The following is a 54,006-nucleotide window of genomic DNA, read 5'->3' as shown; positions in this document are numbered from 1 at the left end:
GGGCAGCGAACTGGAACTGGATCTGCCGGACACCATCCGCTCCACGGCAGCCAATGCGGGTTATCTCGACATCAAGATGATTCCCGAGCGGCATAACAATGTGAAAGTGCTGCTGCTCATGGACGTGGGCGGCACCATGGACGAGCATATCCAGCGCGTGGAGGAGCTTTTCTCGGCCGTGAAGAGCGAACTCAAGCATCTGGAGTTCTATTACTTCCACAACTGTGTCTACGACTTCATGTGGAAGAACAACCGCCGCCGCTTTGCCGAGAAATTCCCGACCTGGGACATCATTCGCAAGTACAACAAGGACTACAAGCTGATCTTTGTCGGCGATGCGACCATGAGCCCCTATGAAATCCTGCAGCCCGGCGGCTCGGTCGAGTACATGAACGAGGAACCCGGTGCCGAGTGGCTACAGCGCCTGACGAACGCCTTCCCGCACTTTGCCTGGATCAACCCCGAACCTCAGGGCGTATGGCAGTACCGCCAGAGCATCAGCATCATCCAGCAGTTGATGGGGGACCGCATGTACCCTTTGTCGCTCAAAGGCTTGGAAGACGCCATGCGCATGCTGTCAAAATAGGGGCATGCCCCAGACCTTGCCCTTGAAAAAGCCGGCCTTGAGGCCGGCTTTGCTTTTGGGAGCCGCCTTGCTCCTCAGCGGCTGCAGCCTGCTTTCCCCCAAAGACAAAGAAGCCGAAGCCATGGGCATCGACACCAGTGGTCCCCCCCGCCTTCACGCTGGAAGTCGATGCCCCAAAACAAGTCCGTGCGCTGCTGGAGCAGCATCTTGAACTCAAGCGTTTTCGCCACCAGCCCGATCTGCAGCGCCGCGAGCTGACGCGCCTGCTGGGCGCGACCGATGCCAACGTACGCGAGCTGATAGGCTCCTTGGGCTATTTCAGCCCCACGGTGACCGTGGAGCTGACCGATACCCCCGAGGAAGAAGCACCGCGCAAAGTGGTGGTCAAGGTCGATCCGGGCCCGCCCACCATCATTGAAAAATCCGAGGTGCGCTTTACCGGCGTCAATGCCAGCGACGAGCTGGGAACCTCGCAGCGCCTGCAGATCGAGGAAACCTGGCCGCTGCAGGCTGGCGAGCAATTCTCGCAATCGGCCTGGAGCAGCGCCAAGAGCGGTGGTCTCAAGGAGCTGCAAAAGCGCCGTTATCCGCTGGCCCGCATAGATACCAGTCTCGCCGATGTGGACGCCGACACCAACAAGGCCCAGGTGAGCGTGAGTTACGACCCCGGCCCGGCCTATACATTCGGTCCGCTGCAGATCGATGGTGCCGAGCGCTACGACCCGGTGCGCACGGCCCGTATTGCGCGCCTTCCGGAAGGAAGGGAATATGACTTGCAAAGCATGCTCGATGCGCAGCAGCGCCTGGTCAGCAGCGGCTATTACGACTCGGTATTTCTTTCGCTGGCCGATTCGCCACAACAGGCCGCTACCGAAGCTGAGCGCGACGAGCAGCGCAAGAATCAGGGTGCAGCCATCACCTCGCCCGTGATTGCCAAGGTGCGCGAGGCCAAGCTGCAGAAATGGGTGTTCGGTGTGGGTCTGAGCACGGACACCGGACCTCGTCTGTCCATCGATCACACTTACAACAAGGTTCCTGGTCTGAACTGGCGCGCCGTCAGCAAGCTGCAGCTGGACAAGAAGAACCCGCTGATTTCCACTCAGTTGGTCGGCCTTCCTGGTGAAGACCTCTGGCGCTGGTTTGCCAGCGGCAAGCTAGAGCGTGCACCTGCTGGCGACTTCTACACCAACAGTGCGCAGATGCGCTTTGGCCGCTCCAAGGCAGAAGACCGCATAGAGCGCAATTTGTACCTGCAGTACGACTACGCCAAGACCCAGGGAGCAGGTGCTCCGCCCGGCGCCTCCTCGCTGCTGGCCAACTATGGCTGGACGGCCCGCTATTTCGACAACAACCTACTGCCTACCTCGGGCTTCGGTCTGGCCCTGGAAGCCGGTGCCGGCACCACGCTGACACCGCAGCGTTCGCCGTTCGGGCGCCTCACGGGCCGCTGGCTCAGCCTGATCCCGCTGGGCGAGCGCGATGAGGAAACCAGGCGCCACAGCCGTCTGCAGATCAAGGCCGGAGTCGGCGCCGTCATGGCCAAGAAAGATGTGGATCTGCCCACCACCATCATGTTTCTGACCGGCGGTGACAACACGGTGCGCGGCTATGGCTATCAGTCGATTGGCGCACGCACCGACAACGGCCGCGTGATTGCCGGCCGCTATCTGGCCATGGGCAGCGTGGAATGGCAGCGGCCCATCACCATCAAGGGCAACACCCAGGACTTCGAACACGCCGTCTTCATCGATGCAGGTACGGTCGGCGACGATATCAACCGGCTCTACACCCGCGTCGGTTTTGGCACCGGCATACGCTGGAAAAGCCCGGTCGGTCCGATTCAAGCAGATCTCGCCTGGGGCGCTCAGGAGCAGCAACTGCGCCTGCACCTGCGCCTGGGCTTCACGTTTTAAGCATGGCAGAACAAGACACAACCCCTACCGCCAAGGCCTCCTCCTCAGCCCCCAGACGCCGCCGCTGGCTGCGCGCACTGGGCTGGACTATTGCAGCGGCCCTGCTCGCCCTGGCGCTGGCACTTGGCAGCCTGCTGTGGTGGATTGGCAGGGACGACTCGCTCAACCAGACGCTGCAGCGCGTGGCGGGCTGGCTGCCCGCAGACCAGAGCCTGGTGGCCAAGGAGGTCACGGGCAGCGTCAAGAACGGCGGCCGTATCGGCTGGCTGCAATGGCAAAGCCCGACCATGAAGGTCGAGGTCAGGGAAGCTCAGATCGGCTGGCAGTTCAGGCCTTTGCTGTTGTCCCGTACGCTCAAGCTGGGCGAAGTCCATATCGCAGAGTTGCGCATTGCCAGCACCCCCGACCCCGACCAACCCGCCAGTGAACCACTGCAGTCGCTGACCCTGCCGGTGAAAATAGAGCTGCCCTTCAGGATCGATCAGATCATCTGGCAAGGCCCGTCTGAGGCCGTGGTTCAGGACCTCCACGGCCGCTATGAATACACGGGCACAGACCATGAACTCAAGGTCAGCAGCCTGCGCTTTGCCCAGGGTGCCTATCAGGCCCAGCTGAAGCTGCAGGGCGCGGCCCCCATGGCCTTGCAAGCAGAAGCAACAGGCGATGTGCAAGTACCCAATCCGCTGGACAAAAGCGCTGACGCCCTCAACACCATAGCCGTGCAGGCCAAGGTGACGGCCGAAGGCACGTTGGCCACCGAAGCGGCCAGGCTGGCAATCAAGGCCAATGCCAGCGCTGAAGCATCGACCCCTGGCCCGGTAACTCAAGACCCGCAGGCAACCGAGCCGAAGCGGGAGAAGAGCGGGAGGCCGTCCGAAGCAGCAACGGCAGAGGTGGGCACCATGCAGGCCGATGTGGAGGCCAGCATCATGCCCTGGCGCAGCCAGCCGCTGATGGCAGCCAAGGCCAGACTCCACAATCTCGATGTCTCGGCCTTCTGGCCTCAAGGGCCACGCACCCTGTTGACCGGCCAGTTGCAGGCCGGCCCCGACGAGACCATGCCAACAGCGGCAGACCTGGAGGCTCAGCCCTGGAACCTGAACACCCGTTTCAGCAACGCACTGCCCGGCCCCTGGGACAGGCAGCGCCTGCCCGTGGCCGAGCTGACAGCCCGAATCGATTTCGATGGCCAGCAATGGCAGGTGGATGACTCCCGTATCCAGATCGGCAAGGGCCATATCGCACTCGGCGGTCAGTTCACTCCGAGTACCCGGTTGTTCGAAGGCCTGGCCACGGTGGAACAGCTCAACCCGGCCGATCTCTACAGCACGCTGGAAGCCTCGCCCTTGCAGGGCCGGATCAGTGCCAAGGCCGTGCAGGCCGATGTCGACAGCAGCGATCCAGCAGCCAGCAAGATAGTGTTTGACGCCAATCTGCAGGCGGCAAGCGGCAAGCGCGACAGCCCGGCGCTGCGCATTCAGACACTGGCGGCCAGCGGCCAGTGGCAGGCTCCGCTGCTGCAACTGGAAAAGCTGCAGCTGGAAGCCCTGCAAGCCAGCGTCGATGCCAGGTCCGTGGAGTTCAATACCGAAACCCAGCAGGCCAAGGCTCAACTCAAGGCCGTTGCTCCCGGTGCGCAACTGAGCATCGAAGGGCAGATGGGCCCCGCCAGCGGCGCTGTCCAAAGCCAGCTGCAGCTCGGCTCCATGAGCACGCTCACGCAATGGCTGCGCAAGCTGCCGGGCGTCAAGGACCCACTGAGCGGTGCGCAGCTTGATGGCAGCGCAGATTTGCAACTGGCCCTGAAGGGCGGTTGGGAAAACCTGCTCAAGCGCATGAGCGCCGCCCATGGCGCGGCCATTCCCGCCAGTGGCTTGCAGATTCAGGCCAAGCTGCGCGCCGAGAAGATTCGCTATCTGCCTGCCGGCACCGCAGTCGACCAGGGCGCCGTCCTGCCTGCGCTGGCATTGAGCATTGACGGCAGCCCCGAAAATGCCAGGGTCGGCCTGACCGCACAGGCCCAGCAAGCGGGCAAGAGCATTCAGCTCGACACCGCTTTGCAGGCCGGTCTAGTCGGCGGCAAGGGCATGGCACCGCTGGACTGGCAAGCCAGTCTGGAAAAGCTGCAGGCCCAGCTCACACCCGACAAGAACAAGCCCGGCCCCTGGGTCGTGCAGCTTCAGCCCGGTGCCCCCGTCCAGATCCAACAGCGCACCAGCGGCAGCACGGTGCTGAGCACCTCCTATCAGTTCAGCGCCGGCAAGCTGCAGATCACGCCTCCAAAACTGAGCCTCAGGCGTACCAGCAGCGAGCCACTGCCTCCCGCCCAGCTGACATGGGAGGCGAGTTCCGTCACCCGTGCCGGCAGCGGCCAATGGGGTGTGCGCAGCGCAGGGCAGGCCCTTGGAATTCCGCTGGCCTGGGTCGATGCCTTCAGCCTGGGCGATGACGATCCGCCACTGGAAGCCGCTGGGATTTCCGGCGACTTGAGCTTCAACGCGCGCTGGAACCTGGACACTCTGGGCAAGGATCTCAAGGCCGATCTCACGGTCGAACGCGCCGCAGGCGATCTGCGGCTGGCGGTGGACGATGGCTCCAGCACCACCGTCATCCAGACTACCGGCCCCACCGCCACACGCGCCGGCGGCACGCGCACGCGCCAGATCGGCGGCGCAGGCATGCGCTCGCGCATCAAGGACATGCGCCTCAACGTGCAGGCCCAGGGCAGCCAGGTCAACGCCAAACTGCTTTGGGACAGCGAGCGCGCAGGCAAGCTCAACGCCGACCTGCGCACCCAGCTCAGCTACCAGCAAGACGGCTGGACGCTACCCGCCACAGCGCCTCTGTCCGGTCAGCTGCACGCCAATATGCCAGATATGGGGCTGTGGTCCTTGTTTGCGCCACCGGGCTGGCGCATTCAGGGCAGCTTGGCGGCGGATGCCAGCATCAGCGGCACCTTGCAGGACCCAAAGTGGCAGGGCGATATCAAGGCCGATGGGCTCAACATCGTGTCCTTGCTCGATGGCGTGGACCTGCGCGACGGCATTCTGCGCGCCAAGCTGCAAGGCACCAGACTGGACATCACCGAACTGCGCCTCAAGGGCGGCAAGGGCAGCCAGGCGCGCATTTTGGGCTATAGCGGCAATCTGACCCGAGCTCCTGAAGACGGTGGCCAGCTTACCGGCTCGGGCTATGCCCAGTTCACACCACCGGGTACGGGGGCCGAATCGGGCCTGAGCATGAATCTGCAGGCCAAGGCCAGCAAGCTGCAAGTCCTGGTGCGCGCCGACCGTCAGGTCAGCGTCTCCGGCGATCTGCAGGCCCGGCTGGAGAAAGGCCAGTTCACGCTGCGCGGCGACCTGACGGTCGACAGAGCCTCCATCATCCTGCCCGAGGAATCCGCGCCATCGCTGGACAAGGATGTGGTGGTGCGCTCGGCGGCATCGCGCAAGGCCGAAGAGGAGGAGCGCCGGCGTAGCGAACAACAGGTCCGCAAGGAGCAGGCCCGCGCCACGCCACGCAAGGTGCCAGACATTCTTGTCAAGCTCGACATGGGACGTGACTTTGCGCTGCAAGGCTTTGGCATAACCACGCGACTGCTGGGTCAGCTTGAAGTGCGAGGCGCCAGCTACATCGGCGGCCCGCCCAGCGTGACCGGAGAGATCCGTACCGAGCAAGGCCGCTACCGCGCCTGGGGACAGTCGCTGAATGTGGAAACCGGGCTGATCCGCTTCAATGGCCCCTACAACAACCCCTCGCTGGACATACTGGCGCTGCGCCCGAATATTGCCGTCAAGGCCGGTGTGCAGGTGCTGGGCACGGCCAGTGCGCCACGCGTGCTGCTGTACTCGGACCCTGCCCTGCCCGACGCGGAAAAGCTCTCCTGGGTAGTCATGGGCCGCGACCCTGCCTCCGGCGGGGCCAGCAGCGCCCTGCTTCAGCAGGCCGCCATGGCCTTGCTGGCTGGCGGCAACAGTTCCAGCGGCAAGATTGCGGGCAGCCTGGGGCTCGATGAAGTCGGTTTCAAGGGAGGCGGGGACGGTACGGATGCAGCAGGTGCTGCGCTGACCATGGGCAAGCGCATCTCGGACAAGCTCTACCTGACCTACGAGCAGAGCCTGTCGGGAGCCATGGGCATCATCTATATCTTCTACGACCTGTCGCGCAGCGTCACCTTGCGCGCCCAGACCGGCATGACCAGCGCCATGGATATCGTCTATACCGTTCGCAAGGACTAAGCATGAGAACTGCCTTCATCCCCTTTCTGGCATGCGATAGAAGCCATCAATTCTGCTATGCCACGCAACCGCACTGCGCTTGAGCAAGCCGCGGGCAAACTGATACTCCGCATCCAGCAGGAATGGATGCTGGAGCTGGGCGAGCCCGCGGCCGCAGACAGCGAGCAGGTCATGAACCGCGCTCATGACCTGCTGCAGGCCGCATCGGCCCGCCGGCCCGGCCTCGGGCTGCAGCAACAGTCGATCGAAGAATTTCTGGGCAGGCAATGGCTGCACGGCCATCCTGGCGTGCAGCCATTCGTCAATGATCTGGCGGCGCTGGTGCAGCCCTGATCCACCGCTTCATCCATGCAGGCCGCCCACGCCTGCAGCCCGGCCCTATTTGACGTAGGAACGCAGCACCTTTACGACCAGCTCCAGGTCCTGTTCACGCTGCTCGGCCGTCGCGGCCTCGACGCCCAGATGCTCGCGCACATGGCCTTCTAGCAACTCCAGCATCAAACCATTGACGGCCCCGCGCACAGCCGCCAGTTGCTGCAGCACCACGGCACATTCCTGCCCCTCTTCCAGAGCCCGCTCCAGTGCCTGCGTCTGCCCCTTGATGCGGCGAATGCGCGCGAGCAACGGTTTTTGATTCGAAACGGTATGCGACATATGCAGGAATTGTAGTCCTCCTGCCGGTATGGAAAATATACTGGGGTAGAGTATATAAAAACAAGCCAATCATGACCTCATACACCGCCTCCCCCCTTACCCGGCAACACTCCCACAACTTTGACCAAGGCAATCCGCTGGGTGAAAAAAATGCCAAGCTGGCCATGCTGCTGACGCTTGCCATGATGGTGCTGGAAATCACCGCCGGCTATTACTTCAATTCCATGGCCCTGCTGGCAGACGGCTGGCATATGAGTTCACATGCGCTGGCGTTAGGCCTGTCCGTCAGCGCCTATGCCGCTGCGCGCAAGCTGGCCAATGACAGACGTTTCAGCTTCGGTACCTGGAAGATAGAAATCCTGGCGGGCTACACCAGCGCCATCTGCCTGCTGCTGGTTGCAGGCCTGATGGCTTTTGAATCCATACAACGCCTGCTCTCGCCTGCCGCCATTCACTATCAGCAAGCCATAGGCGTGGCAACTCTTGGCCTGCTGGTCAACCTGGTCTGTGCCTGGCTGCTCAAGGACGGACACCACCATCACCACGGCCATGAGTCCCACCACGATCATCACCATGGGCACGACCATGCGCATGGCGACCTGAACCTGCGCTCCGCCTATCTGCACGTAATTGCAGACGCAGCCACATCAGTCATGGCCATCGCAGCGTTGCTGGGTGGCATGCTCCTGGGCTTTGCTTGGCTGGATTCGGTCATGGGCCTGGTCGGCTCCGTGATGGTGGCCATGTGGGCCTTGGGCTTGCTGCGCGATAGCAGCCGCGTGTTGCTCGATGCCGAAATGGATGCCCCCGTCGTGCAAGAGATACGTGATGCCATCGCGCAAGGTCCGCAACCCGTCACCATCACAGACCTGCATGTCTGGCGCGTAGGCAAGAACCACCATGCCTGCATCATCGCAGTCGAGGGCGCTGCCACGGTCACACCCGACTACATCCGCCGGTTGCTGTCGGTACACGAAGAACTCACCCACGTCTCTGTCGAAGTCAACAGTACAGAGCTGACATAAATAAGTCGGTTGGAATCCACAGGCTGGCAACACGGGTAGAATCCAGCGTCCCTCCCCGTAGTTCAATGGATAGAACGGTCGCCTCCTAAGCGACAGATACAGGTTCGATTCCTGTCGGGGGGACCATTTTTTATTAAAAAAATCAACGTCTTGCGAGCTTCTCAAGTGGCTCGGGGACATTGCGGGGACACAGATCCCAGCAAGGCAACTGCGACAACAAAAAGGCCTCGGCATCATCAAGTGCCGGGGCTTTTTCATTTCTGAGCCAGCCCAACCTCCTGCACCATCGCCCGGCAGGCCACCCGCTCGAGCTTGAGCATGCGTGGCTCCGAATCACGCCAATAGTGTGGCCGACTCGGGGAAAATAAATAAACAAAAATGCTTGCATTATCTAAGCATTTTTGTTTATACTTGCACCATCGCAACAAAAGAAAGGTGGTCGTGAAAATCAGCGAATTCAAGCGGTGGCTTGAAGCGCAGGGGGGTCAGAGTCGAGAACGGTACGAATCACTGGAGGCTGTACCACAACGGCAAAGCAAGCACCCTGCCAAGACACCCAAGTAAAGAGCTGAAGGAAGGCACAAGACGCGCAATCCTGAAGCAACTAGGAATCAACTAAGGAGGCAGGCCCGAAGGGGCCTAGCCTGAATTCCTGAGCTTCACGACCACTAGATGGGACACAACATGCAAAAGTACCCTGCCCGCTTCGATCCCGCCGACGAAGGGGGCTACACCGTCACGTTTCGGGATATTCCTGAAGCGATCACCCAGGGCGATGACCTGGCAGAGGCAGAAACCATGGCCCGGGACGCGCTGGTCACAGCCATGGACTTCTATTTTGAAGATGGCCGCACAGTGCCGGCGCCCAGCAAACCCGAAAAGGGCGAGCGCCTAGTGGAGCTGCCCGCCAGTGTCGCGGTCAAGGTGGCTCTGCTCAATGCCCGGCTGGCCACCAGCGCCCGCCCTGCCGATGTGGCCCGCGCCATGGGCGTGAAGCCGCAGGAGATGACCCGCGTTTTTGACCTGGGCCATGCCACCAAGATTGATACCGTCGCCGCCGCCCTGGCTGCCATGGGGTATGAGCTGGAGTTGTCCGTCCGGCGGGTGAAATAGCAAGCGACGTGAGGATGCCCGGACGCAGGTGCTCGCCCTTTGGCGGCAGTGGTCTGCCACTGTGTAGCCTGCGGAAGGCACGGCAGTGCATGTGTTCTGGGCCTACCTGAATGCCCGTCACCCCCACGTCGTGGACTTTGCGAGCTATGACCGGTATGGGGAAATCAATCAATGGCTGGCCGAAGGTACGATGCCGTAGGCGCCATTCAGCATGCTACATTAAGACACGGTGCAAAAAATGCACGCCCTGGAGGACTACAAACATGCCCATGATCGCCAGTTCAGATGTTGTGGTAATGCTGGAACACTTCAAATTCTCTAGAGTAGGTGTCTAACACGTCCATTTGGTAACAGGTAAATACTAGTTAAGTAGGAGCATCAGGGTTCATTTTAATATTGCTCAGAAACAATGCACCCACATCAATACAGTTCATAAACTTCACAACTGGAACGCCAATATGACTATAACCTTCAGAAAAGCATCGCTCATCACGTTCATACTATTATCTGCACACGGAGCTATTCACGCTCAAGAACAGACAGTCGAGAGTGCTCAGAAGTTTTTGGAGCAAGTCCTGCCAAGCGTGAAAGTAGACACAAATAGCTGGACACTAACCAGTGGGAAATTTGCAAATATAGATCGATTTGGAGATATTACTAAAGTCGAGACGATTGAGGGTTGTCTTACCAAGATTTCATTGAAGTATGGGCAATTCAAGTCACACCTAACCCAGTGGAACAACGAGACAAGGCGGCCTCAGAACCTGGAGTGGGGACCGACATCCTTCGTCGAGCCACTTGATTTCTCTAAATGGTCAGAGGTTAAGAGCATCAGCAAAACCAGGATTAAAGTCTTCAGAATTGATCGAACTACCCTTGATTTCCATTCTCCTTCGGAAAGTATGATTGCCAGACTCGCCTTTGCCTTGGACTTCTTACGTCAGAAGTGTGACACGACCTCTGCTACAGGTTTTTGATATGCACAAGCCCTGGTACACGGCGGCACTAATGGCTTTTTTTCTTCCCCCTGTTTACGGAGAAGGGACTGTACAAATTGGTGCACCGCGTGAGTGGGGGGGAAAGCAAGAAGCTGCGAGAGTTGTCGCCCGAAGAAAAAGCCAAAGCTGCAGAAACGAAAGCTCGGGATGATTGGCGAAAAGTTGCTATTGAAGACAAAGTAACATCAATGGGCGAGCATCGTCGGGCCGAAGCGATAAGATTGGTCGAAATGGAGGAAGCGGCTCGAAATGCACGTGGGCAGCAATTCCTTACCTCGCGTCCAACCGCCAGTGAAGGCGCTCCAGATAAGCGAATTTGTCGTCAGGTATCTGGAGATATATTTAATAGTATAGGTACAGGAAAGACCAAAACGGATGCAGAGCAAGGAACCAAGGCTCGAAACTTCTGCGCGGGTCGGGGTGAACAGGTTGGAGTTCAATTGAAATGCTCCGAACGTAGTGGTGTGGATGTCATCCCCGAGGTGGTAGATGGAAAGGCACGCTTCAAGCGTGTGCCGAAGCCTTCCGTTTGGACGTGCGAGGCTTCATACAGCTGCTCAAAACCGAAGGAGGTCTGTGAATCGGAGGGTGCTGCAAAGGCTGGCCGAGGGGTGAAAAATTAGATATTGATAAGCTCCACCACATCGGGAAGTGCAGGACTTTTCAAGCACCAACCCGTATGAGGAGATTTCGCTATGGCTGGCGCTAAGCCTTGGCCATTAGAGAGAGAAGGAGGAGCATGGGAACAATTCACGCAATATTCATTGGCGGCCCCTAGATGGGAAAGGCCTCGATGTTGAAGGCCGGAACACATACACGGCCACGGACCGTCAAAGCGGAAACCGAGAGTTTGGGTATCACCGCCGCTCTCTTCGGTGCCCTGATGAGCCAGATTCCTTTTTCATTGCGTGTGTGGCAGCTGGAGTGCCTGAATCGGAGGTCGACGAAGCAGCCATCAGAGCGTTTTCCAGCAGGGACGCCGACAGTCCAGGCACAAACAAATAAAACCCCAGCTCCCTAAGGCGCCGGGGTTTTGTCATTTCAGGGGGGCTCTGCAGCTGGCCAGGGCGGCAGCCAGTTGACCCTCGTATGCCTCGCGGCGGTCTATCTCAGCCAGAGACGCGCGAAGCAGGACAAACGGGGTCACGCCAGGCGCCAGGACCTCGGTGGGCATAGCCGGCCGCTCTGGCGTGGCGACTTGGCACGGCACAGGCACGGCGATGTTGATTTTTTGCAGTTCAACAGGAGTAGCCTCTTTTGTGGTCGTACACCCCGCCGCCATTGCGCAAGCTGCGAAAAAATAGATAGCACGCGTCATCATTGAGCTCTCTCCTTCAACCATTCATCGCCAAGGTTCTGCATGCTTGCGCAGGCATCCGGGCCCGGCGCGGTCGCCAATGTGCTGTCTGCTCGCTTGTTGAGCGTCTGGGCTTGTGCCGCTGCTGCTGCCAGTGCTGGCGCGGCTTGAGCCTGCTGGGTCGCGGCAGCAGCTGCCACAGCGCCCACGCTATCGCTGCAGGCCTGGGCGGTACCGCGTGCCCCATCACGCTCCTGAATCGCATGCCCAGTATTCGCCTGGGCACTGGTGGCTCGGTCGCGCTGGCCGAGGTAGGCCCACCCCAGCACAGCATTGCCTGAGAGGCTGGCCAGCAGCGCCAGCGCTAGAACTTGAGGCTTCCCAATCATGGCTGGGCCTCCATGCAAGCGCTGTAGCGCCCCTGCTGGCGCGTCCAGACGCCGCGGCATACCTTGTTGCCCGGGGTGCTGCAGTCAAAGCGCCAGCGAGCTGGCTTGCCCGTTTTGTCCCATTGATAGGCCGTCCAGCCCGGGCCCTCTTGTCGAGTGCTTGTCATGAACTTGTAGCCCAGGTATGCCCGGCAGGCGCCGGCATAGTCGCCCGCCTTGGTCTTGGCCAGCATGCTGGAGCCGCGCCAAGCGCTGCAGCCGTACTGGCCCGAAAAATCCGCTGCCTGGTCAAACTCTGTCTGATTCACCAGCGTCTTACCCAGGCTGTCGCGCACGCACTGCGCATATGTGCGGTCGAACTCGCCCAGCGCCAGCTCGACGGCCCGCTGACGGGTGATTGGCGGATCTGCCAGCGTGACGCGCCGGCCATCTTCATAGCGCGTGGAGCCGTGGCCTATGGTGGGAACATCGCCTTGCGTGGGCACGTAGGGGTGTAGCAAGACCTCGCCGGACTGACTGACGCTCTTGGGCCCATCCCCTTCTGCTGCAATCCATGCAGCACCGGCAGCCGCAGAAATGGAAAGGGCCGCTGCTGCGACCCTGGTTTTATTGAGCATCATTCTGTGCGCCCTCCTTCTCTTTGAAGCGCTCCGGATCGCGCCACCACTTGTCTCGGATCAGGAAATACAGCTGGGCCAGCGTGTAGACCAAGATCGCAATAGTGAGCCAGCGCTCGAGCGTGACCTCTGCCACCGCCCCGGCAAGCGTCAGTAGCGTGATCTTGAAAGCGGCGACGCGCGTTTCGTTGTTTTCCATAGCCCTCCCAGGCACGAAAAAGCCACCCGAAGGTGGCTATGAAAAATCCCGTCAATGCGGGCGAATTGACTATCCTGTGACTGTCGGATGAACGCCCATGGCATGGACTGCTACCGCAGCACCCAGGCTCGATCCAACATCGTCGTAGCCAGGTGCCGTGTAGTGATAGCGGTCCATCATCCAGCCTCGATCTGCGAACCACTTGGCGCCAGCGTGTGCCATGAAGACATTTGCTGAAGTTGCCGCGATTTCAGATTGAGCCGCGCGAATCACCGAGTAATCAGCAGGCGCTGTGGGATCGTTGTCGATACCCGTCTGAGCCATGATGATCGGAATTGACTCAGAGCCCATCAATGCACGAACGCGCGCGGCAAGATCCGCAAATGCTGATTTGTACGTGGCTGCATCAGTTGCCACATCACCATTGCTCTCGCCTTGCACAAACAGACAGCATGAGCCTACGATATTGAGCTTCTTGGCCTTGCTACTTGCCACCGCTGCATTGAACATAGCCACGGCCGCAGTCCATGCGCTGCCAGAGGCTGCCCAATGGGTGTCAATGCGTGTACCGCCGATGGCAGCATTTACAAAGATCACCCCCACACGTCCATGCGTCATGTCAAGCACAGTTTTCGCCATCGCAGACCCAAGCGATGTTCTGCCAGTCAACGCCGTTGAATCAGTGCCCGAAGGCTCGGTTAATGTGACAAGCGCGGAACTCGCAGGCGACCATTTGTATGAACGGTTGGCACCAACAGTGAACTTGCTTGCCGCTATAGCTCGTCCGGCAAGATTCGACTGCCCAACACCGAACACCAGAATAAATCCGCCTGTATCTTGCGTCTGCGACCCATTCAAAGCTGCTAGAGCAACAGCTCGCTGAATTGATGCAGCAGAGTCGTCAACAACACTTCTCAATTCCACAGAGATTTGAATACGTTTGTCAGGATTCGGGCCGGGCAAGTTACCGCTTGCACCCGATACGGAATGCCAGGGTGTCGATTGAACAACCTCAGTGCTGATATCCATGTAGCCGTCCACATAAACGCCTATCAGTTCTCCAGGTTCTGCAATCATTTCTGGAATCTGGCTCCCGGACAGATCAACCAGGCCGGGAGTAACAGGTATGTCCTGCACAAGACGACGAACGTACGTTGTCTGCCCGTGGATAGTGCTTTTGCCATACCCATCACCGCCAGACAACGTATAAACGGCCAGTGTGATGTGGTTGGTTCTCACGTTGGCGCGAACACGATTAATGCGGCTTCGGCGCTTTACAGGCTCCGCGAATGCGGCGGTTCCATTGACCTCCGTGCCAACGGAAGGTGCCCAGTCAAAATTTTTACGTCCGATGTACTGCGGAACATCACCAAGAGAATCGATCTGAATCCTTGAGTCGTTTGCACTCGCCTCTGCATTACCAGAACCCAACAATCCCGAATCGACAGTATCAATTCTCAGCGCAACACGACGAGAAACCACAAGTGGACCAAGTGAGCCAGTTTCCCCTCCGATATTGAAATACGGCGTAGGGGACGCTGCATTATTTGTATAGAGTGCTCCACTGGTGACAGCTATCCCAAGCACATGTCCGGCAGGGATGACGATCTTTGGAAGATCATTTGCATCGAGAATATTGCGGCCGACACGGCTAGGTAAGGCCCATCGGCGAACGCGAGTGAACGCAGCGTCGTTAACAACCCCATCAGGCACAGCATAAATAGCAACAACCATCCCCGCATTGGTACCGGTAACCCACTCCAATCGAGTAAGCACGCGGTCTTTGCTAATGTCTTGAGGCAGAACCATTACTCCAACTTGGTACGCAGTACCAACATCAGACGGATTAAGGTCTCCGATAGCGTGCGTGCCTGTTGTCACTCTGGATTCACGCACAATCGATGCAGAGACACCAGCGGAAGATGGAAGCACAGCCAGCAGATCAGAAACTGCTGAACTAATTCGGCGATACAACAGAATTGCATCTGGGCTTCCAGGCACCGCAACTTTGAATGTGTCTCCATCCATCACGTCACTGCGGCCTTCAGCCTCAGTTTCGTAATAGCCGTTCTGTATGAGCTGCCCATCTCGCGCAGCTTGCTGAAGCTCCGCGAGGATCTGATTGGCAATATCGACCGTTTCTTGGTTTGTTGCGTCACTCATGGGCGGGCCCCTTTATTGATTTGCTTGGCCAGTTGAGCCTGGGTCCTCAGCACGGCAAAAAACGTCGCGTTATCCATGCGACCTCCTTTGGGACATAAAAAAACCGCCTCTAGGGCGGTTGGGTTGGTTTGATGCGATCTACGGTGCCGGCGCCGGGGCTGGCGGAGGTGGTGGGGGTGGAGCCACGTAATCCACCGGCAATCCGGTGATCTGGCTGATCCAGTCCGTGCCATCGCTCACGCAGACAGCCGGCCGGTCTTCCAGGTCCAGCGGAACCAAGATGGCCTTGCGCCGGTTGTCGCCGCCCGCCGGCGGCAGGTTGTCGATGGCGTATGCGGGCAAGCCGACCACACCGGTAAACACTGGGTTCTCCTTGTTGGCGTAGCCAGAGACCGCGTTGCTCACATCGTCGCCAGTGGCAAATGACGTCTCCGTCACCGTGACGGCACCGGCCAGCCACTGCCCGGACTGCTGTCCGGTGCTGGCTCGCCAGTCCACCTGCACAACGTAGACGCCCTTTTGCAGCACCGTGATGACCTGGTCTGTGGCATTGCCCGGAGCGCTGGGCATGCTCACCCAGGTGCTGCTATCCGCCGTGCGTACCTGGATGAGCAAGGCGCCGCCATTGGTCACACGCAGATCCACGCTGGGATCGACGTGCACCCCGATTCGCCCGGGCGCAGGGTTGGTGAGCACCAGCCCCGTGGGCGGGTTGACCTTGTAGGTGGGGTCTGGCTGAACGCCTGGCGCCGGCGGCTGCGTGTTGCTGACGCCAGGGTAAAAGCGCGGCTCGTCCTGCTCGAGCGAGAGCTCCACGGCGGCGGAGCCATGGTCATAGGAGCGCTTGATCACCCTGAAAGTCGCATTGCTCAATGCCAGCAGCGCGTTGTTGACGATCACCCGGTCTCCGACCCGTGCACGCAAGCAGGCCAGCGTGCCGCGCCAAACAATCTTCTTGGCGCGGCTCTTTTCCATGCTGATGCTGCCCAGCGTGCGGGCGCGCCAGCCCTGGTCCGTGAACGGTAACCGGATCTGCCCCCAGACCTCCCCGCCGTCATCCTCAACATACTGGGCGTTCTGCAGCGGCTCGAAGTCCACCGTCTGATTGAACTGGGCCGGGTCAATGAACTGCCCTTTGACCCCGTTCCAGGCCTCGGACCGACTGGGCGCGGGGACCATGTTGATGGAGCCCGCAGCCTGGTCATCACCCAGCACCAGCACGGGCGACACATAGACGCCTGCATGGACACCCCAAGTTCCGCCTGGGATGGCATAGCCCGCCATGGCGCCGCACAGATCCTCGAGCACGTTGTCCGGATCCGTGCCGGACTGCCAGGCGCCATTGCAGGTGTAGCGCTTTGCTGTACCCGTACCACCAGGGATGGCAACCAGCTCATCGCAGGCGTTGGCCGCGGCCACCACTCCCTCCACCTGCTCCGGGAACACACCCTTGCCATAGTCACCAGCGCGCAGAAAGTCATAGATGCACAGGGCCGGGTTATCGCTCCAAGCAGTGGTGCTGCTGCGCGGGTCCAAGACCTTCTTTCCCCGGATGCGCGCCGTGAGCTGCGGCAGACCGCTCTGCAGCTCCTGATTATTCAAGTCCAGCGTGATGACGCTGTAGCAGATGCCGCGCAACCGATCCGTTGCTGTCCAGGCACCAGGCAGCCCGGATGAGTCGGCAATGAGCTGCCCATCCGCAGCCTGGTCTGCGGCGCCCAGGTGATGACGCACGCGCACATAGCTGGTCGTGGCTTCGCGGCTGTACTGGATGCTCACGGCCTGGCCAGCCCACACATCCATGGCGTCGGGATTGAGCTGCACCACCAAGCCGGTCTGGGTGTATTGCGATTCCCCAAGCTGCATTGCATCGTCGCTGCTACCCTTGGAAATCGACACCAGGCGCTGGGTATCCGCAGGCAGGTTCAGCGCGCCCGAAAGGCTGAATGCGCCAGTGGCGCCCACCGTGCTGGTGCTGGTGCTCGCCCACTTCGATGCGGTGGCATTGCCACTGCCATCCAGCTGCAGCGACTCGCCAGCGATCAGCACATCCTCGACGGCATCGCACTCATGCCCAGCCCAGGCAATCACCAAGTCCTTGATCTGGTCCTTGTCGCCGCGGGTGAACATGGCCACGACAGACCCGCCCACCGTGGCGCGGCCGTAGATGTGCCGCACTTCGGGCGATGCCTCGGCCACGGTCGTATTGCGGTCGGTCAGGCTGGCGTTGTAGGCGTCACGCTGCCGACGCGCTTCGCGCTTGGCCTTCTGGCGCTGGTACATGCCCAAGGCCATGAAGCCGGCCACCTGCAGGCCAATGGCTACTGCAGTGGCGTTCATGATCAGGAACGCCCCACCCACACCACCCATCCAGACCCCGACAGCAGCCACGGCCGCCGGCATGGCATTGGCCTGGGTGCACAGGCTGGCCAGAATCAGCGCTGCAGCGATTTTCTTCAGCCCACGCGCCATGCCTGCACCCCGTTTTCCAGCCCAAAAAACAAAAGGCCCGAATCGCTCGGTCCCGCCAGTTGATTGCCAAGGCACAGCGCCAGGGCATCCGTTCCATCTCTTCGGTGCAGCACCAGGTCGCCGCGCTGCGCAAACAGTGGCGCGACCGCCTCCAGGCCCAAGGCCGCTACGGCATCAGGCAAGCCGCCCAGTCGGGCGATCACCCGCACCGCCTCGCCACGGCTGACCCACTGGCCACGCAGATCGGCCGCCGGATCTACCCCTGTCATGGCGGCAATGCCATCGGCAGCGAACAGCACGCAGTCGTTGACGCCCCAGGCAAACGGCTCTGCCAGGCGCTGGCCGACGAGATCGGACAAGCGCAGCTCCCAATCGGGCAAGCGCTTCATACCTGCTGAAACTTCTTGGTCAGCCATGTTTGCGGCCCTCCTGCCAACTCCGCCATGCGGCTGAGCCCGGTGTCACCGGGGTATCTCTTGCTTTGCTGCTGATTCGTCAACCGCTGGCTCATCGCATTGCGGCTGTCCTTGCCGGGCTGCTCACAACGCATGGTCAGTGCACCCTTGTCTTCGGCGCCGTCCCCCGTTCTCATCTGCACCTGGTCCATCACCCCCACATAGAGCGGCTGCGGGTCGTCCACCAGTCGGAACTCGTCATCCATGATGGCCATGTACAGCCTGAACAAGCGGCCCCGATAGGTCTTCTCGCTGCCCACGGCCAGGGACAGAATGGAAGGGTCAGGCAAGGCCAGAGACACATCGATGGCGGGATACTCGATGTTCTCGGCCTGCTGCACCCCGCTGATGCCCATCACCCCGGGGAGGTAGGCCCACTCATAGCCAAGGGCCTGCAGGCTTCCTTCCCAGGTGCTCAGGCGCATGGTGCCCGTGGTGAACTGCATCTCTGCCAGCAGTGCAACAGCCGTTGCCGGCCGCTGCGCCTGCAGCAGCTGGTTAGGTGTAAGCATTCAGATCTTCCTCAAAGGTGAGCGTCTGCCCCTTGACGACCATCCCCTCCTGCCTGATCTTGGGGCTGACCTTGAGCTTGAACAGGCCTGTGACATTGCGCACCACCACCGGCGCGCCATCGGCGGGGCTGCGGCGGATGGGCGGCTCAATCCAGAGTTGCGCCTTGCCGTCCGCGTCCGGCGTGGCTGCCTCCAGCAGCATGTGCATGCCGTCGCCGTAGCTGATCCAGTGCCCGGCCCGCAGGGTCAGGCCCGGAGGCCAGTTCCGCGTGGCCAGAGTGGCTCCGGTCTGACCGGCGCCATCGACCTGCACGCCATACTCATCCCAGACACTGACAGAATCCGCTGGCACATAGGCCGGCGGAAGGGCGCCCGCCTGCATGGCAAGGATGGGGCGGCGCATCTTGAGGTGGATCAATCCATGGGCCGGCAGCAGCGCATAGGCCTGGGCCAACACATCGCCGGCTTGGCCGCCAAAGGTCAGCCAGCACCGCCAGCGCCCCCCCCGCTGCAGCGGCCCCACAGGCATTAACCGGGCCGTACTGACTGACCACCGCACCGGTCAGGGCATCAAAGACAACCCCCAAGGGAGCCGCTACGCCCGCGCCAGCGACCGACAAAGCCACATGTGCCGACACCGTGGCCGAAGCCTCCACCACCGCCACATACGGAACCCCGGCCCTCAACGCAGCCGTGGCGTTCTGAAAATAGTCCGTGGTCTGCCGAACCTCCACCTCCTCGCCAGCAATGGCCACCGGCGCAGGACCGATGCGCCCCCAGCGCGTCCACTGGCTGGACCATGGGAGCATCTGCACCTCCTTGGCGCCACCGCCCGGCACCACGCTGACGCGCCCGGTGCGGCGCATATCACCGATGCGAAGCAGATTGAGACCGCCCCGTAACTGGCGCAATGCAGCTTCAATCTGGGGCAGCATCGACGCCGGGGCGTCCGTCAGATCCATTGAAAAGGCCCACCGAGGTGGGCCAATCAATTTATCGTAAGACGCGCCGCTGAATGCGCTCACAGATCCCGTCATAGGTTGCAAAAGCTCCCACTCCTGAGAGCTAGGCCGCATTCGCAGCTGCTTTGGCCATTCAATGATGCGTTGGGTCATACCATGTTCCGAGACATTTTGTAGAGCAGCTCCTGCTGCGCCTGATCGCTGGCCGTCTTCATTCCCTTGAACACCAATGCCTCCACCTCGGCTCTGTCCGTGCGGCTGTCGATGTGAATCCTGGGCTGCAGGATCATCTGAACGCCACCCAGGCCAGAAGGCCCGCTGAGCGCAGCCGCAGGCGCACCGCCCACCAGTCCACCCTCGGCATAGCCATTCATGCGATTGAGCAAGCCCAGGCCAATGCGCCTGGTGCTCTCTGCGTTGATGACGTACTCACCGCGGTGCACCACGCCGGCAGGCTCATACTTGCCGCCGTCTCCGGTGTAGCCGCCGGTGGCAAAGCCAAACAAGCTGCGCACTCCGGTGGCCAGCCCCACTACAGCCTGGCGAGCCTGGATTCGCACCAGGTCAGCAATGATCGAGTTGGCGAGGGACTTGAAATCCAGCTTGCCGCTCATCACAAAGTTGACCAGCGCATCCTCCATGCCCTTGAAGGCATTGGTGAAAGCATCCGCTGTCTGCTGCGCTACATTGCTGGCCTGGTCTGCATAGTTCTGCATTGCAAAACTCGCACCCAACTCCCATCGGCTCTGGAGCGCGTCCAACTCCGTGTAGGTGGCCTTCGCAATGCGAATGCGCTCATTCTTCTCAACCTCCAGATAAGCCAGGCGCTGATCAATCTGATCTTGCTGCTCTTTCGAGAGGTTGGGGGTGAACATGCGCCGATCGCGCAGGTTGCGCTCCTCGGCCAAGTAGCTGTCCTCGATCCCCCACAGGCTTTCCGCCCGCTGTCGGCCCTTGCTCCCCATCCAGGCCGAGTCAACAGTGCGCTGCTGCTGAATCCGCATCTGCTCCATGGCTCGCTGGTGCGACTCGGCCAGGGCCTCCACGGCCATGCGTTGGCGATCCAGCGCCAGCTTCTCTTCATGGGAAAGGGCCTTGAGCTTTTCTTCATTCTCCAGCCGCTTGGCAACCAGTTTGGACTCGGTATCCGCAATCTGCTTCTTGACGGCCAGGGCATCGCTGCCCTTGACATTCTCTTGCTGGAGGCGTGTGATCTGCTCCTGCAGTGCGGTTTCCTCCGCCTTGCTGGACTCCTCGATCAGGGTGCGCTTCTGGCTGTAGTAGCCCTGGTCATCAACCAGGCCTGACTGACGCAGGCGGTCAAGATCCTTCTGCTTGCCGTCGATGATGCGGACTTCCTCGCGGGCGGCATTCTGGATCTCGGAGAGGTCAAGCCGTCGGGAGGCCGGCGCTGTGTTACCCCCCTTCTTCTCCTTCTCCTCGTACTTCTTATTGATGCCGGCAAAGAGCAAGTCATACTGCTTCTGAGCCTCTGCGCTGGTCTTGGCTGCCTCTCCGTATTTCTTCTCGGCAGCAGCCAGCTCTAAGCGCTTCTGCGTCTGCTTGTCATAGTGCTTGCTGGCTTCTGTGCTCAGATTGATAAGTGCCCGCTCACGCTCACGAGAGCCTTGCACATAAGTGTTGGCCGACTCCGAGAGCCCCAACATCTCGCGCGCCTTGTCGAGCCTGTTCTGACGGGTCTTGAGGCCCTTGGCATAGCTTCCTGTGCTCTCGGTTACAGAGTTGGTTGGGCCACGGTCCTGGTAGTCATTGACCTCCTTCTGCAGCCGCTCCACCACAGCATGCATGCCCTCCTGACGGCCGAGAGACTTGATCATGTCGATCACCTCGGCACCCACATTGCGAATGGCAATCCAGCCCTTCTCCACCAGGCCCAAATTGGCGGTGATCGTGCTGGTAGCGCCGGCAATGGCCGAATCGTAGGCGTCCTGGGCCACGCGGGCTGCATCCGTCTCACGCCCCACTTCCTGCAACGACTTGATCTGCTCAAAGGTTGCCGACGTCAGGAAGTCCATTTGCTTGTTCAACTCAAGCACCGCCTTGACGGGGTCTTCGCCCAACTTCTTAAAGTCCTTGGCCACCTCCTCCACGGATTGCCCGGTGGCACGCTCCCACTCAATCGCTGTCGTGGTGTAGCGCTGCAGACGATCCGCCGCCACACCAGCTGTCCCGGCAAAGGTGAGCAATGCCTCGGCCGCCTTGGCCTGGGTAATGCCTGCCACGTTATCCATGGCAGCGGACATGTCCACCAGTTGCTGGACGCTGGTGCCGGCCTGATTGCCAGTCTTTTGCAGCACGACCAGGAATGCATGGGCCTCTTTGGCACCTGAGTAAAGACCATAAGAGAAGACGCCAGCTGCTACGGCGGCAAGCGTGAACGGATTCACCAGGCCCAGCACATAACCGCCCAGCGCTTTTGCAGCTTCCCCCGCCCCACCCAGCATGGTCATCAGCTGCGAGCCCTGCTGCAGGGCCACAGTCATTGCATTCTGTCCGCCCTGCAGCGACACGATGATGTCCTGAAACTGCGCAGGCACGCCACGCAGAGCAGCAGCCTTGGCGCGGTCGCTCATGACGTAGTCACCGGACTGGCTCAGTCGTTTCTGCGCTGCCTCTGCCTGGCGCAATTGGTCGATATAGGGCTTGAGCACGTCACTGGAGATGCCGCGCTGCTTCGCCAATATCTCGTAGTAATCAGCTCCCGCCTTGCCACCAGACTGTAGAGCCACGGTGGCGCGCTGAATGCTGCCGACCATGTTTTTCTCGGCGCGAGACATGGCCGCAGCAGACTGCTGAGACTGGGTTTCCAAAGGCTTGAGGCCCTGGGCAGCCTTGCGTCCAGCCTCCTCCACGCCTGCCGCCATACCTTTGGCAGCAGCCACGGCATCAACAGCACCTTCGCGCACGCCAGTGGCGTCCATCGAGGCCTCAATCTGGACTTTACGGCGGTCGGTATCGCTCATTTTTCAGCCTCAGCATAGATTTCTTGAAGTGCGGCAGCCTCCATGACGCGCACCTCGGCGCGCAGCCGATCGTGGTCTTCATGGGGGATTTCGCGGGCGCGAAGTTCATCGGCCAGCACGCCGTAGTCCAGCCCCACCACACCGCCGGCGCCGACGCGCCACTGCGTCTGCAGGGCATCGAACAGGCACCAGGCAGTCCAGTTCTCGGGCCAGACCTGGACACTGAACATGTCCGCGTACTGGCTCACCGGCAGCCCCCATTCCTTGAGGTACTGGGCATCCGGGAGCTGCATGTATCGCGCACGCGCTGCCGCAATCAGTTTCCCAAGCGGCCCTCCAAGCACAGCTGCTTGTAGGTGTTCATCACAGCCTGGGTCGCTGCTGGCAGTTCGCTTGCCAGCTGGATGCAGTTGTCCAGGGTGAACGGCGCATCCAGTCCCCAGCCTTCCAAACAGCTGTGCAGATACTGTCCATTGATCTGCACCACGCCGCGCTGCTGCTGCGTAGAGGGCTGACCTGCAGCGGTATCAAACGCCGGAGGCTCTACAGCAAAGATGCCGTCGAGGAATGCACCGAACTCCACGCGATCGCGGTATCGGAAGGTCACGGGCAGCAGACCCTCGGTGCCATCCGGCATGGCGACCTTGAGGGAATGGACGATGCCCTTGGGCCGCTGGCCCAGCACGATCTGGCGTGCAATCTGCTCGCTCATGATCAGGATGCCTTGGCCAGGTTGGTGGGCGCACCGCGCAGCAGCACCGTGGACTTGGTGGTCTGCTCGTTGCCCTTTTCGGTGCTGGGCACATCGTCGTAGGCCAGCTCACCAACGTAGTAGCTGACAGAGCCGTCCTTGAACTGCAGGCGGTGCACCGACTCCAAGCCATCGGAGGCCTGCAGCGCAGCACGAGCTACGCCATCCTGCTTCCAGCTGATGGTGTATTCCAGGCGGCGCGCATTCCGCCCCGCTCTGAATTCCTGGTCGTCATCCACGTCCAGGTAAGAGCTGGTGCCGGTCTTGATGTCGCCGCCAGTCAAGCCAAAAGTCGACACATAAGGCAGGCGCTGCCATTCGTCCGCATCCAGCGGAATCAGCGATACCTTGCCGCCAGGGGTGAATTTTTCCAGGTTGCTGGTGTCTACGCCCTCCAGCGTCACGCTGTCAGCAGCTGCGGTCTTGATGCGCGCGACACGCCCCTCAAGCTCGGGGTAGTCTTCGCTGGCGATGACGACAACATCCTTCACCGCCAGCGTATTGGCGACCGTGACCACAGCTTCTGCTGCATTGGAAATTGCGCCGGCTGCCAAGGCAGTTAGAGCAGCTGTGTACAGATAGAGTTTTGCCCCATCGGGCAGAGGAACTTTGCGCATGGTTGTGCCCCTTTCAGGCAAAGAAAAACCCGCTCGATGGCGGGTCCCAGAAGCCCATTTGGGCAAAAGAAAACCACCCGAGGGTGGTTTATTAGGTGAATGCGAGATTGCGACTACTCGCGCTTAATCCAAAAGAGCAATTTAAAGGCCAGATAGCTCGGCGCCAGCTTTTGCCTTTTTCCAATCGTTGTTTGACTCCTGTGAGCCGCTCGGCGCATAAAAGGAAATGGATTGAGTATTCACAAGCCAAGCCGTCATCAACTGTGTCGCCGATTCCTGCATTTTTTTTGTTGCGCTTGACTCCAGAGTACAAGGCCTTACCCTTCTCCAGCGCTTTTTCCACGCAAGCATTAACCACAGATACCCCCTCGTCTCGCTGTTTGGAAATTTGCTGTCGCTCAGCGGCGTCTGCCTCACTATCCGCGGTCATCACCTCTAGCTGATAGTTCATTGTTTGCTGGCGCCCATGCCCCACCGCGTACACCTGTACATCTCCCCTACTCTTCATTCGACGAAGGTCGCTATCCAGCCGTTGCTTGAGTTCAGCAGTAGAGGACTCACCAGACAGCTTCGATGCCATTTGCGAGCACTCACCTCGAATTTCCTCAAGACTATTCGCAAAACTTGCAACATTGACTGTTCCTTGGGCGCTCGCCAATGTAGATGCAAGCAACACAGGAATGAAAGCGAGATGAGTAAATTTCATTTTTCAGCAGGAGAGATTCAGTATGCCCATTGTAGGTTGACAGCGAGTTGCTGGTATTTACAACCCGCAAACTCTCTTGCGCGGGCATTATTCATGCGTCGCCAAAAAAATCGAATCACTTAGCAGGCTATTTTCAATAAGTAATCTCAAAATCCTGATCCGCCGAAAACAGATTCATGTCGTGGTCGAAGTCATCGCGGAAGTTGCCGACCGGGCGAATTGTCAGGCCAGGGTGCCGTCGCAGCGCACTCACGAGTTGCGGCATGAGCCTCTTCGGCTCGAGAACATCCGGACTGAAAATCCGGATCTGCACATCGGCGGCGTCCACCTGAGAATCCTCGTTGTCCAGGTATTCGCTGGTATCGCCACCAAAGCGCTGCCAGATCACATAAGGCGTTTGCGCGTTGGCCGGGGCCACAGTGCCGTGGCAGTTCGGAATTATGGCCGCAATGGCTGCGTGTAGAGCTTCGTCCATCACTTCACCCTTTCCATGGCTTGCCAAAGCACATCAGCCGAGGCCAGCACAGCAGCCGGCTCTGCGCGCAGCGCGCCGCGCATGAAAGCCTTGCCCGGAATGTAGACCGGCCCACCAGGGCGGGGCAGGTAATAGGCATCCTTCTCAGCCTGACTGGCCCGGCGCCGCGGCTTCTTCTTGCCGGCGCTCTCCGGCCGTGCCAGTGTCACCCAGCCCTTTCGGGTCATCACCACCTGGTAACGCTGCCAAAAGCCGTTCTCCAGCAGATGGCCGTGCGGCGCAGTCTTTGCGTTCCAGCTGATGTGATACTCGGCAATTCCCTGACCGCTGTTCTCAGGTGAGAAGGCCTGATAGATAGCCTTGTCCAGGTTCCCCGAGAGCTTCTTGATTCTGGCGACGTTGATCTTGGCTGTGTCGTAGAACACCTGGGCGGCGGCCTGTGCCGCAGGCCGCGCCGCCTCTTCGGCAGCATCTCCCAGATCATCAAAGAGCGATTCGAGGCCCGAAAGATCGACTGCGGCAATCAGGGAGTTGGCCACCCTAGCCATTGGTCACCTCACAGACCAGATCAACATACTCGCGGCGCTGATGATCTGGCAGCACGGCCTTGATAGCGTACTCAACGCCCCGTGACAGAACGCGCATCTCGGCGGTGATACCAGTACGCCAACGAATGCGAATGCTCACCTGGGCCTTGCTCGCTATTTGTCCGGAGCGGATGGCCTCGCTGCCGGATGCATAACGAATGTTCGCCCAGGTGCTGGCCACCGCCTCCCAGCTATTGGAAGGCTGCCCAAGCCCACCACCAGGTAGACGGCGCTGGATGTGGATGCGGTCTCGCAGGGTTCCGGCCTTGAGCATCAGAATCCTCCTGCGGTGTTGATGTAGGGATCGAGGAGCCAGTCCACGCCCATCGGGACCTCCGCTGCCTGGCCGGGGGCCACGGCGTCCCGGTTGGCATAGAAGTGTCCGAGGATGAACTGGGCGATGGTCTGGATACCCTCATCGATGGCAATGCCGGTTGAGCCCTCGGGGATGTCTGCCTCGTCCTCGTAGAGCTTGCAGAATATCTTGCCCTCGATGGCCAGATATGCAGCCTGGATCCATCCCGAGATCAGCGCATCCTCCTCGGTGTCGTCGGGGTCGATGCGCAGATGTCCCTTGGCGTAGGCGAGGTCCATCTTTTGCATGGGTCTAGTCCTGGCCTTCGTCTTCTTGGTCCGGTCCCTGGTACTGAACCACTTCCCCATCATTGGCGCGGGCATAGTCCACAGCCTCTGGATGAGGGTCTACGCTGCCCATATGAGCCTCGACCAGCGCCAGCGGCAGGCCTTCGAGCACAGTGTTGGGCTGATAGCGCACGCCGCCGATGGTGACGGGAGCAAGAACGCGGACATCGAAGAGCTGAGGCGGCCATGCAGACGGGGCAAGCGCGCCGCTATCCTGGGCGCGCGCCAGCAGCGCGTCCGCGAGCTCCTCGACCTGCGTATCGCTCACGCTTCCCACTTGCTGCACAACATCTGCCGGGCCTGCGGCAGACGCTGCCGGGGACTGCTCGGCCGTATTCGCGGCTTGGCCAGCCAGCTCATTCGCTGCGGCTGGTGGCGCTGCGCCTGCAGCGGTCCCTGTCGCGCCTGTGGTTGTGCCTTCAGCCTGGGCGACCTTATCGGCCTGGGCGTCCTTCGCATCAGGAGCCGCTGCGCCCGCGGTCTTTTTGGTGTCATTCTTTGCCATGTCGATTCCTTCAGGTGCGGCCCCAGCAAAAGCCGGGGCCAGGGTTCATCAGGTAGCCGAGTTGGCGTAGTGCTTGACTGCGCCGCCCACATCCAGCAGGTTGCCGCCAGAGCGGCAGAAGGCCAGGAAACCGACTTGGCCAACCTCGGTGTACTTCGAGTCGGTCATGCGGAACAGCGTCACATCCATCACGTCGCGGATCAGGTACTTGCTGAAGTCGCCGTACAGGATGGACTTCGCATTGGCGGCCATGGGCGCCATGTGCTGATTGATGGTGATGGTCTTTCCCATCAGGCGGTCAGGGGCGCCGCCAGGGTTGCCCTGCTCGTAGCCAGGCACGAAGATGGGGCGGTTCTGGGCGTCCTTGATCTTGCGCAGGACCTTGAGCGTGTCGTCGTGAAACATCCAACCGGAGAGCGCACGATAGACCGGGTCCACGGAATGCTCCAGATCCACCAGATCGTCATAGGTGACGCTAGCCGTCTGACCGGTGGCGCCGACCTTGCCCACGGTAGAGCGAGTCACGGCGCCAAATGGCTGACCAACACCGGTACCGACAGTCTGATGACGGTTCTGGATGCGGCCCAAGCGCAGACGCAGCAGATTCTTGAGATAGGCCTCGATGTCGATAAACGAGTCCTGCAGCAGCTCGAAAGGCACGCCGATGCTCTTGGAGCTGTATTTATAGACATCGACAGCCGCTTGACCGAAAGTGGTGTCCTGCTTGCTGGTTTGCCCATTCTGGCCAACGATTTCGCCCTCCTCCTGAGTGGAGTCAGCAGTCGGAAACAGCATCTGAGCGCCGGTGCCTGTCTGAATGGCCGTCGCAACGGCACGCATGCCGCCCATTTGCTTCATGGCCTCGATCAGCGTGCGGCTGAACTCAGTGGCCACGGTGTAACCGCCCTCCGTGCCCACGGTGGTGGACATCGCGCCGCGAATATCGCCGGTCTGGCGGGCTGCCATGGAGGAGCGCTGCTCCTGCGTCAGATTGGACAGGCCGCCCACCAGCATGGCGCGCAGCGCCTGGGCTTCGTTGGAGTTGTTGCCGCCATTGGTTGCCGCGTTGAGCGCTGCCTCATGCTCGGCATGCTCATCGCCGGCCACCTGGGTCAGGCGGTTTTCTCGGGCGATCTCGTCATCGATGGCCTCGATCTCGTTCAGGATCGTGTCCAGTGCCGATGCGTCGGCTGCCGGCATGCGCTGGTCGGCGGGAGTCTTGGCGTTCAGCTCGGCGGCTGCCTTGGCCTTGGCGTCGCGCTGGGCGCGCAGTTGTGCAAGTTTGCTCATGGTGAGCCTTTCATTTCAGTTGTGACCGCTCGCGCAGGTCGTAGAGGACGTAAAAAAAACCGCCTCAAGGGCGGCTGTCTCAGTTGCGCGAGGCGCTTTACTGACGGGTACGGGCCAGCATGCGCATGCGCTGCTGCTGGCGGTCGCGGTGGTCTTGGGTGGCGTAGGCGATGGTCGGCGCCGGTGGTTCCTGGGGCGCCTTGGCTGGGGGCGCCGGGCTTTCGCTGCGCGGACCGTTGCTGTAGGCCGAGAAATTCCACTGGCGGGCTGTGGCGCGGGCGCTCGGGCTGGCCTCGAGCACGCGATCGACAAAGCGAGCCTCGACGGCCTCGGCGGCAGTGAACCAGGTTTCAGCCTTGCACCAGGCTTCGATCTGGTCACGGGCCTGGCCGGTGCGCGCCTCGTAGGCGTCGTACATGGTGCCGTCGCACTTGCGCAGCAGCTCGGCCACATGGTCCATATCGTCGGCATTGCCGATGGCGATGGTCCACGTCTGGTGAATCATGTACTTGGAGGCGGCCGTGGCCACGACCTCATCACAGGCGCAGGCGATGGCTGTGGCCGCGCTGGCGGCGTAGCCCTCGATCTGCATGGTGATCTTGGCCTTGTGCTCGCGCAGCGCCTGGCACATGGCCTCGGCGGCAAACACATCACCGCCCGGACAGTTCGTGTAGAGGGTGATTTCCTCGGCATCGAGGGCGCGCAGCGCGGGCACGAAGTCCTGGGGGCAGACGCAGCCCCACCATTCAGCCGTCGCGCGGTCGCCCACGATAGGGTCATACAGATAGATCGCTGCCTGGCCGTCACTGTTTGCCGAGATGATCTTGTTCTCGATGGGCTCAAAAGGGCGGCGGTTTTCAGCCAGCAGCTGCAGAAGTCTTTGGCTCATGGTTTTTCATTCCCGTTGTCTTTGCTTGGGCTGCCGCCCGGGTTGCGTGCCAGGCTGTCGTTGCGCGGCATGTTTTCCTTGCGCCGCACCTCAGTGGCATCCATAAACGGCATTTCGCCGGCGCGGCCCATGGCGATGCGGTAGGCCTCGTAGCGGCTTTTCAGATCCGCGCGCTCCAGGGCTTCACGCAAGTGCTCGAGGAACACCTGAGAGCGAATCGGCCAGAGCTTGTAATTCAGCTCCTGACTGATGGGTGACAGATGGCGCTCCAGCGTGTAGCGCACGAAGCCGATGCCCTGCTGCTCGATGCCGGTACCGAAGCTGGTCTGCTTGTCAGTGTGTCCGATCATGTGAGGGGGCACGCCCAGGATGCGCGAGATCTCCTCCACGTTGAAAAGCCGCGTGGCTAGGATCTCCGCATCCTTGCTATTGATGGACAGCTGCGCGGGCTCCAGACCTCCGGACAAGATCAGCGGGCCCCGCCCGCCGTTCTGGATTCTGGCCAGCAGCGAAGCCTTGAGCTCCTTGAGCTGCTTGTCGTTCAGGCGGCCCGAGGTCTTGAGCGCATAGTCAAAGTTGGCGCCCGATGCAAAGAACCGGCTGCTGTGGTCCTGGGCGGCGATGGCCGCACCGATGGCCTCCCGGCCCGCAAACGTGATCGGACTCGGGCTGCGCAGACCGTCAAACCCCAGGCTGGGAAAGTGCAGCATGTCTGCACTGTCCAGCGTGTAGGCCGGGCCTCCATCAGTCGGATTGACCCGGTAGAGCACCCGGTCGCCCTTCTTGAATGGCTCCACGCTCAGCGGGTGGTGAGGCTTCAAAGCGATGACCTTGGAGCTCCGCACGCTCGAACGCACCAGCTCTGCGAATCCATCCCCCTCGAACAGCTTGGAGCTGGAGATGTACTCCCAGAACGTGAAGGCAGACCATTGCTCGCCGGCGCGCTCATTCAGCAGCCACCAGTAATCATGGTCAATCTTTTCGCGGCTTGCGCGGTCGTAGATCGAGATCGGCAGCGAAGCGATGGCGCCGGACACCAGCGCCACGGCCGCATAAACCACTGAAACGCGCATGGCAGCCTCGCGGGTCACGCGCACGCCGGCGGCGGATCGGCTGGAAGCGCCGAGCAGGTTGGCCAGCTCCTGCATGGATGTGCCGCTGCTGGTTACCTCGTTCTCGCTCAGCGCCAGCAGGCCGGCCCGTTCTGCTGCGCCTTCGCGGCCCGCAATCCAGTCGCCCAGGACTCGGCTGCCGTGGTTGGCAGCCGTCATATTGAAAGTGTGTGTCATCCCAGCTCCATGGAGTAGATGGCCGGGCCGGCCTTCGCCTCCGGATTGAGAGCCATGAGGTACACGGCATCAAAAATGGCCATCAGCGGGTCAATCTTTCCCGTGCCGCTGGCCTGTTTCGTGATCGTGACTGCGTTGCCCTGCAGCACGGTCTTGGCGTTGCCGACGCACCAGGCCAACAGGGCGCTGCCGCCGTGCACCATCTTTTTGGCGGCCACATGCCGCTCGGCGGTCTTGATCGCTCCGTTGAGCTGATAACCCTGTGGGATGCCTACCACCTGCTCCGCCTGGATCGGCCCAGGCTCCTCGTCGGTGCCCACCAGGGCGTCATAGATGGCGCCAAGACCCAAGCGGTCAACGCCCACCTTGTCCAACAGACCGGACTCCTCGATCTGGCCCACGATGGCGACCACCTCGTCCACGTCCTGTCCAACTTCTTCGACCAGCACCAGATCTCCTGCCTTGATGAAGTCCTGATACTTGGACGCCTCGGACTTGCGCCGCTCCATGGCAATCTTGTGGATCCATCCGCGTCCCCAGACCAGCCAGCGCCCTGTATCGATCTCCCGGCCAATGACGGCCAGGCCCAGCAAGTCATCCAGGCCGCCGCCGTCAATGCCGACCGTCACGACCTCGGAGCGCTCCAGCAGTTCCTCGAGCGAGAAAACCGGGATAGCAGCAGCTAGCCAGAAGTCAGCGCCCGCCCAGCGGTCGTTGCGCAGGTTCATGCCCACTTCGACGTTCAAGTGCTTGGCAAAGAACTCTTTGAGCTCCTTTTCACCGCCCTCTTGCGCCTGGTTGTGCAGTTGCTCGATGCGCTCCTTATCCACCGAAGCGCCCCAATTCGGATTGGTCACATAGGCGTTATTCAGGTCCTTGTGCGCCTCGGCTTCGAGCATCTCGCGGGGGAACTCGTAAACCAGCGGCAGGAACTTCCTATCTTCCCTTTCACCATCCCGCACCTTGCGCGCATATTCCAGCTTGGTTTTAAACACGCCGGCGGGGGGCTCCTCCGATTGCGTGGAGGCGTAAATCACAAAGCCCTCGGGGCGCGATGCCAGCCCGCCAGTGGCCTCAAGCAGCATGTTGGATGCTCGGCCCTTCTTGCCGAACTCGTGCAGCTCGTCCACAAAAACAAAGCTGGCCTTCTTGCCGGTTACGGTCGCCTCATCGGCGGCCACCACCTTGAGGAATGCGCCGGAGTCCTTGTGCGTGACCAGGCGGTGGTAGTCCTGGACCATAAGCATGTCCTGCAGCTCCTCATCGGCCTTGATGAAGGCGCTGATGGGCTTGTAGCTGTTGTTGGCGACCTCGATGGTCGGACTCAGGATCAGCAGCTCGGCCCCGTCGCGCCAGTTCATCAAGAGCGCGGTCAGCATCACCGCCGCAGCAATCGTGCTCTTGGCGTTCTTCTTGCTCACCATGAGGAAATACTCGTTGATGAGCCGGCGCCCCTCTGGGCTCTCTGCGCCGAAGATGGTGCGCACCCAATCGCGCAACCAGGGCCGAGCCACCTGACCAATGGTGGGGTGCCCGGCCACATCCGTCAGCACAAAGCTGCTGCAGATGTCCCAGGCCTCGTCCGCCACATCGGGAAAAAGAGGGGGCGACACGATCAGGCTTTCGCCTGCGACTATTCGCCGCTCCCAGTCAAGGCATGAGGTCGTCCATTCCATATCAGTCTCCGGCGATGACGCCAGAAACTGGCTATGACTTTCCGCCCTGGACCGCTGTTAGCGTGGGCGGCTGACGGCGGCCGAAGCGGCCGGATTGCAAACCTTCCTTGCGCTTGGCCTCGGCCTCCTGCTTCGCGGTTTTAGGTGCAGGCTTGGCATGGCAGTACTGCGCGGCCAGCGTCGCGGCCTGCATGCGTATGGGTTGTGGAAGCTCCTCATCACGCATCACCGACAACAGGTAATCCAGCGGCATGAGGCCAGACACATCGGGCGCAGGTGCCGGAGCGGGTGGCGGGGGAGGCCGATCTTTGCCGAACGGCCAGCTCTGCGGCGCATCCTCTGTCTTGAAGCCCTCGGAATCCACGGCAGGCGGTGCCCGCCTCTTGTACTTGCCGCCAGTCGCTGGAGGCGCCTCAACGGCAGGCGTTGTGGGTGCGGTCTTTTTTGGGCGGCCAGCACCGGGCCGAGAGCCCCCTCGTGGCATGGCTCACCTCTTTGATTCTTTGAATACCTACTTCTTTGAATATCGGTATATCCGAAATTCAAAGGCCATTAATTCTCATTAACGACAACAACTTACACGCGACTCTTGAAGCGCCAGACTGCCGAAAAACAATCAAACAGGGGGCTTTTTTGTGCGCGTGCGGAACAGGGCGGTATCCGGTCCGGAGGGCTCCGACCTTTTGACCACCCCCTCCCCTTCCGATGCCATCAGGCCGCGTCAGGAGGGCTCAGGACAGACGATCAGGCAAGGCCCAGCGCTCGCAGGCGCTCCAGGTCAACAGCTCTATAGCGCTCCAGCAGATTGCTTTCGACTTCACCAACAATGCACCAGCCTTCATCAGAGGGATGCACACACTCGAAGTCTCCAGAATCTGTGAAGCAAGGATCAATCTTCACGAGTCGATGGACATCAGAGCCATCCCTCGTAACGTAGACGCCCACTGTGAGCGCTTGCCCAGCCATGGCCCTGAGTGCTGCCAGTTGCTCCGCCGTCTCTGGTAGTTCTGGATAGTCAATCACGCCATCAATTTCAATCAGCGTCTCGACCGTGCCGGGGTTGGCCACATGCTCGCCGCCACACATATGGCAATGAAAGCGCTGTCCAAGCACCAGCAGATCGTCTCCGAATCTATCGTGGTCGCCCTGTGCGCATTGCACTTCTTGCCATATCTCGTTCGCACTCATCGCAGCCTCCATGCCGCTATCTTGCACTAGCTCGCTCCGCTGCTTCAGCAGTCGTCTTGTCTTTATGGCAACCAGGGCACAGGCACTGCCTATTGCCATCGTTGTCTTGGCCACCCTTCCACAGTGGGACTATGTGGTCCAGCTCAAAGGGCCGATGTGTGCCGGGCGTGATGTCAACCAGCTCGCCACATGCAGCGCAGTGGGGGCCATCACGCAGCCAGATGCGCAGCCTTGCCTCTTGGCGTGCGCGCCCTCTTGCGCGGGCAGTGGCTCCAATGCGCTGGGCCTGGTGGATCTGGCCAGCCTTGACCATCTGCACACGGACAGGCGCGGCGGCAATCCGAGGCTTGTATCGGCTCATGGCCACTCCTGAAAATGAATAGTTCCACCCATTCGGACTTACGCCTTCTGGCGCCGGGTGAATGCCGTTCGCTGTCCAGCGCCACAGCTTGCGGTACCAAACCCCGCGCGCTTGAGCAGGCGCGCACCCTGGCTGGCTCAGGGAAAACAAAAAAGCCCCGACCGTTTCCGATCAGGGCTTTGAGAAATTTGAGCGCGGCTTTCCATCAATTACCTGAAGTCATAAGGCTCCACGCCTAAAGACCGTTTAGCGATGATGGCAAGGCGGTTTGATTGCGCCTGCGCTATTCGGACGCATTCTAGACCACCTTTTTGCCCGCCGCAAACTCCTTCATCTTCTGCATGCTCTTGAGGTTGCTTTTCGTGAGCTGGCGGGATCGATCCACATGGTGCGCGATGTGTTCCGAGATCTTCAGTCCTTCCACGCCATGCGGCACTTCCCGGGTTCCGAAACCGTGGCACACCTTGCAGGTCTTGCCCCTGGCAAGGTTTGTGCCGCCGCACTCATGGCAACGGCGATCGCACCACCAGAGCAGCACATCCGACAGCTTGGCCAGCCCTTCCTCTATGCCCTGCGCAAGAACCCATGGAGTGAAGCCAGCATGCTGGTCTGTCAGCTTGATGAAACTGGGCAGCTTCGCCAGGATCTCGCGCCGTGTCTGCGCCTGCCATTGGGCCGCTGCCGCCTGGGCACCCGCAATGTCCAGCACCTCCGTCACCCGTACACCCCGCCTGTCCTTGGTCTTCTTGGCCAGCCTGGGCATGGCTTCGGCTACGCGCTCAATGTCGGCCGCTGTCAGCATGCGCGGCTTTAGGCGAGAGTCCCACTCGGCCATGAGCTGGTACACCAGCCGCCCCAGCTTGGCGGGCTGCATGCCGGAGGCGATCAGGAAATCGGCATCACCTCGAAAATCAAGGCTTACGGAAAGGTCGGAGCTGTTGCTGGCGCTGGTCATACGTTCGATCAGATTGGGCTTTGATGGATCTTTATTCATAGGGCTCCTTGTCGCTGTTTTTGGCGGTCACGCATCGTGGGGCGGATCTCTGCAGCCGCATGGCGCACATCGGCCTCAGAGCCAATGGCCAATGGCACAAAATCCATGCGGCGGTCGCACTGGTAGGCCCGCAAGTTGTTGTCCAGCATGTCTTTGAGAGGCTCGACATGGGTGGCGCACTGGCTCTTGCTCCATAGGAGCACCCAGACGGCGGCCTTGACGGGGACTTGTTCAGTAGTCATCTGGGTACCTCTTATGACCTTTACGGGTGGAATCGCCTTGTGGCGTGGAAAGTGATTCAGTGGATTCAGACCAGCGCTGGTACATGCCATCGAAATGCAAAGCCATGCCGCTCTGGCCCGTATCGCGGCCCTTGATGGCTGCCAGGCCCTTGATGGATGGCTCATCGATGCCGCCCTTGCGGTGATCCCACAGCGCCAGCACCACGTCCGCGTCTTCCTCGATGGCTCCGCACTCTTTCAGATCAGCCAGCGTTGGACGCGGGTTGGAGCGCTTCTCCACATCGCGGTTAAGCTGGGACAACAGCACCACGGTGATGCCGAGTTGACCAGCCAGCTGCTTTAGAGATCGGGTGATCTCCTGCAACTGCACGCGCCGATCCTGGCGTTCGTTGGTGCCCTGCATCAATTGCAGGTAGTCCACCACCAGGAATTTGAGGCCGTGCCTTCGCACCAGCTTTCGCGCCTTGGTCACTATCTCCACCAGCGTGGCGCCCGGACAAAAGTCCAGGTACAGAGGCAGATCCCGCAAATGCGCCACGGCATCAGCGACCCTATCCCAGTCTTCATGACTGAGCTTCCCGGTCTTCAGCCCACGCAACGGAGCCCGGCCGAGGTTGGCAACGGTGCGACGTACAAGCTCCTTCTGGGGCATTTCCAGGCCGATGAACGCGGAAGCCCAACCCTTCTGGGCTTGTTTTTCCGCCATCTGCTGGGCAAATGAAGATTTACCTACTGACGGCCGCGCAGCAATGACCACCAATTGGCCGTCATACCAGCCGCCGGCAAGAATCTCGTCTAGGCCTGGAATCCCGGTCTCCCGGCCCAGCTGGATCTTGCCGTCTGCCAGGTCATCAAGCTCCTGCAGGAAATCTGCGGCAAAGGATTCGATGGGCTGCGGATCGGTGCTGGCCCGGTCATCAATGACCCCCTCGAATCGGCCCACAGCCTTTGCCAAGCGCTGCTCTATGGAAAGTTCAAAGTCCTCTGTATCGGTCAGCGCTGTGCGGGCAGCAATCTGCAGGCGGCGAAAAGTCGCGCCGTCTGCGATCAGCTTTGCATGGCGCTTGATGCCGTGGATGGAGCCAGCGGCCTGCGCCAGCTCATGGAGATACTGCACATCTGTGCCGCGCCCCAGCTTCTCCATCACCACGATGGTGTCAACATCCTCGCCGGCGAGCACCAGCCCCTCGACGGTTGACCAGATCACCTGGTGCAATGCGTTCTGGAAACTGTCCGCGCTCAGCAGACCAGAAACCATGTCATACGCTGGCGCACCATCGCGGATCAACAGGCCCAGCACGCTTTGCTCGGCCTGCAGAACCACATTCGGCACGTCGCCTGCGGATTCATCTGTCTCAAAAAACGGATCTGGCGCGTTCATTGCACCCCCGTCCGATTGCTTTTCCAATTGCAGGTCAGCAAGCTGGCCCCTTCACGCAGTCGGTCATACGTCCGCTCGCCCAGGATCGGTTTCATGTCCTTGGCCACCAGGTTGGAAAGCACCACTGTCGGCAGTCCCAGCCGGTACCGCAAGTCGATCACGTCGAACAGCTGCACGCGGTCAGCATCCGAATCAAAGCCAGCGCCGATTTCGTCCAGCACCAGCAGGCCAACACGGCCCAGGCGCTCGACCACCTCCTCCTCAGACTCTCCAAGCGCGCGGGCATCCTTGCTGCGCCCCCAATTGGCACGCATTTGGCGAATGACCTCTCGTGCGCTCAAGAGGGCTGCAGGCATGCCACGCTCCCGAATGAAATGACTCACCATGGCCGCGCCAAGGTGCGTTTTTCCTACACCCACACCACCCACCAGCCAGAGATTGCGGCAAACGTCAGCCTCGACGGGCTCAACAAAGGACTGGCAGGCATCAAGCACCTTCTGCTGGGCAGGTGTGCGGGCAATGAAATTGGAGAACCGCGCAGCCAATAGCCGCCCTTCCAACCCGCTTTCAGCCAGGTGGTGCTCCAGCTCAAGCGCTCGCTGCTCAGCGGCCTCCTTTGCCCGGGCCAGAGAGTCCAGCGCCAGCAATTCCGCCTCAACACAGCCCCAGCAGCGCGACCAGCGCCCGGACTTGGCATCAAGCCTGGATCGGTACTCGCCATGGGTTTCGCAGGCCACCATCCGAATTTCGTCAGCGTCACTCATCCCCGAACCCTTCCGCGTTGGCGTAGTAATCCGAGGTAAAGCCTGTGTGCTTCCCCTTCGGCGGAGTGCCTACGCGGCTGTGCTGGCGCTGGCCAGCAGCGTGCTGGCAGGTGGCTTTCAGGTACTCCCGTGCATCCGCCGGCTGTGCTGTCACGGCAGCAGTGACAGCATCGCGCACAACGTCCTGCCCGTAGTCCTTGACCAGCTTGCCCATGAACGTGCGGGCTTGTGATTCCGGGCAACCGCCCTGCTCCAGCACAGAGACCGCCGCTCGCCATAGCTCGGCCTTGGCCATGTCCTCCGGGGTTTTCACCTTCGGTGGCTTGGCAGGATCGGGTTGAGACGGAGACAAAGGAGGAGGCGGTGGCGTTTCGCCGCCGTCCGTAGCGTTAGCTACGGAATTAATAGAGTCTCCCTGTCCCTGTCCCTGTCCCTGTCCCTGTCCCTGTCCCTGTCCCTGTCCCTGTCTTAGCCGTGACTCGTCCGAATCTGTCACGCCGTTTTCCATGACCTGTCCGCGTGACAGGTCACACATGGGTTCATCATCAAAGCCGTGACTAGTGGGTGGAAGGTCTGAAACGAGGCGGCGCAGTTCTGTAGTGGGGATGTTCCATGCTGCTGTATGGCCTGCTGCTCGCAGGAGCGCAAACATCTTTTCTCGCTCCTCGCGCTCACGGCGCTTGCGGTCGTTCTCGTGCTCTGCCTTTGCCTTGCGCTCCTTCTTTGACTTCCAGCTCTCTAGAGCCTTCTCAGCGACCACGGGGTGATAAAGGCGACCGTCGCTGCACTTGATCCAGCCACGCAGAGCGCCACCTCGCACGCTCTTCCATGCCTTGTCGATCTTTCCGCGCAGTTGATACCCTGCGACCTTGGCGATCCACATATCGTCATCCGGGATCGAGGCCGCTGGCACTTGATGCCAGGATGCCGCCCAGATCAGCACCGCAGCCCAGCAGGCCTCAGGCGTCTCGTTCGCCGCAAGGTCCGAATCACGCAGGCGTCCAACGTCCAGCGGCATGAATGGAAAATCTTGGAGGTTGCATTCCAATGGCGTCATTGGTTCGGGCACATCACTCATGCAATTGCCCTTTCTCGCTGGCATCACGCTTTGTCACGCTGTCTTGTTGTTGGTTTACTGTTGGCATGTGTCCACCACATAAAGGGGCACCACGAAGAAAAAACCAACGGCCGGCAGGTGGTGGATCTGCTTTGAGGGAGCTACCCTGGCCGCTGGCGAAAAGGGTTAGGCCATAGCGGCCTGCGGTTTGCCGGCCTCATTGACAGCCCGGGCGGCCTGGCGCAGCTTGCGCAGTACCTCCTCGGCTTCTGCGATCTCGCGCTCGATCTGCGCCAGCTCGTTATCCGAGATCACGCCGTCCTGCATGGCCTCAATCACGGCACTGGTGACATGGGAGGTTTCAACCACCAGCTTCGAGACCTTGGCAACCGGGCTGGAGACTTCAGCGCCAGCAACTGTCACGACTTCAAAGCGCCCGCCACACTCCTGAGCCACATAGGCCGCGTAGTCATAGCAATGAGGCGTGCCAGCCTCACAGCACATGCGAGCAATCGCCAAGGCATCGACAGCGCCCAGCTTGTGAGAGGCTGCGCCGGACAGTTCTTTGCGCGCCACTTCATCGGTCTTCCCAATGCGTGGGGCCAGAGAGGCGCGGCCGCCGGGATAGTTGTCTGTGCCGCGACGCAGTGCATCAAGAGCGCTCATATCCGGTTCTCCGAAAAATGGACGTGGACGGGAAAGATGGGAGAGCCGACCATTGCAGCCATGCAAACAAACACCAGAGGGAGATCAGTCATGAACACCGCACATCGCATCACCGCAGCCCCGTTGCATGAATCCACCAGGACCAGCATTTCCAAGAACTGCGACCCAGAAACAGGAGCGCAAACACAGGTGCTCACGACCAGCCGTTTGCGACTGGACTGGTTGCATGGAGAGCTGCGAGTGAGTTGCGAATGCAGTCGCGTGGAACTGGACGGCAAGCGCGCGGAAAAAATCCCGCGCAACCCGAAGCGGGCATGAGGCGAAGCCATGGATCAGGCCTCCACTGCCTTGACCAATTCGGGCCAGATCAGATGCCAATCGTTAGGGCGGAGCTCTCGACGAGTAACAGCGCCATCCGTTCGGCGTTCGATTTCTGGGCAGTGCTTAATTGGCGTCTGACGCCCTTCCTGCTTCCATTGCCAGACTGCTGCCTTGGTGACGCCAATCCAATCAGCAAGGGCTTTTTCCGAACCGGCGATTTCAGCCGCCTTCTCAATGGGATGTTTCATACCTCAAGACTAGCATTGCTAGCCATCAAAGGCAAGTATTACTAGCCCACGATGACTAGGAAATCTTTACCATCAAGCTATGGATATCAAAGACTGGATCAAAGCTGCACGACAGCATGCGGGCTGGACTCAGGAAAAGCTTGGCGAAGCTGTTGGTCGCACCAAGGCCAATGTCGGGCATTGGGAAACTGGCAAGCACGAGCCCAAACTTGAACAAATCGAAGCGATTGCCAAGGCCACCGGATACGCTCCTCCTCTGTGGGGGACCTTGGTTCAATCCAACGTTGAGCCAGCGCTAGAACTAAAGAAGTCAAGAAGAGTGCCAATTACAGGAAGCGTGCGCGGTGGAGATGATGGCTATCTGGTGCAAGACAACACGCCAGATGGGTGGGTCGAATACTGGACAGGCGACCCACGGGCCTACGCCCTACGCATCAAGGGCGACTCTATGCATCCACGCTACAGGGCTGGGGAATTCGTGGTTGTCACCCCCAGCATCGAAGCCCAGCCAGGTCGCGACGTGGTCGTGAGGCTACACAACGGCAAGTGCTTGCTCAAAGAGTTGGGTTGGAAGCGCAATGACGAAGTGCAACTGCGCAGCATCAACAATGGCTACGAACCAATGACAGTTCCACTGGAAGAGATCGAGTGCATCTGTCGCGTGGCAGGATCCGTAGGGTCAGATTCGATGGTGTTTTAGATATATAAACATATCCTCGCCTGACGTCAGGAAAAAATAAATCACCAATTTATTCATTTATGTCGGAGTCGATTACTCTCCCAAGGATATTGAATGCAAACAATATCTCCCAGCTTCTTGGTTTGTGCGAATCAATTCGCGCTTCCGACAACATAATTCTTGATGCATCTCAATACGAGTATGCATCCCCAATAGGCATGACAATGCTAAAGGCTGCCATCCATAGCCACCACCCATGCCGTGTTTGCGACGTGCAGTGGATGGACAGACGAAGAGCATCCTATCTAACGAGGATGGACTTCTTCACTAATGTTTCAGCGCCGTCTACAGAAATTCCGGAACAGAACCGACGCGACAGAGCGGATCGTTTAGTCGAACTAACTCGACTTCTTGATGAAGGCGAGGTTGAGGGGGTTGCTACTCAAATATCAACTGCATTGACTCAAAGCTTCATTCGTGAAGCCAGGGCAAATAATGTGGAAAATTTTGATAAGAATGCCATTTGTGATCCCATCAGCTACTTAGTTGCCGAATTGCTGCTCAATGCAACGACACATGCAAAGCGTCATGGGAAGGTAACGTCAAAAGCTTGGATATCTGCTCAAGTGTTAGACGCCACCCCTCAAAGGGCCGCGCAGATAGAGATTGCAATTGTTGACGATGGATGTGGAATGTTGCGCACTCTGGCCGACCAGCTTGAAGACAACACTAGCAATGCGGAAGCAATTGAAATGGCGATGAGACCCCTGGTAAGTTGCAACTTCGGGGTGGACTTTGCTGGTCAAGAGACCTCAAACCAAGGTGTTGGCCTCTATGTTGCCAAAGACATGATTCTTGAGGCTGGCGGTCGACTGCAAATAATCTCCAACAACTGCCTGTACGACAGCTCTGTAAGGCACCGCAGATCAGCGTACAAAAACCTACCTAGCAACTGGAGCGGTGTAGCAATTTCTCTGACAATTCCGTTCGGAAAAATCTATGGCCTCAAGCCGTCAACAAGCCTTGACAAGATCCAGAACCCGCCTCAAAGTGGGATCGCACTAAATTTTTCTTAAGGCACCTAGCATGAATGTACTTTGCAGCTACGTGTTACGGGAGCATGCTCACCACGCGTTTTTGGCATCGCGCTCAACAGCTGCCCAAATGAGGCAGCAGATTGAGCAATTGCTTCTCGATCACGACTCAGTAGAGATCGACTTCTCTAACGTAGGCGTCACTCAATCGTTCACGGATGAATTGATTGGCGTCTTGGCATACAGGTATGGCGGAGCTGTTCTACAGCGGATCACCTTCAAAGGTTGCACTGCGGAACACAAGAAGATTTTGAACTTCGTTGTTACGCATCGGCTATCCACTCGTGTTGACTTGCCTAGGTCAACACGACAGACATACGCAGACCTACATCCAGCCTAAAGCGCTTCTAGGACGTCAAAAGCCCGCCCCATGCGGGCTTTTTCATTGCACCACCCCAGCCATGACAGCTCCCACCCCTCGCCTTCAGTTCACTAGCATTCGCACCCGTGTCGAGGACGGAAAGCCGTTGATCAGCCTGAAGCACACAGCGAAGACGGCATCAGGCTTGCCTGTATCCACGTCCTGGATCGAGATGCCACCCGAAGACGTCAAGCGCCTTATCAAGTCTCTGCAAGACACTTTGGCCGAGCTGGGCCAAGAGTAGCCCTCCTCAACTTCAGCACCGGCCCGCAGTGGCGGGCTTTTTTGCACCAAGAATCCTCAAGGCTAGAAAAACAAATCTATAAGCTAGTTTTACTTGACTTTTATTGGCTAGTTTTTCTATACTTCATCGCAGCAAGCAACGAACCCCAGCAGACGGATGTGGAAGCTGGAGCGAAGTCAAGGCAATGACGGTTCGGCAAGTGATCTGGATGTTCCAGCTCTCCTCGCAGCTCAAGTAATGGAGTGATGAATGTCGAACACACCCGCCCACCCGGGCGCCCTTCCAACGCCGCGCCAGCCGTCCGCTGCGCCAACCGTTCGCCGCGGTCGCTTGTTCCGCGCCATCGTCAGCTTGCCCGAGGTCATGTGCCCGGCTGACGAAACGATGCATGAGCGCATTGTGTTTTTCTCAGCGCCTGCAGGCTGCGCCAGCTCTGGCCAATACCTTGAAAACCTGCTGAGCCATGTGTGGAACATCGAAGCCTGTGGCTGGTGCGATGACGGCCACATCTACAACATCACCTCAGAAAGCGCTCTCACTTGGGATGGCGTGAGCCAGGATAGTGACGCGCGCCTGTTCGAGACCGGATGGGGCGGGCCTGATGGCGTGACCTATGCAAATCCTGTCCGGGTGGATTTTCTTGTGGCTCCTGCCCTCAAGCTCCGCCTGCAAAGCGCACTCGCCAAGGTCAAGGCAGCAGCATGAGCATTGAGGAGCACATCAGCGCCAGCCAGGCCAAAGCCGCCAGCTCGGACAGCGCCATGCTTGCCCAGGCCGGGCAGCGCGCCCAGCTCGCTATGCAGTGGGGCCTTGCCGCCAACTTATACGACCAGGCTGCCGAGGTCCTCTACCTTGACCCCCACACCGGTGCCGAGACCATCCAGGCCCGGGCCCACCGCCGCAGCGCGCAGATCTGTCGCTCGCTACTGGGAACCTTTGCCCGCAATCGGCTGCTTGCCGACTGCCCCGAGTACGGTGCCATTGCCTGCGCCGAAGAAGAAGCACACACCCGCGAATGGCGGGAATGGAGAGAGTCATGAGCCAAGTCCGCCCCTTCCTGCGCCTGTACGCAATGCGCCGCACTGCTGGCGCCGGCGTCCGACAGTCTGCCGCCTGGGCCGCAGGCCTGCTCTGGCGCAACCATCGCGCATCCCAGCGCCAGCGTCTTTAACCCAACTTCTCCAGAGTCCACTATGTCAAAGAACCCCATGTTTAAGCCGCACCCCGATGGGGAGCAGTTCCTCGTCAACCTCGCCGGCTGCGTTGTACTCGCTGGAAATACCATCTTCGGTGACCCTGCAGAGACTACGCCCCAGGGACGCACCAATGCTATGCGCCTAGTCGATCGCTTCCTGCAGGAGGCCGAGCAGCGCGGTTTCAAACACACCAGCACCGTCTGGGCTCTGATGCGCCGCAACGACTGCAACCCACGGCTAGCCAACCTGGTTCAGGATGCGATGAACCTGATCCCGAACGTGATGCAGGCGCAGATCATTCAGGAGGTTGTGGGCATGGCCAATGCTGCCTCGTCGATCAGCCAACTTGTCACTGCCACCAAACACCCGGGCCAGCACGAGCCCGAATCCAACCCTCGTTTCACTCGCCCAGGTCCGGATGGTGTGGACCCACGCTTCTGGGAGGCTGGTCACGCATTGAACGAAATCAGGAAGCGCGAAGGCGATGCCGCCATACACAAGCCTGAGCATGCCCACCTGTATGCGCAGATGTACAGGTTTGCACCAGAGTCGTTCAAGAAGGAAATGGACGCAATGGCCAGAGAGATGGACCTGATGCCCAAAGCAACCCATGTCGGCGCTGATGGTCAATTGGTCTACACGTCACAGCAGATCGCAGACAAGCACGGCATCAGCGTGGAGGAGGTCGAGCGATTCATTGCCCAAGCTGACATTGATACCGATGATCTGTACAGCGGACCTGTGTTCCCGCTGCAATGAGGTAACGACGAAATTCATCGGAACTAGGAAGGTTTCATGTCCTCATCTAAGTCGCTACCAGGGATTGACTTCCTGAGATCAGAGTCCCCCCGAATGACCGAAGCAGCAGTCTTAAGAAGTGCTTCGTGCTGCGCGCCAATTAGCCGGCCAAGGATGCTCTCAATCTTTGGATTTCCATCTTCCTTCAGATCGGAAGCAAGTTCATATGCAAGTTTGAAGGTGACCTCTTCTTGGTCATTTTTAGGAAGACGCGCATACATCAATCGCACATATGACGCCAACAAATCTCTCATTGAAACCTGGGCAATACGCATTGCTCTCTGGCTTTCTCCAAGCTCGGCAAAAACGCTCTTAAGCACTTCTTCCGAAACCATGCGCTGACCGCCCTCATATGTAGAAGCAAGTCTGGATGCAACCTCCGCACTCAGTGAACGGTTGTTTTCAGCAGCAGAAGCCACCAACCGATCTTTCAGATCGGCTGGCAAGCGGAGGTTGGTTTGTACGTCTTCAGAAGCCATCCACCCATTATCCAAGCAAAGTGCTTGCTTGCAACCAAGCAGAGTGCTACATTCAAACCAAGCAAAGTGCTACATGAAAGGAATTTACATGGCACAGAGCGAAGAGCAAACCAACATCCGGCTCCCTGTTGAACTCAAGAGATGGCTGCAAGAAAAGAGCAAAGCCGCGCGCCGAAGCCTCACCGCAGAAGTGGTGCTCCGGCTCGAAGCAAGCCGTCAAGGTGACTCAACACAGCTCAGCACCCAAAAGTCAGCGAACTGACTTTTCAGTTACTCAAAAGTACCGAATGTGTGTCTCGCAAGTTTTCGCACTCTTATGGATAGTCAACGCATGGAAAGGAACCCAGCAATGAGCAACATCACGCCGTTTGTTTTCGAAGGCCACAGCGTCACCGTCATCTCCGACGATGACGGCAGCCTGAGCTTCATCGCGATGGAGATCGCTGAGGTTCTCGACTATTCGGATACCGAAGCTCTCACGCGGCGCTTGGACGACGACGAAAAGCAAAACCGACAGATCGTAGGTTTTGGAAATCGCGGCGTCACCATCATCAGCGAGTCCGGTTTGTACGGCGCTATCCTCGGAAGCACAAAGCCCCAAGCCAAGCCGTTCCAGAAGTGGGTCCGCAGCGAGGTGCTGCCCAGCATCCGCAAGACCGGCAGCTACAGCATGGCGCCGCGTTCGCCAGGCGAGATCCTGATGCTTCAGGCGCAAGCCTTCTACCAGCTGGAGCAGGCCCAAGCCAAGATCGCCGCAGACATGCAGCGCCTGGAAACCCAGGTCGAAGACTTAGCCGAGTCCCGTGTCTGGGATCAATGCCCCCAGAACTGTGAGCCCATCACAAAAATCCGCATCCGCATGAACGAGCGTTACGGCCTGCCCGATTGGGTGGTGGACACAGTGGTGTGGAAACTGCCGCTCAGCCCCAAGCCGCACGGCATGGTCCGCAACCATCGCGAAGAGGCCAACGGGTCCCAGTATGCAGTCTACGCTGTGGCCGACATCACGCGTGTGTTTGCCCAGTTCGTGGACGAGTGTGTGCAGGAGACGGCAATGCGCGCTTCACACCGCCACATCGGCCGCATGTTCCAGCTGTTGCGTGATGGCAAGAAGCCGAAGCCTCTCAAAGCGCATACGAATCAAGAGTTCGAGCCGGCATGAGCTTGCAAACGCGTACATCGAAAACCGAGAAATTCCGGATGGCCGGCCGAAATACAACGCGTTTTAAGTTTGCAACACGCTCGGAAAACGCTGATTTCGGCACTCCAATAAGCGCTCCATCTGTCGTCTACCACATGTCCAGGAAATGCAACCCCTATCGTTCCCCAGCGCCAGCACTTGCATTTTTCAGAACTGTGAGAGCCTGAATGGAAAGAACTGAGCACATGAGAAATACAGCCGCCGCCATATACCAGCAATCCCGTTTGACGCAAGTTTTGTCGTCAAACATGCATCGAGGCGACAAAACTTGCGTCAATCGCGATTTGTGAGAACCTGAAAAGGCGAACAAAAAGACCAACGTTTAAATACGTCGAATTCGACATATTTAACGGCCCTAAAACCGAACCAGACAGCCTAGGATCAATGCAATGAACCAAGCCGCAGCACCCCCAGCAAAGAAAAAGGCCAGCAGCAAAAGCTACTAGCCCCTTCCCCGAAGTCCATGAGCAGGTCAGAGCGCTCAAGGGCTTCTAAGTCCGAAACCCATCAAGGAAACGAACTGCTATGAATGCTACAGCAGAGGCCCCAACTCGGCCAAAAAATACCCGCAAGCCCGAAAAATCCGCCGAAGCGGTCACTCCGGCGCCAGCCCACCGCAGTGAATCCGAGGAACTTCAGGCCCAGGCACTGAACATCTTGATGTGCATCAGCAGCGACTTGTCTGAAGCAGGTTTGTTCGACATTCCTGGCGCTGAGAATGCTGCAATCACGGCTGTAAATATTGCATACGACCTCTGCCACCCTGATGAGTGCGAGAGTCCGCGCCAGCCTCTGGATGGCATTGCCCTCATCCGTCACCACCTGGAGAGCGTTGGAACCTGCCTGGATGCCGCTCCATCCGAGCTTGTGCCCACGGCCATTTCCGCAGCGGGTCTGCTAGAACATGCTGACCAGTTTGCCCAGCGCCTGTTTTCCGCCATTGGGGGTCTGCCCGGGACACTTGAAGACCTGCGCACCTTGACTACCTATGCCGGTGCCAAGCCATACCGCAACCGCCCCACTCCACCGATCCGCAGGGATCCAGCTGCAACTATGGAGCCGGGGCTACTCTCGCGCGCTCAACTCCAGTTGTTCATGGAACAGGTGGCTGGCGGCCTGGGGACAGTCAATCAAACGCTGCAGATGGCACAGACCAGCGATGAAGACTGGCAGCGCCAGCGACTCCTAGACGCTGGGCAACTCATGGTTCAGAGCCTGGGCGCTATTGCCGACCACGCCAGCGGGTCCACCATTGCGGGAAGCATTGGAAGCTGGGTGTGCGGCCCCTTCTTTGATGAACTGGGGGATGCAGCATGACCGAAGTTCCCGCGCTCCAACAAACCAACCGAAAACCGGAAGCCATCTCCTCGCTGCCAAGTGAAACACGAAAAGCGATGGAGCCGACTAGCCTTTCCACTATCACTCTGTACTTGCGGCCAGTTGGAGATAGTCTCCGCTCGAACCCAATGACTCGCGCGTATGAAGCGGGCTTTGAAACATTGCGCGGCTCACTCGGTACCGGCATGGCCTCTCGTGACACAAGGGAGGCCATTGCCACCCTAAGAGCCGACACCAACGGTCTTGCCCGCCCGATCAAGGAAATCTCACTGCAGATTGATCCGGAGAATTGCCCCATCGAATGGCGGGCCGGCTCTCGCCTGATTGGACTTCTCGAGCGCTATCTGATTCTGGTTGACGCCGCTGTGTATGACGGTTTAGGGGCCTTGCTATCACCCGATGAGCTGGAGGCAATCGGAGAGCACATCGACCGCACGATGTTCCGCCGCTTTGAGGAAGTACGTGAAGCCTCATTAATAACGATGCCCAGCGGGGAGATTCGAGAACCAGGGGACCTGTCTTTTCAGTATGCCGTTCGGCGCGAAGCTGGATCAAGGGTAAAGGTATGGCGGCCAGTACGGTTCGATTGCCAGCCGACGCATTTCTACAAGGGATACGTGCAGGGCATCGAGATGGCCGAGGAGGTCATCGCCTATTTTAAGAAGCACAAGGTTTCGGATTTTGGCCTTGAGTCGACGCTTGATGCCGCTTTCCAGGCAGGCAGGGGCCAGGATGAAGATGAAGGAACGAAACTTGGCCAAGTGCGCGGCTTCATGATGGTCATGTGTGCCCTGATAAGGGTTGGCGCAGGCCATATCAATCCGAAATGGATTGAGGAGAAGCATCGGCGCGCGATCGAAACTCTTGAGGGGAATGAGCGCCACAAGGCTCAGAAGAAAGCCGAGTTCGTCGATCGCATGCGCCAGGGCCGTAAGGCCGCTGCAGACCGCCGCGCCAAAGACAACGGACAGGAACCATGACAGCAGATTACACACCCCAGCAGGGCGACCTCTATGCGCGCCTGGAATCTGGCGAAGTGGTTTTCGTGCCTCCGGAGCGCCAGCTCACATGCTGGCGTGGCCCGAACCCCTATGAAAAGCAGCGCCAGCAGCCCATCGGCAACGCCGAGGCGCTGCGCAAGATCCTGCAGAAGAAAGCGAGCAGAAAATGACAGCAGCACGTTGGGTCACCATCAAAAAGGCATCCGAGCTGACCGGGTTGCCCACGACGTTCCTTGATGAGCGCACAGGGCGCTCCGGCGTGTGGCCGGAGGGCCGCGTCTGGAAGTGGTTTGAAGGGCGCAAGCTGATCGACAGCAACGCGCTGGATGAGTTCATCGACAAAGCTAACTGCGCGCCCAGCACCAGAGGCCGCAAGAAAGCAGAAGCATGCCCGGCGTAATCAAGCGCAAGAACGCCCTGCAAATCGACTTGCGCGCCCAGGGCTACGGAAAGGAGCCTTTGGCCCTGGCGCCCACCCCCGCGAACTTGAAATATGCGGAGCGGCTGCGCTTGGAGATCCTCGGCAAGATAGAGCGCGGGACATTCGTGCTCGCTGAATACTTCCCAGACAGCCCCAGAGCCGAGAAGCCTGCTTGCACGGGCGATGAGTCTGGCCAGCCCACTCTGGGCGCTGTGTTCAACGAATGGCTGCAAGTAAAGAGCCCAGAAGTACAGCACAGCACCGCCCAGCACTACCGGCAGACTTTGGACAGCTATCACTTTGACACCGTGCGCAAGATGCCAGCCGCAGACTTCGATTTCCGCGAGCTCAAGCTGCTCCTGTCCGTGCTGCCCACGAATGCCAAGACGTTCAACAACGTGGCCTCCGTCCTGTCCATGGCGCTGGAGTACGCGCATAACGCCAAATTCCTGCCAGAGCCTCTGCATCTGCAAGTGACGATGCGAAAGCACCAGCGCCCGGGCCCGACCCATTCACACTCGAGGAAGTCGAGCACCTGCTGAGAACCTTCCGAGACCCGCGCGCCCGAGACTATTACGAATTCGCATTCTTCTCAGGCATGCGTCCATCCGAGATGATCGCGCTGAAGTGGGGCAACGTGGATCTGCGCTCCGGCTCCGTGCTGGTTGACGCAGCCCTTACCCGTGGCCGCGTAAAAGCGACCAAGACATCATCAGCTCGCCTCATTGAGTTGACTGGCAGGGCGCATCGCGTGCTCGAGCGCCAGCGGAAAGTTTCTCAGCTGGCGGGCGGGCGTGTCTTTGTCGATGATGCTGGGCGTGACTTTGAATCCACTGACTGGCCATTGCGGTACTGGTGGAAACCGGCCATGCGGCTATCGGGTATCCGGCAGCGGGACGCCAGGCAGACCCGCCACACGTTCGCCACCATCTGCCTGATGGCCGGCATCAAACCCGCCTGGGCTGCGAAGCAGATGGGCCATTCTGTAGAAATGTTCTATCGCGTGTACTCGCGCTGGATCGACCACGCCGACAAAGGAGCGGAGCGCCGAAAATTGGACAGTTACATTTCCGGAGAACCCGGGGACATGAATGTCGGAACAGGCTGAAATAGACGGCATTTTTGCACCAAAAACTGTACGCCCATCCAGTGGTTTTCCGTCTATTTCTACCCGTATCAGGTTCGATTCCTGTCGGGGGGACCAAATTCAAGGCCGCGAAGGTGCATAACCTTCCGGCCTTTTTCTTTTTCCCCTCTGTAGACCTCAATTTGAAGTGCGCCGAAGTCCACAGGAATGTGCCGCAATAAGAGGACTTCTGGGGACACATTTGAGGGTACATTTTTAGAAATTGGGGGTGCATTTCAGATGCCCCCAGTTTTGCCCCCTGGCTTCGTCCCCCCTCGTCACCCAACCCTTGCCCCCGTCGGCGTGAATATCGACCAGCCCTTCTCTGGCGCTGGCATATGAGTCATGCTTTTCGCCGCAGGCAACCAGACAGCAACAGAAACGCAGGCCGCTCAATGCAGGATGCCAATACGCATGCGAGCTTCGTAATCAAGCCTTGGCACTCGGCTTGAAGAGATGGATGGTTTCGCCGCGGGCAAGCATCTCCACCAACTGAGCGATGCGTCTGGCGCGCGTCTCGGCCCTCGCAGCTGTCTGGATACGCCACAGTATCGCGTAGCGATTGGAGGCATTGATACTTGCAAAGAAGGTCTTGGCCGCCGGCTCGGCCTCCAGTGCAGCCTGCAAATCCTCGGGCACCGTGGACGTACGCGCACTGTCGTAGGCCCGCGCCCAGCGCCCGTCAGCCTTGGCCGCCTCTATCTGAGCCTGACCCGGGGCCTGCATGCGGCCCGCTTCAATGAGTGCCTGTACCTTGTTGACATTGATTCTCGACCAGACACTTCGCGCGCGCCTCGGCGTGAAGCGCTGAAGATAGTGTTGATCGTCAAGACTTTTCTTCTGTCCATCGATCCAGCCCCAACACAGCGCAATCTCCACCGCTTCGGGGTAGGTGACACTGGGCTCGTTGGAGCCTCGCTTGGCGATCTTGAGCCAGAGGCCTTCAGAAGTAGCGTGATTCTTCTTCAGCCAGGCCTCGAAGGCGTTGGCGCTCTCGAACAGGGTTGGTGCAAGTTCAAGCGGGATGATGGATTTGACAGTAGGCATCATCTGGACCTATGCGGCATTAACATCAGCGCGATTCGTGGCATAGAGGCAGGAACCTGGTTGATGGTGGGGTAAGACAAGTTTAACCAGAGCTCCCAGCCTATGACAGTCGCAAAATGCCCTACGACTCGCCCCCAGACCAGGGGCTTGAGCGATCACCACAACTGCGCAAGCAATCCTGTCAGCCCTGCCGCCACAATGACGCAGATGACATTGATCTTGAAGCGGAGCAACGCGATGCCTGCTGCCAGACCAATGGCAATCGACGGCCACTCTATGTGTCCTGCGAAGCCGTGGGGCCAAACTACATGGTAGGCAAAGAAGACCGCCAGATTCAGGATGACACCCACGACCGCAGCGGTGATTCCGACCAATGGCGCAGTGAATTTCAGATTGCCGTGGGTGGACTCGATAAAGGGACCACCCAGGAAAATGAAAAAGAACGACGGCAGAAAAGTGAAGAAGGTCACAATCACTGCAGCGACGACTCCAGCGAGCAGCAGCGAATCCACACCGAAGATCGCTTTTGTCCAGCCGCCCACAAAAGCCACAAAGGACACCACCATGATGAGAGGGCCCGGAGTGGTCTCTCCCAAAGCGAGGCCATCGATCATTTGTGTTGCAGTCACCCAATGGAAGTTCTCCACCGCGCCTTGGTAAACATAGGGAAGCACCGCATATGCGCCACCAAAAGTCATCAGCGCAGCCTTGGTGAAGAACCATCCCATTTGTACCAGCGGCGATTCCAGACCAAACGCCGTGGCGAGCACGCCCATTGCGATGCCCCACAGCGTCAGGCAGACCAGCGACACCCTCCAGAATCCTCGCCAGGAAAATTGTGCATGCGGCGGAGTTGGAGTGTCGTCATCGATCAATGCGACCCCGACTGGCTGACGCGCATTGCTTTTTTCATGGCTGGAGCCACCAAAGGCCTCGGGTCGCAATTTGCCACCGATGAAACCGATGGCTGCAGCCGCAATGACGATGAGCGGAAACGGAACATTGAGCGCGAAAATGGCGACAAACGCAGCAGCCGCAATGCCCCAATGCCAGCTGCTCTTGAGCGACCTGGAGCCCACTCGGTAGGCTGCCTGTGCCACAAGCGCCGTCACAGCGGGCTTGATGCCATAGAAAATGCCCGCAATGACCGGCATGTCCCCGTGGGCCATATACAGCCAGGCCAGAGCCATGATGATGAACAGCGATGGCAGGACAAAAAGAACCCCTGCCAAAATGCCACCCCATGTCCGGTGCAGCAGCCATCCCAGATACGTTGCAAGCTGTTGAGCCTCGGGCCCCGGCAGCAACATGCAGTAGTTAAGTGCGTGGAGAAATCGCTTCTCGGAAATCCATCGACGGCGGTCTACAAGCTCCTCATGCATGAGTGCAATCTGACCTGCGGGACCGCCAAAGCTGATGAATCCAAGCTTCAACCAGAAGCGCAGCGCTTCTGAAAGCGAAAGAGAGGCTGGCGCAACCGGGTCGGTAGGCCTGGGTAAAGCGGTGTCCATAAAAGCTCCATAGAGAATATCCAGCTCTTGGACGGGACACCGTCTACCCTTGCGGGACGGGAGGCTGCTTTCCCGATACAGGAATTCTAGCCCAGTCGCCTGAGCTCTGATGCACGCCGAAGACAAAGTCTGCAGCTACCGAGAGCAGCGCCAGCACATGGAGCAGAGCCGTACTTGCTGTGCACCACAAGGACATGCATCTCAGCCCTCAACGCCCAGAGCTCCTTCGCGGCAGCTCACTCGCGCAGACGAAGGCATCGAGCGCCAGAATTTTCCCTCTTGAAGCACACCGCAGCTCGGATCACCAGAACCATCATCACCGATGGCGCCGCTTTCAACCTTCAGGCCGCCTCCACGATCGACGAGACATCCAGTACATACATCTGGCGCTGGCTCTCATGCACCGAGTCAATGCATACCTGCTTGCCATCACGACTCCAACGTGGATGCAGGTCACAGCGGTTTTCCTTGCTCAGCTCCGGAGTGGCATAGAAACTGCCCAGATTGCGACGCTCGCCGGTCTGCATGTCGAAAAGGAACAGAAAGCGCTCGTGTGTCCTGTCGTCGGGATAGGTGTCACTCAGCATCCAGCGGGTACTGACCGGCGAGAACGTCATATGGCCGTTTGCCACCAGTACATCGCGACCAATCACTTTCACCTCACCTCCTTCAACATCGTGATAGAGGTGGTAGTGAATTTCGCCGGCATGTGGCCCCCAGACAATGATGTGCTCGTTGTCCTGCCACAAGGGATGAGAGATCTGGTATTGCGACTTTTCATAGTCAAACGTGCCTACGGCACTGGGGTCGAAGTCGTCAGCCAGCTGCGGCAGCGGATGATCGGAGCACTCCAGCAAGCGCATGTCCGAACCATCCGGGTTCATGGTGATCAGGCGATGCAGAAAGCAGGTCTCATCCTTCACACGTTCTGTCCATCGATGCAAAAACAGGATGCGCGAAGAAGCCGGGTTGATCTCGATATGGCTGACCCAGTGGATGGCCTTGTCCATCGACGACACATGATGGAATGCCTTGAGTTGCTCATAGCTGACCAACAACCGGGAATCACCTTTCGCCAGCTCCATGCACCAGATGCCGTCATCTGCGGGCGCCAGAGGCAATTCAAAAGGCTGGCCCGGCTCGCTGTAACCAATGGTCTCGTGCGTGATGTACAGGCGCCGGTAGTTGACCGACAGCGCCCAGGCACTGCTGGGTGCAACCACATACACGGGCATGGGCAGAACTCGGCGCTCTTGCGTATCCACATCCACCACCACGGCGCCAAAGCCCGGGTAACGGGCTGACATATCGCCCGTGCGATCGTTATAGATCAGCTTGCGGCCCGGTGCGCCGTCTAGCCACTGCAGCTGGCTGCCCATCTGGAAGTTCCAGGCACCGGTCTCGCCCACTGCGTGAAAGCGGTCACCGTCCTGAGTGTCGAAATAGCCAATCGTGGCCTTGACCTCTGGCGTCAGGTAAATGTCCATCCAGGGCGTTTGCTGGGCTGCCAGCAGGCGATTGCCTTTGTCCCAGTTGGACTTGTTGTAATAGCCGAAGAAATGATGAAGGCTGCCGTCACCCACGCGCCGGCAGGGAGCAAAAGAAGAATGAGAAGAGGTCGTCATTGGATATCAAGCAGTAGCGTCGCAGCGACTGGCTGCGACTCGAAAGCGATGCAGGGCATGAAGAAGCCCGGCTCTGGTTAATTCGCCGTAATCTTTCCGGCAGCGATCACCTGGTCCCAACGCTGCTTTTCCTTGGCCACAAAGCTTTGCGCTTCTGCCAGGGTATTGGCCACGGCACTCATCCCTTGATCCTGCAGCCCCTTGCGGAACTCGGGTGTATTGGCCACCTTGCGGATGTCTTCACTGAGCTTGTGCACCAGGGCCTCAGGCACCTTGGAGGACACGGCAACCGTGGTCCACGATGTGGCCACATAGTCCTTCATTCCTGCCTCACCGGTCGTCGGCACATCCGGCAACGCCGCCAGGCGCTCATTGCCGGTCACCGCCAACGCCTTGAGCTTGCCGCCCTTGACATGAGCCAGCACTGTCGGAGGGTTCTCGAACATCAGCTGGATCTGGCCGCCAAGCAAATCGTTGAGCGCTGCCGAGCTGCCACGATAGGGGACATGAACAATGGGAGCGCCTGACTGGAGCTTGTACAGCTCTCCCATCATGTGAACCGACGAGCCCACGCCAGCAGAGCCAAAATTGATGCTGCCTGGATCCTTCTTGGCCAGCGCGGTCAGCTCCTGCAGATTCTTGACCGGCAGATTGGGGGT

General features: G+C 59.5%; 64 protein-coding genes and 1 tRNA gene (2 of these 65 only partly in view). 26 read left to right on the top strand and 39 right to left on the bottom strand.

Features of this window, described 5'->3' with window-relative positions; translation table 11 throughout:
* From V8Z78_RS16845 to V8Z78_RS16830, 4 genes are all read left to right on the top strand, one after another.
* On the top strand, nucleotides 1-586 hold the final stretch of the coding sequence (locus tag V8Z78_RS16845) for a vWA domain-containing protein (RefSeq protein ID WP_003071236.1). The gene continues 602 nt to the left of window position 1, outside the view; only the last 586 of its 1,188 coding nucleotides appear in the window; its start codon lies off the left edge, out of view; its stop codon occupies nucleotides 584-586.
* Nucleotides 587-723: 137 nt separating this feature from the next.
* Nucleotides 724-2,499, top strand: a complete 1,776-nt coding sequence (locus V8Z78_RS16840) for an autotransporter assembly complex protein TamA (RefSeq protein WP_502878854.1) — start codon at nucleotides 724-726, stop codon at nucleotides 2,497-2,499.
* Nucleotides 2,500-2,501: 2 nt separating this feature from the next.
* Entirely contained in the window at nucleotides 2,502-6,737 is a 4,236-nt protein-coding gene (locus V8Z78_RS16835; protein ID WP_349731779.1) for a translocation/assembly module TamB domain-containing protein, read from the top strand.
* A 57-nt stretch (nucleotides 6,738-6,794) separates the two neighbouring features.
* Nucleotides 6,795-7,070, top strand: a complete 276-nt coding sequence (locus V8Z78_RS16830) for a hypothetical protein (protein WP_003071227.1) — start codon at nucleotides 6,795-6,797, stop codon at nucleotides 7,068-7,070.
* A gap of 45 nt (nucleotides 7,071-7,115) precedes the next feature.
* Here the strand turns inward: V8Z78_RS16830 and V8Z78_RS16825 are convergent, their stop codons facing one another.
* Nucleotides 7,116-7,391, bottom strand: coding sequence for a metal/formaldehyde-sensitive transcriptional repressor (locus V8Z78_RS16825; RefSeq protein WP_179626813.1), 276 nt, complete (start codon nucleotides 7,389-7,391; stop codon nucleotides 7,116-7,118).
* Nucleotides 7,392-7,462: 71 nt separating this feature from the next.
* Between V8Z78_RS16825 and dmeF the strand changes: the two genes are divergently transcribed.
* The 6 genes from dmeF (at nucleotide 7,463) to V8Z78_RS16795 (ending at nucleotide 11,150) form a co-directional block, all read left to right on the top strand.
* Entirely contained in the window at nucleotides 7,463-8,416 is a 954-nt protein-coding gene (dmeF, locus tag V8Z78_RS16820) for a CDF family Co(II)/Ni(II) efflux transporter DmeF (RefSeq protein ID WP_179626814.1), read from the top strand.
* Nucleotides 8,417-8,467: 51 nt separating this feature from the next.
* Nucleotides 8,468-8,542: transfer RNA gene (locus V8Z78_RS16815), tRNA-Arg, on the top strand.
* A 343-nt stretch (nucleotides 8,543-8,885) separates the two neighbouring features.
* Nucleotides 8,886-9,035 (top strand): type II toxin-antitoxin system HicA family toxin, encoded by a 150-nt coding sequence (locus V8Z78_RS16810; protein WP_349731778.1) that lies wholly within the window; start codon nucleotides 8,886-8,888, stop codon nucleotides 9,033-9,035.
* 65 nt (nucleotides 9,036-9,100) lie between these two features.
* Nucleotides 9,101-9,529, top strand: coding sequence for a type II toxin-antitoxin system HicB family antitoxin (locus V8Z78_RS16805; protein ID WP_349731777.1), 429 nt, complete (start codon nucleotides 9,101-9,103; stop codon nucleotides 9,527-9,529).
* A 458-nt stretch (nucleotides 9,530-9,987) separates the two neighbouring features.
* Nucleotides 9,988-10,506: a hypothetical protein gene (locus tag V8Z78_RS16800; RefSeq protein ID WP_349731776.1), complete on the top strand. Its 519-nt coding sequence runs from the start codon at nucleotides 9,988-9,990 to the stop codon at nucleotides 10,504-10,506.
* Between the two features lie 122 nt (nucleotides 10,507-10,628).
* Entirely contained in the window at nucleotides 10,629-11,150 is a 522-nt protein-coding gene (locus tag V8Z78_RS16795; protein ID WP_349731775.1) for a hypothetical protein, read from the top strand.
* Nucleotides 11,151-11,844: 694 nt separating this feature from the next.
* On the opposite strand, the gene V8Z78_RS16790 is transcribed toward V8Z78_RS16795, so the two are convergent.
* The 32 genes from V8Z78_RS16790 to V8Z78_RS16640 all read right to left on the bottom strand — a co-directional run bounded on the left by V8Z78_RS16790 (nucleotide 11,845) and on the right by V8Z78_RS16640 (nucleotide 38,657).
* Complete coding sequence (locus V8Z78_RS16790) at nucleotides 11,845-12,213, bottom strand: hypothetical protein (protein ID WP_349731774.1); 369 nt, start codon at nucleotides 12,211-12,213, stop codon at nucleotides 11,845-11,847.
* Nucleotides 12,210-12,830, bottom strand: coding sequence for a glycoside hydrolase family protein (locus V8Z78_RS16785; RefSeq protein WP_502878857.1), 621 nt, complete (start codon nucleotides 12,828-12,830; stop codon nucleotides 12,210-12,212). Before V8Z78_RS16785 ends, V8Z78_RS16790 begins: the two co-directional genes overlap by 4 nt.
* Nucleotides 12,820-13,029 carry a hypothetical protein gene (locus V8Z78_RS16780; RefSeq protein WP_349731772.1) on the bottom strand — a complete coding sequence of 70 codons (210 nt, stop codon included), beginning with the start codon at nucleotides 13,027-13,029 and terminating at the stop codon, nucleotides 12,820-12,822. The genes V8Z78_RS16785 and V8Z78_RS16780 overlap by 11 nt, the downstream gene beginning before the upstream one ends.
* A gap of 69 nt (nucleotides 13,030-13,098) precedes the next feature.
* Complete coding sequence (locus V8Z78_RS16775) at nucleotides 13,099-15,192, bottom strand: sialate O-acetylesterase (RefSeq protein ID WP_349731771.1); 2,094 nt, start codon at nucleotides 15,190-15,192, stop codon at nucleotides 13,099-13,101.
* Nucleotides 15,193-15,330: 138 nt separating this feature from the next.
* Nucleotides 15,331-17,664, bottom strand: a complete 2,334-nt coding sequence (locus V8Z78_RS16770; protein WP_349731770.1) for a phage tail protein — start codon at nucleotides 17,662-17,664, stop codon at nucleotides 15,331-15,333.
* On the bottom strand, nucleotides 17,649-18,053 hold the full coding sequence (locus V8Z78_RS16765) for a DUF6950 family protein (protein ID WP_349731769.1): 405 nt from the start codon (nucleotides 18,051-18,053) through the stop codon (nucleotides 17,649-17,651). The genes V8Z78_RS16770 and V8Z78_RS16765 overlap by 16 nt, the downstream gene beginning before the upstream one ends.
* The gene (locus V8Z78_RS16760) at nucleotides 18,050-18,631 is read right to left on the bottom strand and encodes a hypothetical protein (RefSeq protein ID WP_349731768.1); all 582 of its coding nucleotides are present in this window, start codon (nucleotides 18,629-18,631) and stop codon (nucleotides 18,050-18,052) included. The genes V8Z78_RS16765 and V8Z78_RS16760 overlap by 4 nt, the downstream gene beginning before the upstream one ends.
* The gene (locus V8Z78_RS16755) at nucleotides 18,618-18,983 is read right to left on the bottom strand and encodes a hypothetical protein (RefSeq protein WP_349731767.1); all 366 of its coding nucleotides are present in this window, start codon (nucleotides 18,981-18,983) and stop codon (nucleotides 18,618-18,620) included. Before V8Z78_RS16755 ends, V8Z78_RS16760 begins: the two co-directional genes overlap by 14 nt.
* Nucleotides 18,952-19,593 (bottom strand): hypothetical protein, encoded by a 642-nt coding sequence (locus V8Z78_RS16750; protein WP_349731766.1) that lies wholly within the window; start codon nucleotides 19,591-19,593, stop codon nucleotides 18,952-18,954. The genes V8Z78_RS16755 and V8Z78_RS16750 overlap by 32 nt, the downstream gene beginning before the upstream one ends.
* 149 nt (nucleotides 19,594-19,742) lie before the next feature.
* Complete coding sequence (locus V8Z78_RS16745) at nucleotides 19,743-22,577, bottom strand: phage tail tape measure protein (protein WP_349731765.1); 2,835 nt, start codon at nucleotides 22,575-22,577, stop codon at nucleotides 19,743-19,745.
* Nucleotides 22,574-22,870, bottom strand: a complete 297-nt coding sequence (locus V8Z78_RS16740) for a DUF1799 domain-containing protein (protein WP_003063452.1) — start codon at nucleotides 22,868-22,870, stop codon at nucleotides 22,574-22,576. The genes V8Z78_RS16745 and V8Z78_RS16740 overlap by 4 nt, the downstream gene beginning before the upstream one ends.
* Before the next feature lie 23 nt (nucleotides 22,871-22,893).
* Entirely contained in the window at nucleotides 22,894-23,289 is a 396-nt protein-coding gene (locus V8Z78_RS16735; RefSeq protein ID WP_349731764.1) for a phage tail assembly chaperone, read from the bottom strand.
* A gap of 2 nt (nucleotides 23,290-23,291) precedes the next feature.
* Complete coding sequence (locus V8Z78_RS16730; protein ID WP_349731763.1) at nucleotides 23,292-23,945, bottom strand: phage tail tube protein; 654 nt, start codon at nucleotides 23,943-23,945, stop codon at nucleotides 23,292-23,294.
* A 91-nt stretch (nucleotides 23,946-24,036) separates the two neighbouring features.
* Nucleotides 24,037-24,651 carry a hypothetical protein gene (locus V8Z78_RS16725; protein WP_349731762.1) on the bottom strand — a complete coding sequence of 205 codons (615 nt, stop codon included), beginning with the start codon at nucleotides 24,649-24,651 and terminating at the stop codon, nucleotides 24,037-24,039.
* A 133-nt stretch (nucleotides 24,652-24,784) separates the two neighbouring features.
* Entirely contained in the window at nucleotides 24,785-25,126 is a 342-nt protein-coding gene (gp17, locus tag V8Z78_RS16720) for a tail completion protein gp17 (protein ID WP_349731761.1), read from the bottom strand.
* Nucleotides 25,126-25,674 carry an HK97 gp10 family phage protein gene (locus V8Z78_RS16715; RefSeq protein WP_349731760.1) on the bottom strand — a complete coding sequence of 183 codons (549 nt, stop codon included), beginning with the start codon at nucleotides 25,672-25,674 and terminating at the stop codon, nucleotides 25,126-25,128. Before V8Z78_RS16715 ends, gp17 begins: the two co-directional genes overlap by 1 nt.
* Complete coding sequence (locus tag V8Z78_RS16710) at nucleotides 25,667-25,987, bottom strand: phage head closure protein (RefSeq protein WP_349731759.1); 321 nt, start codon at nucleotides 25,985-25,987, stop codon at nucleotides 25,667-25,669. The genes V8Z78_RS16715 and V8Z78_RS16710 overlap by 8 nt, the downstream gene beginning before the upstream one ends.
* Nucleotides 25,987-26,316, bottom strand: a complete 330-nt coding sequence (locus V8Z78_RS16705) for a head-tail connector protein (protein WP_172415148.1) — start codon at nucleotides 26,314-26,316, stop codon at nucleotides 25,987-25,989. Before V8Z78_RS16705 ends, V8Z78_RS16710 begins: the two co-directional genes overlap by 1 nt.
* Nucleotides 26,317-26,320: 4 nt before the next feature.
* On the bottom strand, nucleotides 26,321-26,860 hold the full coding sequence (locus V8Z78_RS16700; protein WP_349731758.1) for a hypothetical protein: 540 nt from the start codon (nucleotides 26,858-26,860) through the stop codon (nucleotides 26,321-26,323).
* Between the two features lie 48 nt (nucleotides 26,861-26,908).
* The gene (locus tag V8Z78_RS16695; protein WP_087864007.1) at nucleotides 26,909-28,150 is read right to left on the bottom strand and encodes a phage major capsid protein; all 1,242 of its coding nucleotides are present in this window, start codon (nucleotides 28,148-28,150) and stop codon (nucleotides 26,909-26,911) included.
* 97 nt (nucleotides 28,151-28,247) lie between these two features.
* Nucleotides 28,248-29,039, bottom strand: coding sequence for a head maturation protease, ClpP-related (locus tag V8Z78_RS16690; protein ID WP_349731757.1), 792 nt, complete (start codon nucleotides 29,037-29,039; stop codon nucleotides 28,248-28,250).
* Complete coding sequence (locus V8Z78_RS16685) at nucleotides 29,036-30,328, bottom strand: phage portal protein (protein ID WP_349731756.1); 1,293 nt, start codon at nucleotides 30,326-30,328, stop codon at nucleotides 29,036-29,038. The genes V8Z78_RS16690 and V8Z78_RS16685 overlap by 4 nt, the downstream gene beginning before the upstream one ends.
* Nucleotides 30,325-31,941 carry a terminase large subunit gene (locus V8Z78_RS16680; protein ID WP_349731755.1) on the bottom strand — a complete coding sequence of 539 codons (1,617 nt, stop codon included), beginning with the start codon at nucleotides 31,939-31,941 and terminating at the stop codon, nucleotides 30,325-30,327. The genes V8Z78_RS16685 and V8Z78_RS16680 overlap by 4 nt, the downstream gene beginning before the upstream one ends.
* Before the next feature lie 94 nt (nucleotides 31,942-32,035).
* Nucleotides 32,036-32,257, bottom strand: a complete 222-nt coding sequence (locus V8Z78_RS16675) for a hypothetical protein (protein ID WP_280030807.1) — start codon at nucleotides 32,255-32,257, stop codon at nucleotides 32,036-32,038.
* A 491-nt stretch (nucleotides 32,258-32,748) separates the two neighbouring features.
* Nucleotides 32,749-33,192, bottom strand: coding sequence for a hypothetical protein (locus tag V8Z78_RS16670; protein ID WP_349731754.1), 444 nt, complete (start codon nucleotides 33,190-33,192; stop codon nucleotides 32,749-32,751).
* A gap of 16 nt (nucleotides 33,193-33,208) precedes the next feature.
* Nucleotides 33,209-33,505 carry an HNH endonuclease gene (locus tag V8Z78_RS27160; RefSeq protein ID WP_502878856.1) on the bottom strand — a complete coding sequence of 99 codons (297 nt, stop codon included), beginning with the start codon at nucleotides 33,503-33,505 and terminating at the stop codon, nucleotides 33,209-33,211.
* 346 nt (nucleotides 33,506-33,851) lie between these two features.
* A complete protein-coding gene (locus V8Z78_RS16665; protein WP_349731753.1) occupies nucleotides 33,852-34,547 on the bottom strand; it encodes a hypothetical protein in 696 nt (231 codons plus the stop codon).
* Nucleotides 34,544-34,789: a hypothetical protein gene (locus V8Z78_RS16660; protein WP_349731752.1), complete on the bottom strand. Its 246-nt coding sequence runs from the start codon at nucleotides 34,787-34,789 to the stop codon at nucleotides 34,544-34,546. Before V8Z78_RS16660 ends, V8Z78_RS16665 begins: the two co-directional genes overlap by 4 nt.
* Nucleotides 34,779-36,197, bottom strand: coding sequence for a replicative DNA helicase (locus V8Z78_RS16655; protein WP_349731751.1), 1,419 nt, complete (start codon nucleotides 36,195-36,197; stop codon nucleotides 34,779-34,781). Before V8Z78_RS16655 ends, V8Z78_RS16660 begins: the two co-directional genes overlap by 11 nt.
* The gene (locus V8Z78_RS16650) at nucleotides 36,167-36,934 is read right to left on the bottom strand and encodes an ATP-binding protein (RefSeq protein WP_349731750.1); all 768 of its coding nucleotides are present in this window, start codon (nucleotides 36,932-36,934) and stop codon (nucleotides 36,167-36,169) included. Before V8Z78_RS16650 ends, V8Z78_RS16655 begins: the two co-directional genes overlap by 31 nt.
* Nucleotides 36,927-38,012 carry a DUF1376 domain-containing protein gene (locus V8Z78_RS16645; protein ID WP_349731749.1) on the bottom strand — a complete coding sequence of 362 codons (1,086 nt, stop codon included), beginning with the start codon at nucleotides 38,010-38,012 and terminating at the stop codon, nucleotides 36,927-36,929. Before V8Z78_RS16645 ends, V8Z78_RS16650 begins: the two co-directional genes overlap by 8 nt.
* 165 nt (nucleotides 38,013-38,177) lie before the next feature.
* Complete coding sequence (locus tag V8Z78_RS16640; protein WP_349731748.1) at nucleotides 38,178-38,657, bottom strand: phage regulatory CII family protein; 480 nt, start codon at nucleotides 38,655-38,657, stop codon at nucleotides 38,178-38,180.
* A 90-nt stretch (nucleotides 38,658-38,747) separates the two neighbouring features.
* Here V8Z78_RS16640 and V8Z78_RS16635 point away from each other — a divergent pair, with 90 nt between their 5' ends.
* A complete protein-coding gene (locus tag V8Z78_RS16635; RefSeq protein WP_349731747.1) occupies nucleotides 38,748-38,975 on the top strand; it encodes a hypothetical protein in 228 nt (75 codons plus the stop codon).
* A gap of 14 nt (nucleotides 38,976-38,989) precedes the next feature.
* Here V8Z78_RS16635 and V8Z78_RS16630 read toward each other — a convergent pair whose 3' ends face one another.
* Nucleotides 38,990-39,226 carry a transcriptional regulator gene (locus tag V8Z78_RS16630; RefSeq protein ID WP_349731746.1) on the bottom strand — a complete coding sequence of 79 codons (237 nt, stop codon included), beginning with the start codon at nucleotides 39,224-39,226 and terminating at the stop codon, nucleotides 38,990-38,992.
* Between the two features lie 79 nt (nucleotides 39,227-39,305).
* Here V8Z78_RS16630 and V8Z78_RS16625 point away from each other — a divergent pair, with 79 nt between their 5' ends.
* The 7 genes from V8Z78_RS16625 to V8Z78_RS16600 all read left to right on the top strand — a co-directional run bounded on the left by V8Z78_RS16625 (nucleotide 39,306) and on the right by V8Z78_RS16600 (nucleotide 43,559).
* A complete protein-coding gene (locus V8Z78_RS16625; RefSeq protein ID WP_349731745.1) occupies nucleotides 39,306-39,926 on the top strand; it encodes a S24 family peptidase in 621 nt (206 codons plus the stop codon).
* Between the two features lie 293 nt (nucleotides 39,927-40,219).
* Nucleotides 40,220-40,981: an ATP-binding protein gene (locus V8Z78_RS16620; RefSeq protein WP_349731744.1), complete on the top strand. Its 762-nt coding sequence runs from the start codon at nucleotides 40,220-40,222 to the stop codon at nucleotides 40,979-40,981.
* Nucleotides 40,982-40,991: 10 nt separating this feature from the next.
* A complete protein-coding gene (locus tag V8Z78_RS27155; RefSeq protein WP_502878853.1) occupies nucleotides 40,992-41,339 on the top strand; it encodes an STAS-like domain-containing protein in 348 nt (115 codons plus the stop codon).
* A 514-nt stretch (nucleotides 41,340-41,853) separates the two neighbouring features.
* Nucleotides 41,854-42,309, top strand: a complete 456-nt coding sequence (locus tag V8Z78_RS16615; RefSeq protein ID WP_349731743.1) for a hypothetical protein — start codon at nucleotides 41,854-41,856, stop codon at nucleotides 42,307-42,309.
* A complete protein-coding gene (locus tag V8Z78_RS16610) occupies nucleotides 42,306-42,644 on the top strand; it encodes a hypothetical protein (RefSeq protein WP_349731742.1) in 339 nt (112 codons plus the stop codon). The genes V8Z78_RS16615 and V8Z78_RS16610 overlap by 4 nt, the downstream gene beginning before the upstream one ends.
* Nucleotides 42,641-42,775, top strand: coding sequence for a hypothetical protein (locus tag V8Z78_RS16605; RefSeq protein WP_349731741.1), 135 nt, complete (start codon nucleotides 42,641-42,643; stop codon nucleotides 42,773-42,775). The genes V8Z78_RS16610 and V8Z78_RS16605 overlap by 4 nt, the downstream gene beginning before the upstream one ends.
* A 22-nt stretch (nucleotides 42,776-42,797) precedes the next feature.
* Nucleotides 42,798-43,559: a hypothetical protein gene (locus V8Z78_RS16600; protein WP_349731740.1), complete on the top strand. Its 762-nt coding sequence runs from the start codon at nucleotides 42,798-42,800 to the stop codon at nucleotides 43,557-43,559.
* 23 nt (nucleotides 43,560-43,582) lie between these two features.
* Here V8Z78_RS16600 and V8Z78_RS16595 read toward each other — a convergent pair whose 3' ends face one another.
* Nucleotides 43,583-44,077 (bottom strand): Arc family DNA-binding protein, encoded by a 495-nt coding sequence (locus tag V8Z78_RS16595; protein WP_349731739.1) that lies wholly within the window; start codon nucleotides 44,075-44,077, stop codon nucleotides 43,583-43,585.
* A 73-nt stretch (nucleotides 44,078-44,150) separates the two neighbouring features.
* Between V8Z78_RS16595 and V8Z78_RS16590 the strand changes: the two genes are divergently transcribed.
* From V8Z78_RS16590 to V8Z78_RS16555, 8 genes are all read left to right on the top strand, one after another.
* Nucleotides 44,151-44,339 carry a hypothetical protein gene (locus V8Z78_RS16590; protein ID WP_182312497.1) on the top strand — a complete coding sequence of 63 codons (189 nt, stop codon included), beginning with the start codon at nucleotides 44,151-44,153 and terminating at the stop codon, nucleotides 44,337-44,339.
* A gap of 87 nt (nucleotides 44,340-44,426) precedes the next feature.
* Nucleotides 44,427-45,239: a BRO-N domain-containing protein gene (locus V8Z78_RS16585; protein ID WP_349731738.1), complete on the top strand. Its 813-nt coding sequence runs from the start codon at nucleotides 44,427-44,429 to the stop codon at nucleotides 45,237-45,239.
* A 564-nt stretch (nucleotides 45,240-45,803) separates the two neighbouring features.
* Nucleotides 45,804-46,595: a hypothetical protein gene (locus V8Z78_RS16580; protein ID WP_349731737.1), complete on the top strand. Its 792-nt coding sequence runs from the start codon at nucleotides 45,804-45,806 to the stop codon at nucleotides 46,593-46,595.
* Entirely contained in the window at nucleotides 46,592-47,596 is a 1,005-nt protein-coding gene (locus V8Z78_RS16575; protein ID WP_349731736.1) for a hypothetical protein, read from the top strand. Before V8Z78_RS16580 ends, V8Z78_RS16575 begins: the two co-directional genes overlap by 4 nt.
* Nucleotides 47,593-47,787: a hypothetical protein gene (locus V8Z78_RS16570; RefSeq protein ID WP_182312165.1), complete on the top strand. Its 195-nt coding sequence runs from the start codon at nucleotides 47,593-47,595 to the stop codon at nucleotides 47,785-47,787. Before V8Z78_RS16575 ends, V8Z78_RS16570 begins: the two co-directional genes overlap by 4 nt.
* Nucleotides 47,784-48,017 carry a hypothetical protein gene (locus V8Z78_RS16565; RefSeq protein WP_182312166.1) on the top strand — a complete coding sequence of 78 codons (234 nt, stop codon included), beginning with the start codon at nucleotides 47,784-47,786 and terminating at the stop codon, nucleotides 48,015-48,017. The genes V8Z78_RS16570 and V8Z78_RS16565 overlap by 4 nt, the downstream gene beginning before the upstream one ends.
* A complete protein-coding gene (locus V8Z78_RS16560) occupies nucleotides 48,005-48,580 on the top strand; it encodes an Arm DNA-binding domain-containing protein (protein ID WP_349731735.1) in 576 nt (191 codons plus the stop codon). Before V8Z78_RS16565 ends, V8Z78_RS16560 begins: the two co-directional genes overlap by 13 nt.
* Nucleotides 48,484-49,146: a site-specific integrase gene (locus V8Z78_RS16555; protein ID WP_349731786.1), complete on the top strand. Its 663-nt coding sequence runs from the start codon at nucleotides 48,484-48,486 to the stop codon at nucleotides 49,144-49,146. The genes V8Z78_RS16560 and V8Z78_RS16555 overlap by 97 nt, the downstream gene beginning before the upstream one ends.
* A gap of 447 nt (nucleotides 49,147-49,593) precedes the next feature.
* On the opposite strand, the gene V8Z78_RS16550 is transcribed toward V8Z78_RS16555, so the two are convergent.
* The 4 genes from V8Z78_RS16550 to V8Z78_RS16535 all read right to left on the bottom strand — a co-directional run.
* Nucleotides 49,594-50,214, bottom strand: coding sequence for a YdeI/OmpD-associated family protein (locus V8Z78_RS16550; RefSeq protein ID WP_057093450.1), 621 nt, complete (start codon nucleotides 50,212-50,214; stop codon nucleotides 49,594-49,596).
* A 152-nt stretch (nucleotides 50,215-50,366) separates the two neighbouring features.
* Entirely contained in the window at nucleotides 50,367-51,722 is a 1,356-nt protein-coding gene (gene chrA, locus V8Z78_RS16545) for a chromate efflux transporter (protein WP_179626815.1), read from the bottom strand.
* A 341-nt stretch (nucleotides 51,723-52,063) separates the two neighbouring features.
* Nucleotides 52,064-53,347 (bottom strand): TolB-like translocation protein, encoded by a 1,284-nt coding sequence (locus tag V8Z78_RS16540; protein WP_179626816.1) that lies wholly within the window; start codon nucleotides 53,345-53,347, stop codon nucleotides 52,064-52,066.
* A gap of 77 nt (nucleotides 53,348-53,424) precedes the next feature.
* Nucleotides 53,425-54,006, bottom strand: the 3' portion of a protein-coding gene (locus V8Z78_RS16535; protein ID WP_003071208.1) for a Bug family tripartite tricarboxylate transporter substrate binding protein. Its footprint extends 417 nt past the window's final position; only the last 582 of its 999 coding nucleotides appear in the window; its start codon lies off the right edge, out of view — the gene reads right to left on this strand; it ends in the stop codon at nucleotides 53,425-53,427.

The sequence above is a fragment of the Comamonas sp. wu1-DMT genome (assembly GCF_040187805.1).
Taxonomy (GTDB): Bacteria; Pseudomonadota; Gammaproteobacteria; order Burkholderiales; family Burkholderiaceae_C; genus Comamonas; species Comamonas thiooxydans.
Note: the sequence above shows the minus strand (reverse complement) of the source record. Positions and strands in the feature narration are given on the sequence as shown.

Bases quoted from the DNA above. Each gene is read 5' to 3' on its own strand.
- V8Z78_RS16705 (WP_172415148.1), bottom strand. From the start codon at position 26,316: ATGCAAAAGATGGACCTCGCCTACGCCAAGGGACATCTGCGCATCGAC.
- V8Z78_RS16540 (WP_179626816.1), bottom strand. From the start codon at position 53,347: ATGACGACCTCTTCTCATTCTTCTTTTGCTCCCTGCCGGCGCGTGGGT.
- V8Z78_RS16590 (WP_182312497.1), top strand. From the start codon at position 44,151: ATGAAAGGAATTTACATGGCACAGAGCGAAGAGCAAACCAACATCCGG.
- V8Z78_RS16600 (WP_349731740.1), top strand. From the start codon at position 42,798: ATGTCAAAGAACCCCATGTTTAAGCCGCACCCCGATGGGGAGCAGTTC.
- V8Z78_RS16775 (WP_349731771.1), bottom strand. From the start codon at position 15,192: ATGAGTGACGCAACAAACCAAGAAACGGTCGATATTGCCAATCAGATC.
- V8Z78_RS16685 (WP_349731756.1), bottom strand. From the start codon at position 30,328: ATGACACACACTTTCAATATGACGGCTGCCAACCACGGCAGCCGAGTC.
- V8Z78_RS16605 (WP_349731741.1), top strand. From the start codon at position 42,641: ATGAGCCAAGTCCGCCCCTTCCTGCGCCTGTACGCAATGCGCCGCACT.
- V8Z78_RS16780 (WP_349731772.1), bottom strand. From the start codon at position 13,029: ATGGAAAACAACGAAACGCGCGTCGCCGCTTTCAAGATCACGCTACTG.
- V8Z78_RS16660 (WP_349731752.1), bottom strand. From the start codon at position 34,789: ATGACTACTGAACAAGTCCCCGTCAAGGCCGCCGTCTGGGTGCTCCTA.
- V8Z78_RS16740 (WP_003063452.1), bottom strand. From the start codon at position 22,870: ATGCAGCTCCCGGATGCCCAGTACCTCAAGGAATGGGGGCTGCCGGTG.
- V8Z78_RS16570 (WP_182312165.1), top strand. From the start codon at position 47,593: ATGACAGCAGATTACACACCCCAGCAGGGCGACCTCTATGCGCGCCTG.
- V8Z78_RS16790 (WP_349731774.1), bottom strand. From the start codon at position 12,213: ATGATTGGGAAGCCTCAAGTTCTAGCGCTGGCGCTGCTGGCCAGCCTC.
- V8Z78_RS16575 (WP_349731736.1), top strand. From the start codon at position 46,592: ATGACCGAAGTTCCCGCGCTCCAACAAACCAACCGAAAACCGGAAGCC.
- V8Z78_RS16825 (WP_179626813.1), bottom strand. From the start codon at position 7,391: ATGTCGCATACCGTTTCGAATCAAAAACCGTTGCTCGCGCGCATTCGC.
- V8Z78_RS16725 (WP_349731762.1), bottom strand. From the start codon at position 24,651: ATGAAATTTACTCATCTCGCTTTCATTCCTGTGTTGCTTGCATCTACA.
- V8Z78_RS16625 (WP_349731745.1), top strand. From the start codon at position 39,306: ATGGATATCAAAGACTGGATCAAAGCTGCACGACAGCATGCGGGCTGG.
- V8Z78_RS16760 (WP_349731768.1), bottom strand. From the start codon at position 18,631: ATGCTTACACCTAACCAGCTGCTGCAGGCGCAGCGGCCGGCAACGGCT.
- V8Z78_RS16585 (WP_349731738.1), top strand. From the start codon at position 44,427: ATGAGCAACATCACGCCGTTTGTTTTCGAAGGCCACAGCGTCACCGTC.
- V8Z78_RS16550 (WP_057093450.1), bottom strand. From the start codon at position 50,214: ATGATGCCTACTGTCAAATCCATCATCCCGCTTGAACTTGCACCAACC.
- V8Z78_RS16615 (WP_349731743.1), top strand. From the start codon at position 41,854: ATGTCGAACACACCCGCCCACCCGGGCGCCCTTCCAACGCCGCGCCAG.
- V8Z78_RS16750 (WP_349731766.1), bottom strand. From the start codon at position 19,593: ATGGATCTGACGGACGCCCCGGCGTCGATGCTGCCCCAGATTGAAGCT.
- V8Z78_RS16610 (WP_349731742.1), top strand. From the start codon at position 42,306: ATGAGCATTGAGGAGCACATCAGCGCCAGCCAGGCCAAAGCCGCCAGC.
- V8Z78_RS16635 (WP_349731747.1), top strand. From the start codon at position 38,748: ATGAACACCGCACATCGCATCACCGCAGCCCCGTTGCATGAATCCACC.
- V8Z78_RS16675 (WP_280030807.1), bottom strand. From the start codon at position 32,257: ATGCCGCTGGATTACCTGTTGTCGGTGATGCGTGATGAGGAGCTTCCA.
- V8Z78_RS27160 (WP_502878856.1), bottom strand. From the start codon at position 33,505: ATGGTCAAGGCTGGCCAGATCCACCAGGCCCAGCGCATTGGAGCCACT.
- V8Z78_RS16700 (WP_349731758.1), bottom strand. From the start codon at position 26,860: ATGGCAAAGAATGACACCAAAAAGACCGCGGGCGCAGCGGCTCCTGAT.
- V8Z78_RS16695 (WP_087864007.1), bottom strand. From the start codon at position 28,150: ATGAGCAAACTTGCACAACTGCGCGCCCAGCGCGACGCCAAGGCCAAG.
- V8Z78_RS16730 (WP_349731763.1), bottom strand. From the start codon at position 23,945: ATGCGCAAAGTTCCTCTGCCCGATGGGGCAAAACTCTATCTGTACACA.
- V8Z78_RS16800 (WP_349731776.1), top strand. From the start codon at position 9,988: ATGACTATAACCTTCAGAAAAGCATCGCTCATCACGTTCATACTATTA.
- V8Z78_RS16770 (WP_349731770.1), bottom strand. From the start codon at position 17,664: ATGGCGCGTGGGCTGAAGAAAATCGCTGCAGCGCTGATTCTGGCCAGC.
- V8Z78_RS16710 (WP_349731759.1), bottom strand. From the start codon at position 25,987: ATGCTCAAGGCCGGAACCCTGCGAGACCGCATCCACATCCAGCGCCGT.
- V8Z78_RS16620 (WP_349731744.1), top strand. From the start codon at position 40,220: ATGGACTTCTTCACTAATGTTTCAGCGCCGTCTACAGAAATTCCGGAA.
- V8Z78_RS16735 (WP_349731764.1), bottom strand. From the start codon at position 23,289: ATGAGCGAGCAGATTGCACGCCAGATCGTGCTGGGCCAGCGGCCCAAG.
- V8Z78_RS16835 (WP_349731779.1), top strand. From the start codon at position 2,502: ATGGCAGAACAAGACACAACCCCTACCGCCAAGGCCTCCTCCTCAGCC.
- V8Z78_RS16640 (WP_349731748.1), bottom strand. From the start codon at position 38,657: ATGAGCGCTCTTGATGCACTGCGTCGCGGCACAGACAACTATCCCGGC.
- V8Z78_RS16805 (WP_349731777.1), top strand. From the start codon at position 9,101: ATGCAAAAGTACCCTGCCCGCTTCGATCCCGCCGACGAAGGGGGCTAC.
- V8Z78_RS16715 (WP_349731760.1), bottom strand. From the start codon at position 25,674: ATGGCTAGGGTGGCCAACTCCCTGATTGCCGCAGTCGATCTTTCGGGC.
- V8Z78_RS16595 (WP_349731739.1), bottom strand. From the start codon at position 44,077: ATGGCTTCTGAAGACGTACAAACCAACCTCCGCTTGCCAGCCGATCTG.
- V8Z78_RS16765 (WP_349731769.1), bottom strand. From the start codon at position 18,053: ATGAAGCGCTTGCCCGATTGGGAGCTGCGCTTGTCCGATCTCGTCGGC.
- V8Z78_RS16785 (WP_502878857.1), bottom strand. From the start codon at position 12,830: ATGCTCAATAAAACCAGGGTCGCAGCAGCGGCCCTTTCCATTTCTGCG.
- V8Z78_RS16630 (WP_349731746.1), bottom strand. From the start codon at position 39,226: ATGAAACATCCCATTGAGAAGGCGGCTGAAATCGCCGGTTCGGAAAAA.
- V8Z78_RS16650 (WP_349731750.1), bottom strand. From the start codon at position 36,934: ATGAGTGACGCTGACGAAATTCGGATGGTGGCCTGCGAAACCCATGGC.
- V8Z78_RS16690 (WP_349731757.1), bottom strand. From the start codon at position 29,039: ATGAGCCAAAGACTTCTGCAGCTGCTGGCTGAAAACCGCCGCCCTTTT.
- V8Z78_RS16830 (WP_003071227.1), top strand. From the start codon at position 6,795: ATGCCACGCAACCGCACTGCGCTTGAGCAAGCCGCGGGCAAACTGATA.
- chrA (WP_179626815.1), bottom strand. From the start codon at position 51,722: ATGGACACCGCTTTACCCAGGCCTACCGACCCGGTTGCGCCAGCCTCT.
- V8Z78_RS16665 (WP_349731753.1), bottom strand. From the start codon at position 34,547: ATGAATAAAGATCCATCAAAGCCCAATCTGATCGAACGTATGACCAGC.
- V8Z78_RS27155 (WP_502878853.1), top strand. From the start codon at position 40,992: ATGAATGTACTTTGCAGCTACGTGTTACGGGAGCATGCTCACCACGCG.
- dmeF (WP_179626814.1), top strand. From the start codon at position 7,463: ATGACCTCATACACCGCCTCCCCCCTTACCCGGCAACACTCCCACAAC.
- V8Z78_RS16560 (WP_349731735.1), top strand. From the start codon at position 48,005: ATGCCCGGCGTAATCAAGCGCAAGAACGCCCTGCAAATCGACTTGCGC.
- V8Z78_RS16645 (WP_349731749.1), bottom strand. From the start codon at position 38,012: ATGAGTGATGTGCCCGAACCAATGACGCCATTGGAATGCAACCTCCAA.
- gp17 (WP_349731761.1), bottom strand. From the start codon at position 25,126: ATGGACGAAGCTCTACACGCAGCCATTGCGGCCATAATTCCGAACTGC.
- V8Z78_RS16565 (WP_182312166.1), top strand. From the start codon at position 47,784: ATGACAGCAGCACGTTGGGTCACCATCAAAAAGGCATCCGAGCTGACC.
- V8Z78_RS16670 (WP_349731754.1), bottom strand. From the start codon at position 33,192: ATGAGTGCGAACGAGATATGGCAAGAAGTGCAATGCGCACAGGGCGAC.
- V8Z78_RS16580 (WP_349731737.1), top strand. From the start codon at position 45,804: ATGAATGCTACAGCAGAGGCCCCAACTCGGCCAAAAAATACCCGCAAG.
- V8Z78_RS16745 (WP_349731765.1), bottom strand. From the start codon at position 22,577: ATGAGCGATACCGACCGCCGTAAAGTCCAGATTGAGGCCTCGATGGAC.